General features: G+C 60.8%; 47 protein-coding genes and 2 tRNA genes (1 of these 49 running past the window's edge). 23 read left to right on the top strand and 26 right to left on the bottom strand.

From position 1 onward, the window contains the following. Window positions 1–2,277, bottom strand: the 5' portion of a protein-coding gene (locus Q0478_RS00655; RefSeq protein WP_298675000.1) for a Hint domain-containing protein. The gene continues 1,005 nt to the left of window position 1, outside the view; only the first 2,277 of its 3,282 coding nucleotides appear in the window; its start codon is at window positions 2,275–2,277; the stop codon falls past the left edge of the window. A 507-nt stretch (window positions 2,278–2,784) separates the two neighbouring features. Between Q0478_RS00655 and Q0478_RS00660 the strand changes: the two genes are divergently transcribed. Next, entirely contained in the window at window positions 2,785–3,099 is a 315-nt protein-coding gene (locus Q0478_RS00660) for a hypothetical protein (RefSeq protein ID WP_298675003.1), read from the top strand. Window positions 3,100–3,162: 63 nt separating this feature from the next. Here Q0478_RS00660 and Q0478_RS00665 read toward each other — a convergent pair. Beyond that, a tRNA-Leu gene (locus Q0478_RS00665) sits at window positions 3,163–3,248 on the bottom strand. 182 nt (window positions 3,249–3,430) lie between these two features. Here Q0478_RS00665 and Q0478_RS00670 point away from each other — a divergent pair. Together Q0478_RS00670 and Q0478_RS00675 are read left to right on the top strand one after the other, a co-directional pair. Further along, window positions 3,431–4,009, top strand: a complete 579-nt coding sequence (locus Q0478_RS00670; protein WP_298675005.1) for a VTT domain-containing protein — start codon at window positions 3,431–3,433, stop codon at window positions 4,007–4,009. Beyond that, complete coding sequence (locus Q0478_RS00675) at window positions 4,006–4,491, top strand: disulfide bond formation protein B (protein ID WP_298675008.1); 486 nt, start codon at window positions 4,006–4,008, stop codon at window positions 4,489–4,491. The genes Q0478_RS00670 and Q0478_RS00675 overlap by 4 nt, the downstream gene beginning before the upstream one ends. A gap of 157 nt (window positions 4,492–4,648) precedes the next feature. On the opposite strand, the gene Q0478_RS00680 is transcribed toward Q0478_RS00675, so the two are convergent. Further along, entirely contained in the window at window positions 4,649–5,077 is a 429-nt protein-coding gene (locus tag Q0478_RS00680) for an Lrp/AsnC family transcriptional regulator (RefSeq protein WP_298675010.1), read from the bottom strand. Between the two features lie 123 nt (window positions 5,078–5,200). Here Q0478_RS00680 and rocF point away from each other — a divergent pair, with 123 nt between their 5' ends. Next, complete coding sequence (rocF, locus tag Q0478_RS00685; RefSeq protein WP_298675013.1) at window positions 5,201–6,121, top strand: arginase; 921 nt, start codon at window positions 5,201–5,203, stop codon at window positions 6,119–6,121. A gap of 12 nt (window positions 6,122–6,133) precedes the next feature. Further along, window positions 6,134–7,180 carry an ornithine cyclodeaminase gene (locus Q0478_RS00690; protein ID WP_298675016.1) on the top strand — a complete coding sequence of 349 codons (1,047 nt, stop codon included), beginning with the start codon at window positions 6,134–6,136 and terminating at the stop codon, window positions 7,178–7,180. A gap of 123 nt (window positions 7,181–7,303) precedes the next feature. On the opposite strand, the gene Q0478_RS00695 is transcribed toward Q0478_RS00690, so the two are convergent. The 4 genes from Q0478_RS00695 to Q0478_RS00710 form a co-directional block, all read right to left on the bottom strand. Beyond that, a complete protein-coding gene (locus tag Q0478_RS00695; RefSeq protein WP_298675019.1) occupies window positions 7,304–10,987 on the bottom strand; it encodes a vitamin B12-dependent ribonucleotide reductase in 3,684 nt (1,227 codons plus the stop codon). Window positions 10,988–11,717: 730 nt separating this feature from the next. Next, a tRNA-Pro gene (locus tag Q0478_RS00700) sits at window positions 11,718–11,794 on the bottom strand. 62 nt (window positions 11,795–11,856) lie between these two features. Continuing rightward, window positions 11,857–12,267, bottom strand: coding sequence for a cell division protein ZapA (locus Q0478_RS00705; protein WP_298675022.1), 411 nt, complete (start codon window positions 12,265–12,267; stop codon window positions 11,857–11,859). After that, window positions 12,267–12,764 carry a hypothetical protein gene (locus Q0478_RS00710; protein ID WP_298675024.1) on the bottom strand — a complete coding sequence of 166 codons (498 nt, stop codon included), beginning with the start codon at window positions 12,762–12,764 and terminating at the stop codon, window positions 12,267–12,269. Before Q0478_RS00710 ends, Q0478_RS00705 begins: the two co-directional genes overlap by 1 nt. A 201-nt stretch (window positions 12,765–12,965) precedes the next feature. Between Q0478_RS00710 and tkt the strand changes: the two genes are divergently transcribed. Continuing rightward, entirely contained in the window at window positions 12,966–14,981 is a 2,016-nt protein-coding gene (gene tkt, locus Q0478_RS00715) for a transketolase (protein WP_298675027.1), read from the top strand. A 138-nt stretch (window positions 14,982–15,119) separates the two neighbouring features. Here tkt and Q0478_RS00720 read toward each other — a convergent pair whose 3' ends face one another. Next, window positions 15,120–16,085 (bottom strand): DUF808 domain-containing protein, encoded by a 966-nt coding sequence (locus Q0478_RS00720; RefSeq protein WP_298675030.1) that lies wholly within the window; start codon window positions 16,083–16,085, stop codon window positions 15,120–15,122. 183 nt (window positions 16,086–16,268) lie between these two features. Between Q0478_RS00720 and gap the strand changes: the two genes are divergently transcribed. Next, window positions 16,269–17,267 carry a type I glyceraldehyde-3-phosphate dehydrogenase gene (gene gap, locus Q0478_RS00725; RefSeq protein ID WP_298675032.1) on the top strand — a complete coding sequence of 333 codons (999 nt, stop codon included), beginning with the start codon at window positions 16,269–16,271 and terminating at the stop codon, window positions 17,265–17,267. Window positions 17,268–17,384: 117 nt separating this feature from the next. After that, window positions 17,385–17,528: a hypothetical protein gene (locus Q0478_RS00730; protein WP_298675035.1), complete on the top strand. Its 144-nt coding sequence runs from the start codon at window positions 17,385–17,387 to the stop codon at window positions 17,526–17,528. A 13-nt stretch (window positions 17,529–17,541) separates the two neighbouring features. Here Q0478_RS00730 and coaD read toward each other — a convergent pair whose 3' ends face one another. The 3 genes from coaD to Q0478_RS00745 form a co-directional block, all read right to left on the bottom strand. Continuing rightward, window positions 17,542–18,036 (bottom strand): pantetheine-phosphate adenylyltransferase, encoded by a 495-nt coding sequence (coaD, locus tag Q0478_RS00735; RefSeq protein WP_298675037.1) that lies wholly within the window; start codon window positions 18,034–18,036, stop codon window positions 17,542–17,544. 116 nt (window positions 18,037–18,152) lie between these two features. After that, window positions 18,153–18,587, bottom strand: coding sequence for a CBS domain-containing protein (locus Q0478_RS00740; protein ID WP_298675040.1), 435 nt, complete (start codon window positions 18,585–18,587; stop codon window positions 18,153–18,155). A gap of 48 nt (window positions 18,588–18,635) precedes the next feature. Beyond that, window positions 18,636–19,532: a LysR family transcriptional regulator gene (locus Q0478_RS00745; protein WP_298675042.1), complete on the bottom strand. Its 897-nt coding sequence runs from the start codon at window positions 19,530–19,532 to the stop codon at window positions 18,636–18,638. Between the two features lie 106 nt (window positions 19,533–19,638). On the opposite strand from Q0478_RS00745, the gene Q0478_RS00750 reads away from it, so the two are divergent. The 5 genes from Q0478_RS00750 to Q0478_RS00770 all read left to right on the top strand — a co-directional run bounded on the left by Q0478_RS00750 (window position 19,639) and on the right by Q0478_RS00770 (window position 25,066). Next, a complete protein-coding gene (locus Q0478_RS00750) occupies window positions 19,639–21,138 on the top strand; it encodes a CoA-acylating methylmalonate-semialdehyde dehydrogenase (protein ID WP_298675045.1) in 1,500 nt (499 codons plus the stop codon). Window positions 21,139–21,404: 266 nt separating this feature from the next. Continuing rightward, a complete protein-coding gene (locus Q0478_RS00755) occupies window positions 21,405–22,550 on the top strand; it encodes an acyl-CoA dehydrogenase family protein (protein WP_298675047.1) in 1,146 nt (381 codons plus the stop codon). Then, on the top strand, window positions 22,547–23,578 hold the full coding sequence (locus Q0478_RS00760) for a 3-hydroxyisobutyryl-CoA hydrolase (RefSeq protein ID WP_298675049.1): 1,032 nt from the start codon (window positions 22,547–22,549) through the stop codon (window positions 23,576–23,578). The genes Q0478_RS00755 and Q0478_RS00760 overlap by 4 nt, the downstream gene beginning before the upstream one ends. 10 nt (window positions 23,579–23,588) lie before the next feature. Then, complete coding sequence (mmsB, locus tag Q0478_RS00765) at window positions 23,589–24,461, top strand: 3-hydroxyisobutyrate dehydrogenase (protein WP_298675052.1); 873 nt, start codon at window positions 23,589–23,591, stop codon at window positions 24,459–24,461. Window positions 24,462–24,865: 404 nt separating this feature from the next. After that, window positions 24,866–25,066 (top strand): DUF2892 domain-containing protein, encoded by a 201-nt coding sequence (locus Q0478_RS00770; RefSeq protein WP_298675055.1) that lies wholly within the window; start codon window positions 24,866–24,868, stop codon window positions 25,064–25,066. 26 nt (window positions 25,067–25,092) lie between these two features. Here Q0478_RS00770 and uvrA read toward each other — a convergent pair whose 3' ends face one another. Further along, entirely contained in the window at window positions 25,093–27,975 is a 2,883-nt protein-coding gene (uvrA, locus tag Q0478_RS00775) for an excinuclease ABC subunit UvrA (protein WP_298675058.1), read from the bottom strand. 270 nt (window positions 27,976–28,245) lie between these two features. On the opposite strand from uvrA, the gene Q0478_RS00780 reads away from it, so the two are divergent. Beyond that, window positions 28,246–28,599: a rhodanese-like domain-containing protein gene (locus tag Q0478_RS00780; protein WP_298675060.1), complete on the top strand. Its 354-nt coding sequence runs from the start codon at window positions 28,246–28,248 to the stop codon at window positions 28,597–28,599. A gap of 77 nt (window positions 28,600–28,676) precedes the next feature. Here Q0478_RS00780 and Q0478_RS00785 read toward each other — a convergent pair whose 3' ends face one another. The 6 genes from Q0478_RS00785 to Q0478_RS00810 all read right to left on the bottom strand — a co-directional run bounded on the left by Q0478_RS00785 (window position 28,677) and on the right by Q0478_RS00810 (window position 37,331). After that, window positions 28,677–29,240: a methyltransferase domain-containing protein gene (locus Q0478_RS00785; RefSeq protein ID WP_298675062.1), complete on the bottom strand. Its 564-nt coding sequence runs from the start codon at window positions 29,238–29,240 to the stop codon at window positions 28,677–28,679. A gap of 11 nt (window positions 29,241–29,251) precedes the next feature. After that, window positions 29,252–30,646, bottom strand: a complete 1,395-nt coding sequence (lpdA, locus tag Q0478_RS00790; RefSeq protein ID WP_298675064.1) for a dihydrolipoyl dehydrogenase — start codon at window positions 30,644–30,646, stop codon at window positions 29,252–29,254. Window positions 30,647–30,802: 156 nt separating this feature from the next. Further along, entirely contained in the window at window positions 30,803–31,390 is a 588-nt protein-coding gene (locus tag Q0478_RS00795) for a DUF924 family protein (protein ID WP_298675067.1), read from the bottom strand. Between the two features lie 152 nt (window positions 31,391–31,542). Then, window positions 31,543–32,790: an MFS transporter gene (locus Q0478_RS00800; protein ID WP_298675070.1), complete on the bottom strand. Its 1,248-nt coding sequence runs from the start codon at window positions 32,788–32,790 to the stop codon at window positions 31,543–31,545. Window positions 32,791–32,877: 87 nt separating this feature from the next. After that, window positions 32,878–33,936, bottom strand: a complete 1,059-nt coding sequence (gene queA, locus Q0478_RS00805; protein WP_298675072.1) for a tRNA preQ1(34) S-adenosylmethionine ribosyltransferase-isomerase QueA — start codon at window positions 33,934–33,936, stop codon at window positions 32,878–32,880. Window positions 33,937–33,941: 5 nt separating this feature from the next. Continuing rightward, window positions 33,942–37,331, bottom strand: a complete 3,390-nt coding sequence (locus Q0478_RS00810; RefSeq protein WP_298675075.1) for an AsmA-like C-terminal region-containing protein — start codon at window positions 37,329–37,331, stop codon at window positions 33,942–33,944. Between the two features lie 155 nt (window positions 37,332–37,486). Here Q0478_RS00810 and Q0478_RS00815 point away from each other — a divergent pair, with 155 nt between their 5' ends. From Q0478_RS00815 to Q0478_RS00835, 5 genes are all read left to right on the top strand, one after another. Beyond that, complete coding sequence (locus Q0478_RS00815; protein ID WP_298675078.1) at window positions 37,487–37,951, top strand: peroxiredoxin; 465 nt, start codon at window positions 37,487–37,489, stop codon at window positions 37,949–37,951. Window positions 37,952–37,953: 2 nt separating this feature from the next. After that, complete coding sequence (locus tag Q0478_RS00820) at window positions 37,954–38,790, top strand: ferritin-like domain-containing protein (protein ID WP_298675081.1); 837 nt, start codon at window positions 37,954–37,956, stop codon at window positions 38,788–38,790. Window positions 38,791–38,994: 204 nt separating this feature from the next. Continuing rightward, window positions 38,995–40,326 carry a M23 family metallopeptidase gene (locus Q0478_RS00825; RefSeq protein WP_298675083.1) on the top strand — a complete coding sequence of 444 codons (1,332 nt, stop codon included), beginning with the start codon at window positions 38,995–38,997 and terminating at the stop codon, window positions 40,324–40,326. Further along, a complete protein-coding gene (locus Q0478_RS00830) occupies window positions 40,316–40,828 on the top strand; it encodes a polymer-forming cytoskeletal protein (protein ID WP_298675085.1) in 513 nt (170 codons plus the stop codon). The genes Q0478_RS00825 and Q0478_RS00830 overlap by 11 nt, the downstream gene beginning before the upstream one ends. A gap of 56 nt (window positions 40,829–40,884) precedes the next feature. Then, window positions 40,885–42,306 (top strand): MFS transporter, encoded by a 1,422-nt coding sequence (locus Q0478_RS00835; protein WP_298675088.1) that lies wholly within the window; start codon window positions 40,885–40,887, stop codon window positions 42,304–42,306. Here Q0478_RS00835 and Q0478_RS00840 read toward each other — a convergent pair. The 7 genes from Q0478_RS00840 to Q0478_RS00870 form a co-directional block, all read right to left on the bottom strand. Continuing rightward, on the bottom strand, window positions 42,279–42,863 hold the full coding sequence (locus Q0478_RS00840) for an HNH endonuclease (RefSeq protein WP_298675090.1): 585 nt from the start codon (window positions 42,861–42,863) through the stop codon (window positions 42,279–42,281). The two genes, Q0478_RS00835 and Q0478_RS00840, sit on opposite strands and share 28 nt — an antisense overlap. Window positions 42,864–43,247: 384 nt before the next feature. Continuing rightward, a complete protein-coding gene (gene mltG, locus Q0478_RS00845) occupies window positions 43,248–44,402 on the bottom strand; it encodes an endolytic transglycosylase MltG (RefSeq protein WP_298675094.1) in 1,155 nt (384 codons plus the stop codon). A gap of 4 nt (window positions 44,403–44,406) precedes the next feature. Then, window positions 44,407–45,669, bottom strand: coding sequence for a beta-ketoacyl-ACP synthase II (gene fabF, locus Q0478_RS00850; protein ID WP_298675097.1), 1,263 nt, complete (start codon window positions 45,667–45,669; stop codon window positions 44,407–44,409). Between the two features lie 219 nt (window positions 45,670–45,888). Next, entirely contained in the window at window positions 45,889–46,122 is a 234-nt protein-coding gene (locus Q0478_RS00855) for an acyl carrier protein (protein WP_298675100.1), read from the bottom strand. Window positions 46,123–46,362: 240 nt separating this feature from the next. Further along, window positions 46,363–47,100, bottom strand: a complete 738-nt coding sequence (gene fabG, locus Q0478_RS00860; RefSeq protein ID WP_298675102.1) for a 3-oxoacyl-[acyl-carrier-protein] reductase — start codon at window positions 47,098–47,100, stop codon at window positions 46,363–46,365. Window positions 47,101–47,174: 74 nt separating this feature from the next. Continuing rightward, a complete protein-coding gene (gene fabD / locus Q0478_RS00865; protein ID WP_298675104.1) occupies window positions 47,175–48,119 on the bottom strand; it encodes an ACP S-malonyltransferase in 945 nt (314 codons plus the stop codon). 110 nt (window positions 48,120–48,229) lie between these two features. Beyond that, complete coding sequence (locus Q0478_RS00870) at window positions 48,230–48,727, bottom strand: hypothetical protein (protein ID WP_298675105.1); 498 nt, start codon at window positions 48,725–48,727, stop codon at window positions 48,230–48,232. Between the two features lie 313 nt (window positions 48,728–49,040). Here Q0478_RS00870 and rpsF point away from each other — a divergent pair, with 313 nt between their 5' ends. The 4 genes from rpsF to Q0478_RS00890 all read left to right on the top strand — a co-directional run bounded on the left by rpsF (window position 49,041) and on the right by Q0478_RS00890 (window position 51,484). Then, on the top strand, window positions 49,041–49,391 hold the full coding sequence (gene rpsF, locus Q0478_RS00875) for a 30S ribosomal protein S6 (RefSeq protein WP_298675108.1): 351 nt from the start codon (window positions 49,041–49,043) through the stop codon (window positions 49,389–49,391). Window positions 49,392–49,407: 16 nt separating this feature from the next. After that, entirely contained in the window at window positions 49,408–49,635 is a 228-nt protein-coding gene (gene rpsR, locus Q0478_RS00880; RefSeq protein ID WP_008328567.1) for a 30S ribosomal protein S18, read from the top strand. Window positions 49,636–49,647: 12 nt separating this feature from the next. Further along, window positions 49,648–50,265 (top strand): 50S ribosomal protein L9, encoded by a 618-nt coding sequence (gene rplI / locus Q0478_RS00885; RefSeq protein ID WP_298675112.1) that lies wholly within the window; start codon window positions 49,648–49,650, stop codon window positions 50,263–50,265. 121 nt (window positions 50,266–50,386) lie between these two features. Then, the gene (locus tag Q0478_RS00890) at window positions 50,387–51,484 is read left to right on the top strand and encodes a PLP-dependent transferase (protein WP_298675115.1); all 1,098 of its coding nucleotides are present in this window, start codon (window positions 50,387–50,389) and stop codon (window positions 51,482–51,484) included. A gap of 223 nt (window positions 51,485–51,707) precedes the next feature. On the opposite strand, the gene tig is transcribed toward Q0478_RS00890, so the two are convergent. Beyond that, entirely contained in the window at window positions 51,708–53,042 is a 1,335-nt protein-coding gene (gene tig, locus Q0478_RS00895) for a trigger factor (RefSeq protein ID WP_298675118.1), read from the bottom strand. Window positions 53,043–53,374 lie beyond the last annotated feature (332 nt).

Genomic DNA, 53,374 nt, shown 5'->3' on the forward strand with positions numbered 1-53,374 from the left:
GGTGCCGCCACTGATGCTGTCGTTGTCGATCCCCGCGTCAATGACGTCGTCGCCTTCGCCGCCCAGAATGGTATCGGCATCATCGCCTGTTGTGATGGTGTCATTGCCATCACCGCCATCCACAAAATCGCGGTCATTGCCCGGCAAGATGTCGGTCGCATCCGGCCCGTTGCCACCATAGCTGCTGCCACCGGCATTGATAATGTCATCGCCGTCATCACCAAAGATGCTGTCAGACCCGTGATCGCCAAAGATGCTGTCAGCGCCTGCGCCGCCGCGCACCGTGTCATCATCAATGCCCGCATCAATGGTGTCATTGCCGGTGCCACCGTCAATCTCGTCGGCATCATCGCCGGTGTTGATCAGATCATTGCCCGCACCGCCAAAGACGGTGTCCATGCCGTCATTCGGGTTGGGGTCTGACAAGATCCCCGGATAGCCGGCAATCGGCAGATTGGGGTCATCCCCGATATAATCGGAGAAAGTGTTGGTGCCAGCGTCGATGGTGTCATCGCCCTCGCCGCCGTAAATCAGGTCAGAGCCTTGCAGATCGACAATGCTGTCATTGCCGTCAGCGCCGTCAACCACATCATCGTCAATGCCGGCAAAGATCGTGTCATTGCCCGCGCCGCCGTCAATGGTATCGCGGTCATCGCCCGTCAGGATCCGGTCATCTCCCGCGCCGCCATCTACACTGTCACGGTCATCCTCGGGGTCATCGTCAAAGGGCATCCCGGGGAAGATCTGCGCATCTATCAAGGGGCGGTTGCCGCTTGCATCAAGGGTGTCATTGCCCGCGCCGCCGGAGATCACATCATCGCCATCTTCGCCGAAGATCTCGTCATCGCCCTCTTCACCGTTCAGCGCGTCATCGCCCGCACCTCCAAAGACCTCATCATTGCCCGCACCGGCAAAGACCGTGTCATTGCCCTCGCCCGCACGCACGATGTCGTCGTCTTCTTCCTCGCCCGGCAGAATTTGGTCATCCGCATCAATCCGGTCGCCATCCGGGTCGCCGGTATAGGCGATGTCAATCAGATCATCTCCCCCCGTCCCCGAGACAATCCCGTCAGGGCCAGGGCCGGCATCACCCACTTGCACGGTCACAAGTGCGGAGCTGTAGTTGCCCCCCGCATCCTCAACCGTATATTCAAAAGTATCCGTGCCGTTAAACCCGGCATTCGGTGTATAGGTCACAGTGCCATTGGCATTGATCACAACCACACCATTGGCCGGCTCGGACGCATCCACAACCGTCAGCGGATCATCCTCCGGGTCGGTGTCATTGCCCAGCACATTGATCACAACAGCCGTGTCTTCGTCGGTGACAGCCAGATCATCCACCGGCGTGGCCGGTGCATTGCCGCTGCCGCCCTCTCCCACCGTAACAGTCACCGTGGCCGAGGACACATTGCCCTGCCCGTCTGTCGCGGTGTAGGTGAAGCTGTCTGTGCCGGTAAACCCGGCATTGGGTATATAGGTCACAGTGCCATCCGGGTTCACCTCGGCCACCCCGTTCACAGCCACCCCGGCCGCCGTCACTGTCAGCGGGTCATCCTCAGGGTCGCTGTCATTTTCCAACACATTGATCACAACAGCCGTGTCTTCATCGGTGGTTGCGCTGTCATCGGTCAACACCGGGCCAAGGTTGTCGCTGGCGTCACAGGTGGAGAAATGCAGATCCGAAACCAGAACAGCCTGTTCGGCCACATTGCCGTTGGCATAGGAAATCTCGATGCTCGACACCGGGCCAGCCACCGACACAAGCGTCGAAGCCTCTTCAGAGTCAAACCCGTAATTCATTGTCTCGTTGAAAAGCATGTTGCCCGCCGAAGACACCGCAGAACCGGTGGTGAAAGTCACCGGAATTTCGTTGCCGTCCGGGCCAAAGGCGCGAATGGTCACAAGGTCTTTATGCGCATCCACCGTAGGGTCAATATCGTTGCCGCCCGCATCCACATCATTGAGACGGAACGACACGTTCTGAACGCAATCTGCAAACAGATCATTGGAGGACTCAAAGCTCAAACGTGTGGTTGAGGTCTCATCAAAGCCGCCCTCGCCGCCCTGGCCGATCAGCTTGAGAAAGGACCGGTCGTTGAAAGGCTCGCCCGTGCCAACATAGCCCGGCGCATCAAAGGTGATGCCGCTGGCCTCCTCGTCAAGCGCGGCAAAGCCAACGGTGACGGCCACGCCGCCGGTGTCGACCGTTTGTGTTGCGCCCATGTCGGTGCCGTAGGCTCCAAACAATCCCCAATTCAGTACCAGATCAGCCATACTCAAGACCCTCTATTCAACCTCGGGGAACGCCCCGTCCGCCGATTGTGAAACGCTCATCCTGATAAGACAGAGCGCCTCGTTACATTTGCGCGAAGACAGATGCAGAGAGCGGGAAGCAACAGGGCTACATGGGGCCGCGCAAGCGCAACCTCTCTTGGCAGCTCTCTCAGCATGGGCGCAAAACAGATCTTTCTGCGCCTGTGCCGCTCTTCTCGCATCTGTCTGATGCTTCGCAGTTCAGCGGTCGCCCCCGAGACCATTCACTCACTACGCCCCCCAGTTGGGCCTCACCATAATTAAGGCCAAACCGTCATACTCAAAAGCTAAATTTGTTGGGAAAACGGCAGCTTCCTTACCCCCTGGCCTCATTTGAGCTTTATTCAAATCTGTCTCAAACTGGGGTTTTCCGGCTATTGTTTCTGATATGGAAATACCCCGAAATCCGGCGTGCCAGGCTGTTTTCAGGAGCAAATTTCACCGTTTTGCGCAGAGCTCAGCGGCGCTTTGGCCCGCCAGACTGTCGCCGGTGGTGAAACAATTAATCCTCTTGTGCCTTTTTCAAAAAGGGCAAGCGCGCCACAGTTTGCCCAGGCCATTTGCCACAAAGCTGTGGAGAATGCGCCCACTGGGCCGGGATTGGCCACAATTCAAAGAAAATGCCACAATTCAAATGCGTCGAATCAAGCTCTAAATGTCTGGATTTTGTCTGCTTTGAGGCCCAAACCCGAATCATCGGCCCGCGGCACAGGCTTCAAAAAATTGGTATCAAAGGAACTGGCCACAAAAGAACAGGCCTCAAAAGAAAACAGCCCCCTGTGAAATCACAGAAGGCCGTTGTCATCCACACACCACACGCGCGGGTGTTGGGCGCATATGTGCTTGTGGTACCCAAGGCCGGACTCGAACCGGCACGCTGTCACCAGCGGGGGATTTTGAATCCCCTGCGTCTACCATTCCGCCACTTGGGCACATTGGGGCGGTTTAGCGTTTTGTGCGGGGCGCGAAAAGCCAAAAATGCACCCAAAGTGCAATCCGAACCCAAAATCTGGCCTTTGCCCGCACGCGCCGCCACCAAGACTGCTGTTTTTGGCCTCCCTTGTGCCGCGCGCGCGTGCTAGAAGCCCCAAAACCCTGACCTTGAGAGCCCAGCATGTTGCGCAGCCTGTATACTTGGACAATGCATCTCGCAGAGCACCCAAAGGCGCTCTGGTGGCTGGGGCTCATTGCCTTCCTGGAAGCCTCGGTCTTTCCCATTCCCCCTGACATCCTGATGATCCCGATGATCCTCGCGCGGCCTTCGCGCGCCTGGCTGGTGGCCAGTGTTGCCCTCTGCGGCTCGGTGCTGGGCGGGCTCTTGGGCTACGGAATCGGCGCGCTGGCCTTCACAGAACTGGGGCAGCCCATTCTTGAGAGCCTCGGCAAAGGCGATGCGGTGGCCGATTTCAACACCCGTTTCAACGGCGTGGGCTTCTGGGCCGTGCTGATCGCCGGCATGACCCCCTTTCCCTATAAGGTCATCACAATCATGTCTGGCTGGACGGCCATGCCGCTGGCCACCTTTGTTGTCACCTCCCTGCTGGCGCGGGGGCTGCGCTTTTACATTGTCGCCCTCCTGCTCTGGAAATTCGGCGCGCCCATTCGCAGCTTTATCGAGCGCCGGCTCGGGCTTATGTTCGTGTTGTTTTGCGCCCTGCTGCTGGGCGGCTTTTATGTGGTGAAATTCCTATGACCCTCTCGCGCACTCATCTGATCTTGCTCGCCGGGCTTGGCTCGGGCCTTCTGATGGCGGGTGCCCTGGGCTTTCAGTATCTGGGCGACATGCCACCGTGCAAACTCTGCTACTGGCAGCGCTACCCGCATATTGCGGCCCTTGTCATCGCGCTGGTCGGGCTGAGGGCCTCAGGGCGGGTCTGGCCCCTTCTGGGGGCCGGTGCCGCGCTCACCACCGCGGCGATCGGGCTCTATCACACCGGCGTTGAGCGCAAGCTCTGGCAAGGGCCCTCCAGCTGCTCCTCCGGCGAGATCAGCGGGCTGAGCGGGGCCGAGCTGCTCGCGCAAATTCTCTCCGCCCCCATCGTGCGCTGCGATGAAGCGCCCTGGGAGCTCTTGGGCCTGTCCATGGCCAGCTGGAACGCGGTGGCCTCCATCGTGCTGGCGCTCGTCTGGCTGGCCGCCGCCCGGCGGCGTGCCGAGGCCCCCACAGGCCCGTAGGGTGCGCAATCTCTGCGCACCGTGCGCTGCGGTAACTTAATTTCTGTTAACATTTGGCCGTTTTGGGGGGTGCACGCCCGGTGCACGCCCTGTGCACGGTTTTCACCCCCCCCTTTTTGGCCCTTTGCGCAGAGGTTAACGCTCTCGTGCGCAGCGCTCAATGGCTGGCTTTTTTGGTGCTCAACAGAAGCGATGTCTCCGAGGTGGCCACCCCTTCCAGCCTGCGTATACGGGCCAGAACGTCATCAAAACTCTCCAGGTTGTCGGTGCCAATTTCAGCGATCACATCCCAACGCCCATTGGTGCTGTGCACCGCGCGCACCGCCGAAAACCCGGCCAGCTGCCGCAGGATTTTCTCCGTCCCGCGCCCCTCGATTCCAATCATCATGAGCCCGCGCACAGGGTCGCTCAGACGGTCCTCTTTGAGCACGACGGAGTAGCCCAGAATAACCCCCCGCGCCTCCAGCCGCTCGATCCGCGCCCGCACCGTCGCCCGCGTGATTCCCAGCATCGCCGCAAGGTCAGAATGCGAGGCCCGCGCATCCTGTCGAAGGGCCGCGACAAGCCTCTGGTCCACATCGTCCATGTTGCACACTCCCTTCGCTCAATTCGGATATTTTAACGTCAATATGATCACTTTGAAAGCTGTTTACTGCCTCATATCGCACATAATCTGGGCACCATCCAAGCAAACACAGGACAGTCAGACATGCGCGATATCATCCTCATCGGCGCGCCGATGGACTCCGGAAAACGCCGTCAAGGCTGCCTCATGGGGCCTGATGCCTACCGCACCGCAGGGCTCACCGAGGCGCTCACAAACCTCGGCTACCGCCTGCGCGATTGGGGCAATCTGACCCCTGCCGAACACCCGCAAGACGACCCCGCCGGACGCATCTACAAACACCACGAAACCGTGGGCTGGACAAACCGCCTCTGGCGCGCCGCAGACGAGGCCATGGCCAAGGGTCTGCCCATCTTTCTGGGCGGCGATCACGCGCTCTCGCTCGGCTCTGTCGCCGGCGTCAACGCCTATGCAACGCGACAGAATCAACCGCAGTTCTTGCTCTGGCTGGATGCCCACACCGATTACCACACCCCGGAAACAACAGACTCAGGCAACCTCCACGGCACGCCCGTGGGCTATGTCACCGGGCGCAAGGGCTTTGGCGGCTTTCCCAAAATTGAGCGTCCCATTCCGCAAGAAAACGTGTGTATTCTGGGCCTTAGATCGGTCGATGTGGCCGAGCGCGAAGCCATGCAAGAGACCGAAATCGCCGCTTACGACATGCGTGCGATTGACGAAACCGGCATCGCAGCACCGCTGGCACAGTTCCTCGCCAAAGTGGCCAAAGCCAAAGGCGCGCTGCATGTGAGCCTCGATGTGGACTTCCTGGACCCGATGATCGCCCCTGCTGTCGGCACAACCGTGCCGGGCGGAGCCACCATCCGGGAGGCGCATCTGGTGATGGAAATGATCTGTGACAGCGGGCTGATGACCTCGCTTGATCTGGTTGAGCTCAATCCCTTTCTCGACGAGCGCGGCCGCACTGCCCAAACGATGGTCGATCTGGCCGCATCCGCCCTCGGCCGCCGCGTGTTTGACCGCCCCACACGCGCCTTTAACTAGAGGTTAAGAATTATGCTGCACCCTTCTGACAAAGCCTATGTTCCTTTCGTCTCGGTCGACAATATGATGAAGCTTGTTCACCATATTGGCCTTGAAGAGATGCTGCGCGGCCTTGCCGACGAGATCGAGCGTGATTTCCGACGCTGGGAGCTGTTTGACAAAACCCCGCGTGTGGCGTCGCATTCTGACGTTGGCGTGATCGAGCTGATGCCCACCTCCGATGGCGAGGCCTATGGCTTCAAATATGTGAACGGTCACCCCAAGAACACCTCCGAGGGGCTTCAGACCGTCACTGCCTTCGGCCTTCTGGCCGATGTTTACACGGGCTACCCGACCCTCCTCACGGAGATGACGCTGCTCACCGCCCTGCGCACCGCGGCCACCTCGGCCATGGCGGCAAAGCACCTTGCGCCCAAAGGGGCCAAGACCATGGCCATGATCGGCAATGGCGCGCAGTCCGAGTTCCAGACGCTCGCCATGAAAGCAATCATCGGGCTTGAGGCGGTGCGGCTCTATGACAGCGACCCGGCAGCCACCGAGAAGGCCGCGCGCAACCTTGAAGGCATGGGCGTGCGGGTTACCAAATGCGCCTCCGCCGAGGAAAGCATGGAAGGCGCCGAGATCATCACCACCTGCACCGCCGACAAGCAATGCGCCACCATCCTGACGGACAACATGGTCGGCGCCGGCGTGCATATCAACGCCATCGGCGGCGACTGCCCCGGCAAGACAGAATTGGCCGAGGCGATCCTGCATCGCTCTGATATCTTTGTAGAATTTCCACCCCAGACCCGCATTGAAGGCGAGATTCAGCAGCTGGCAGAAGATCACCCCGTCACCGAGCTCTGGCAGGTGATCACAGGGGCCGCCAAGGGCCGTGTGAGCGACAAGCAGATCACGCTTTTTGACAGCGTCGGCTTTGCGATCGAAGATTTTTCCGCCCTGCGCTATGTGCGCGCGCGCATCCAGGGAACTGAGTTCTTCCAAACGCTCGACATGCTGGCCGATCCGGACGATCCGCGCGATCTCTTTGGGATGCTGCGCCGCGCCAAGCCTTAAAAAAAGGAGGGCCGCAGAGGCCCCCCTAAAGTTTCGCTATTCAGGCTCACTAATTGTTACCGCTCTAAGTTTTATGCCTGCGGCCTGAACGCGTCAGGGGCGAGCGCACCCGCCCCCTAACTCTCAGGAGCACCCAGAGGTCGCTCCACATGTGTTGCATTTCATGCAGGTGCCATTGCGCACCAACGTATAGTTGCCGCAATCGCCACAGGCTTCGCCCTCATAGCCTTGCATCTTTGCTTTGGTGCGCTCGTCCATCGTCATGGCTGTTGTGCTCGTGGTTGTCGCGAGCGTCTCACTTTGCACCACCACAGCTGGTGCCGAGGTTTCTGGCACCAATGTGTTGAGCGCGCTCACAGGGTCGCCCGAGGCCATGGCCATACCGCCAAAGCTCTGGCCGCCTTGCAACACAACGAGCTCTTGGGGCAGACGCTTGCGCAGGTAACCTGTTGAGCTGATCTGCTTGAGAACCTCAAGAGATTTGGACGAGGCGCTTTCGCTCATCTCCTTGATATTGCTCACACCTTCTTCCTCGCCGCGGCCAATGTCATCAAAGCTTGCACCAGAGGGTTTCACATGCGCCAGATCGGTGCGATCCAGATAGCTGACAGCCAACTCGCGGAAAATATAGTCAAGGATCGACGTGGCATTCTTGATGCTGTCGTTGCCCTGAACCATGCCCGCTGGCTCGAACTTTGTGAAGGTAAAGGCATCAACGAACTCCTCCAGCGGCACACCATACTGAAGGCCAACCGAGACAGCGATGGCGAAATTGTTCATCATTGCGCGGAAGCCAGCGCCCTCTTTGTGCATATCAATGAAGATCTCACCGAGAGAGCCGTCTTGGTATTCGCCCGTGCGCAGGTAAACCTTGTGCCCCCCCACAACCGCCTTCTGGGTATAGCCTTTGCGGCGCTCTGGCATTTTCTCGCGGTGCGATTTGACAACTTCTTTGACGATGATCTTCTCGACGATCTTCTCTGCCAAAACGGCCGCTTTCTCTTGGGCTGACCCGGTCTCGAGAATCTCGAGCGCCTCGTCATCGTCTTCCACCAAAGCAGAGGCCAAAGGCTGGCTGAGCTTGGAGCCGTCGCGGTAAAGCGCATTGGCCTTCACACCGAGCGACCATGACAGCTCGTAGGCTTTCTGACAGTCTTCAATGGTTGCGTCGTTTGCCATATTGATGGTTTTTGAAATCGCCCCAGAGATGAAGCTTTGAGCCGCCGCCATCATGTAAATATGCGCATTTACAGAGAGATAGCGCTTGCCCTTCTTGCCGCATGGGTTCGCACAGTCAAACACGCTGTAGTGCTCTTCCTTGAGGTGGGGCGCGCCTTCCAATGTCATGGTGCCGCAAACATGATCGTTCGCTGCGTCCACATCGGCCCGGGTGTATCCAAGGTGCTTGAGCATATCAAAGGTCGGGTCGTTGAGCTTCTCCGTCGGAATCCCCAGGGTGCCCGTGCAGAACTCTTCGCCCAAAGTCCATTGGTTAAAGACAAAACGGATGTCAAAGGCCGTGCCCAAAGCCGCTTCCAGTTTATCCAGCTGCGCCTGGCCAAATCCGTGGCCGATCAGCGACGTGTGGTTGATCCCGGGCGCATTGCCCAGCGAGGCATGGCCCACCGCATAGGACACGATTTCCTCGATCTGCGCCGAGCCATAGCCCAACTTTTCAAGCGCGGCGGGAACAGACTGGTTGATGATCTTGAAATAGCCCCCACCAGCAAGCTTCTTGAACTTCACCAGCGCGAAGTCTGGCTCGATGCCCGTGGTGTCGCAGTCCATGACAAGGCCGATTGTGCCGGTCGGTGCAATCACCGATACCTGCGCGTTGCGATAGCCGTGCTTCTCACCCAGCTTCAACGCTTCATCCCAAACCGCCATGGCCAGCTCAACCATGGTGCTGTCAGGGCAGTTGGCCAGATCAAGCGGAACAGGCTTCACCTCCAGGTTCTCATACCCCTCTGTCGCGCCGTAAGCGGCGTTGCGGTGGTTGCGAATGACGCGCAGCATGTGCTCGCGGTTGCGCTCATAGCCAGCAAAGGCCCCAAGCTCGCCCGCCATCTCGGCCGATGTGGCATAAGACACACCCGTCATGATCGCGGTGAGCGCTGCACCAATGGCACGGCCCTCGGCGCTGTCATACCCAAGCCCCAGGTTCATCAAGAGCCCGCCGATGTTGGCATAGCCAAGGCCCAGCGTGCGGAAATCATAAGAGCGCTGCGCGATCTCCTTGGACGGGAATTGCGCCATCATCACAGAGATTTCCAGCGTCACAGTCCAAAGGCGCGTGGCGTGCATGTAATCTTCTGTCTGAAACTTGCCGTCTTCCAGGAAGGTCAGCAGGTTCATCGAGGCAAGGTTACAGGCCGTGTCATCGAGGAACATATACTCAGAACATGGGTTTGATCCGCGGATCTCGCCATCTTCGGGGCATGTGTGCCATTCGTTCACAGTGTCATGAAACTGGATGCCGGGATCAGCACAAGCCCAGGCTGCGTGGCCGACATCTTCCCAAAGCTTGCGGGCTTTGATGGTTTTGGCAACCGAGCCGTCTGTGCGGCGGATGAGCTCCCAATCCGCATCATCCTTCACTGCCTTGAGGAAGGCGTTGGTGACACGGATAGAGTTGTTGGAGTTCTGGCCCGAAACAGATGCGTAGGCCTCTGAGTCCCAGTCGGTGTCGTAAGTCGGGAACTCGATGGAGCCAAAGCCCTGCTTTGCATAGTCCAGCACGCGCTTGACGTATGTTTCTGGAATATGGACCTTTTTTGCCCCGCGAATAGCGGCTTTCAGCAATTCGTTTTTCTTGGGATCAACGGAATCTTCGGTTGAGCCGTCCCAAGCGCGGATGGCTGCAAAGATCTCGTTGAGCTTTTCTTCATGCAGCTTGGAGCCGGCAACGATAGAGGCAACCTTCTGCTCTTCCTTAACCTTCCAGTTGATGTATTCTTCAATATCCGGGTGGTCGGCATCGACGATGACCATCTTGGCCGCACGGCGCGTTGTGCCACCGGATTTGATCGCTCCGGCGGCGCGATCACCGATCTTGAGGAAGCCCATGAGGCCGGAAGACTTCCCGCCGCCCGAGAGCGCTTCGTTGGAGGCGCGCAGGTGGCTGAAGTTTGTGCCCGTGCCCGAGCCGTATTTGAAGAGCCGCGCCTCGCGCACCCAAAGGTCCATGATGCCGCCGTCCCCCACGAGGTCATCCTTGACCGACTGGATAAAGCAGGCGTGCGGCTGTGGGTGTTCGTAGGCTGAGGAAGACTTGGTCAGCTCGCCTGTTTTGTAGTCTACATAGTGGTGGCCCTGGCCCGGCCCGTCGATTCCGTAGGCCCAATGCAGGCCCGTGTTAAACCACTGCGGCGAATTGGGCGCAGCACGTTGTGTCGCAAGCATGAAGCGCATCTCGTCAAAATAGGCGCTGGCGTCTTCTTCGGTGGAGAAATACCCGCCTTTCCAGCCCCAGTAGGCCCATGCGCCGGCCAGCCGGTCAAAGACTTGTTTGGCAGAAATCTCGCCTGTCTTTTCGGTTGTTTCGGAGGTTGGAACCGAGCGCCAGAGAAACTCAGGCACATCCTTTTCCTTCACCTTTTTCATTTTGACCGGCACGCCCGCCTTGCGGAAATATTTCTGCGCAATCACATCAGACGCGACTTGGCTCCATTGCTTTGGCACCTCAACATCATCGAGCTTGAAAACGATCGTCCCATCCGGATTGCGAATTTCTGAACTGGTCTTCACAAATTCGACGCCTGCGTAAGCGTCTTTTCCTGCCTCGGTGAATTTTCTTTCGATTTTCATAGCTCTACCTTGCCCTCTGTGCCTGTCTTGCGACTCTTCGTTTCGAATACAGCGCCTTGCCCCACATGGGGGGTGGTCTCTGCTGTCAAAGTGCCAGAATGGAAGACAAACGACCTGCCCCGCGCGGGCTGTTCTCCGCGCAGATTTGTCAGCGCACCGAAATGCAATGTCCGTGACGATACCTGTCTTCGCCTGGCTTTAGACCCTATATCTTGTGGTCCTTGGCTCGACCCCCACAATCTGGCGTATTTTCTCGCCTTAGGTCAACGGAAACTTTTCAAAAAATTTTCCATTTATCGGTTGACGAAATGCCAGAGCGAGCGGCGGCAAGACGTGCAGGTGATTCATCCCCAATTGGTTAATGAGAGCCCAGAAGCGGGACCACGCCTGGTACACTCACGAAAGCCTTTTCTTTTTGCAGGTTTAGCCCGCCACAGGCATGGATGGGGCCTCAGGAGGGCCGATTTATACACGCCTAGGGATAACTTCCGTGCTGTCTAAAGCATCTTTAGATAGAAGTCGGAGTGCCGTATGATTTTTCGGGGAAAGGCCAGAATTGGCATGACGTCCGCCCCGCAGCGCGGCACAACGAGACCGAATCTCTGTTGGAATAGAAACCCAGTGTCAGCCCGCCACCAAGCACACATGCCCGGCGCAACGCAGTTCGCTGCGCAAAAACGCAAACGAGCCGCTGCAAAATGCAGAGGCTCGCTTTGACGATAAAGATGAATGGTCGGGACGGTAAGATTCGAACTTACGACCCCCTGTACCCAAAACAGGTGCGCTACCAGGCTGCGCTACGCCCCGGACCGAGCGCTTCTATAAGCGGCTTCTCCTAGGCTTGTAAATACGAAAACGGCCAGAAATCACTATGTCTTCAAAGTTTTCTTGTTTGCCCGCTCTTCCAGCGCGCCAGCAACAGATTCTGCGCGCGCCGCCAACTCGGCCAGTGTATCCGTGAGCGCCTCAGGAACCACGGGCACCTCTACGCGCTCCGGCTCAGGGGTGGGCATCCGGCTGAGACGCGCAATCTCGCCTTCCAGCTCGCTGATCCGCGCATCTCGCAGCTTGAGCTTGTCTTCCAGACCGGCCGTTCTGTCAGCCAGCATAAGACCCGCCATCAACAACATGCGCGGCTCCGGGAGCCGTCCGATCTGGTTTGTGAGCGCTGTCGCTTCCGCATCCAACATGGCCGCGGCACTGTGGAGATAGTGCTCTTCCCCCTCCTGACAGGCCACCTCAAAGCTGCGCCCGCCGATTTCGATCTTGATTTCCGGCATCAGAGCTCCTCCTCGAGTTTGGGTAGCTCAGCGCTTAGAGCAAGCCCGATCGTTTCCGCAATGGCCTCTGCCTCGGCTTTTTCGACCGCGCTGCTGGCGCGCAGGGCCTCAAGCTCAGCCATCATGGCTTTGTTGATGAGATGCGGATCACCCACGCCCTTCTCATTGGCCTCTCGCAGCGCCGCATTGGAGCTGCGCAACTGTGCATTGGCGGCGCGCAAGCGCTGCATCTCCATATCCAGCTTTGCGGTGGCCATGCGCTGACTTTCCAACTCGGTTTCCAGAGTCGATTGAGCGCTCTCGAACTTTTCGCGCATTTTCTTGTTGCGCTCTTCGAGCTGCGCGCTGGCAAGCCTTTCCTCTTCCAAGGCAGCTTGCACCTGCGAAAGCCCGTCGCCTTCTGGCGCGTCAGGCTGCGGCTCATAAGCCTCGGCCGCGCGCCCGATACGGTCAAGCGCCGCAGTGATACGGCGCTCCAGCTCTTCTATTTCACTCATCTGCACATCCTCAATACGCGTGCCCTTTGTTTATTTTGCTTCGCTGCTACGAATCAAACAGCCCCTCTTCTGAGTGGCCTGAGCAAAAGTTTAGGCCATATTTTCCTGATTTGCACCTCTCTGAACAAAACCACATTTGCCTCTGGGCCACAGGCTGGTAAAGACCCAGATGAAACTCTGTCATGAAATGAGGACAAAGCCTTGGATATTGCCGCTCTCCGCGCCGCCAACCCCGATCACTGGATGCGCGCTGCCGCCATCCGCGCACTCACTCTGGATGCTGTCAGCGCAGCCAATTCGGGCCATTCCGGAATGCCCATGGGCATGGCAGATGTTGCGACGGTGCTCTATGAGAAACACCTGAAGTTTGATGCCAAAGCCCCCGATTGGCCTGATCGCGACCGCTTTATTCTGTCCGCAGGGCACGGCTCCATGCTGCTTTACGCGCTGTTGCATCTGACCGGCTATGAAGACATGACACTGGAGCAGGTGAAAAATTTCCGCCAATGGGGCGCCATTACGGCGGGCCACCCTGAATATGGCCACGCCAAGGGCATTGAAACCACCACAGGCCCTCTCGGCCAGGGCATTGCCAATGCGGTGGGCTTTGCGCTTGCCGAAGAAATCCAGCGCGCCCGCTATGGCCGGAAGGTCGTTGATCACCATACCTATGTCATCGCCGGTGATGGCTGTCTCATGGAAGGGATCAGCCAGGAAGCCATCACCCTCGCGGGTCGTCAGCGGCTGGGGAAGCTCATTGTATTCTGGGACAACAACAACATCACCATTGACGGCACCGTAGAGCTATCAGACCGCACCAACCAACCGCAGCGCTTCAAATCAGCGGGCTGGCATGTGATCGAAATTGACGGTCATGACCCTGTTGCCATTGATGCGGCCATCACCAAGGCCAAGACAACCAACAAACCCAGCATGATCGCCTGCAAAACTCATATCGCCCTCGGCCACGCAGCGCAGGATACCTCAAAGGGTCATGGCGCGCTCACAGATGCTACACAGCTTTCTGATGCCAAGGCGGTCTACGGCTGGACGGGGGGGCCATTTGAGGTTCCTGCCCAGATCAAGGCAGACTGGGAAGAGATCGGCACACGCGGCGCAGAGGAGCGGACAGCCTGGGAAGCCCGCTTTGCCACCCTCTCAGGGCGCAAACAAGAAGACTTCAACCGCGCATTGGCGCGTGAGGTGCCCAAGAAGCTTTCTGCCACCATCAAAGCGCTCAAAAAACAAATTTCAGAAGATGCACCCAAAGTCGCAACGCGCAAATCTTCGGAAATGGTGCTGGAGGTGGTCAACCCGATCATGTCTGAAACTGTGGGCGGTTCAGCCGATCTCACCGGCTCCAACAACACCAAAACCGGCGATCTGGGCACGCATGACATCGACAATCGCAAAGGCCGCTACATCTACTATGGCATTCGCGAACATGCCATGGCTGCGGCGATGAACGGCATGGTGCTACACGGGGGCGTGCGTGCCTATGGCGGCACCTTCTTTACCTTCACCGATTACGCCCGCCCCTCGATGCGTCTGGCGTCCCTGATGAAGATTCCCACAGTCTTTGTTATGACCCATGACAGCATTGGCGTGGGTGAAGACGGGCCGACACACCAACCTGTTGAGCATCTCGCCATTTGCCGCGCCACGCCCAATAGCTACACCTTCCGCCCCTGCGATACGGTGGAAACGGCAGAGGCTTGGGAAATCGCGCTCAGCGCCAAAGAGACCCCATCTGTCTTGGCCCTCACGCGCCAGGGCCTGCCAACATTGCGCAAAGAGCACAAGCTGAAGAACCTCACAGCCCAGGGCGCTTATGTCATGGCCGAGGCCACGGGCAAGCGAGAGGTGATCTTGATGGCCACCGGCTCTGAGGTTTCTATTGCCATGGAGGCGCGCACAATCCTGGAGGCGGAAGGGATTGGAACCCGCGTTGTTTCTATGCCCTGCCTCGAGCTTTTTGAGCAGCAAGATGAAGCCTATCGCCGCAAGATCCTGCCCGCAGGCCCCGTGCGTGTCGCTGTGGAAGCCGCAGCCCGCCTTGGCTGGGACCGCTGGCTGACAGGTGAGCGTGGCAAAGCTGGCAAAGCCGCCTTTATCGGCATGGAAAGCTTTGGCGCTTCGGCGCCTGCCGAGCTGTTGTTCGAAAAATTCGGTCTCACCGCCGAGGCTGTTGCCCAACAGGCCAAAGCCCTTCTGTGACCTCAAACAAGGGGGGCGCTTTGCGCCCCTCTCCTTTTTGCGCCCGCAACGAGGCGCGCTCCAAAGCTGGCACGACCACAGCAGCGCCGCAAAGCAAGCCATCGGTGCATGACACAAAAAAGGCCGCCCTCGGGTGGGTCAGGCCTTGGAGCCTGTCAGCCTCTTCCAGAGCGGAGTCACCAGCTTAAGTCCCGGCGGCACCAAAAGCAGCCCGAGCAGAAAGCCGAAAACCCCATCCATCAGAGCCGTGAACGCCCAACTCAGCAAGTTCAGCGGCCCTCCCAGAGAGCTTGCCAGCCAAACGGCCCACTCTTTCACAAAATCCGACGGGCCATGCAGCCCCAATGTATGCAGCGCATGCAAGATGATGGAGCCACCCACCCAGAGCATCGCCGCCGTGCCCACAACCGTGAGCCCCCACAGGAACTTCGGCATCGCCCGCACAAGCGCCCGGCCAAACTGCCGTGTCACCGAGAAACGGCCCGTTTGAGCCATGTGCAGGCCCAGATCATCGGCTTTGACAATCAGCGCAACCGCACCATAGACGGCCACGGTGATCATCACCGCCACCGCCGCCAAAGTTGCGGCCTCCATCCAGAACCCTGTCTTGGGAATTGCGGCAAGCGCAATGGTCATGATTTCCGCTGAGAGAATAAAATCTGTCTTGATGGCCCCTTGGGCGCGCTCCTCTTCAAGGTGGGCCGGGTCATCGATGATGGGCTCCCCCCCGGTCTCGACATGATGGGAGATCCAGCCAAGGCTATGGGCGATTTTCTCAGCGCCCTCAAAGCAAAGATAGGCGCCCCCCAGCATCAGCAAAGGCGCGATGGCCCAGGGCGCAAAGTGATTGAGTGCCAGCCCAGCGGGCAAAAGAAAGAGCAATTTGTTGATCATCGAGCCACGGGCGATCCGCCAGATGATTGGCAGTTCGCGATCGGCGGAAAATCCATGCACATATTTGGGCGTCACCGCGGCATCATCAATCATGGCCCCCGCCGCCTTCGCACCGGCTTTTGCCGCCTGCCCGATCACATCATCCACCGAGGCCGCAGCCACTTTGGCAATGGCTGCCACATCATCCAACAAGGCCAACAAGCCACTCATACGTCACCTCTTATCGCTGATCCGATGGTGACAGCCCGGCAAAAAATGCGCAACCGGGAATACAAAAAGCCGCCCTCGAGCAGGTTTAACGCTAACAGGAGCGGGATTTCGCCCCGCCCCCCCTTTCGGCGAAGCGCTGGCCTCGCTATGAGCATGGCAGTTAATCGCGCAAGGAGAGACGAGATGACCATCACCGTGGGAATCAATGGCTTTGGCCGTATCGGCCGCTGTACGCTTTCACATATCGCGGCGTCCGGCCGCGAGGATGTCAAGGTTGTGAAAGTGAATGCAACGGGCCCCCTGGAGACAGCGGCACATCTGATCAAATACGACTCCGTTCATGGCCGCTTTCCCAATGAGGTCAAGATCGGTGAGCGGATGATGGATCTGGGTGCCGGAGAGATGGAAATGTTCTCCACCTATGACATGAATGCGCTCGATTGGTCGGGTGTGGACGTGGTTTTGGAGTGCACCGGCCAGTTCAATGACGGGGAAAAGGCCAAGGCCCATCTTGCGCGCGGCGCAAAGAAAGTGCTCCTGTCGGCCCCCGGCAAAAACGTGGACCGCACGATTGTTTACGGTGTCAACAATGCTGCTCTTGAAGCCGGTCACACCATGGTCTCCAACGGGTCTTGCACCACAAATTGCCTTGCCCCCGTGGCCAAAGCGCTCAATGACGCTGTCGGTATCGAAAGCGGGATCATGACAACAATCCATGCTTACACCGGCGATCAACCAACCTTGGACCGCCGCCACAAAGACCTCTACCGCGCCCGCGCTGCGGCGATGAGCATGATTCCCACATCCACAGGTGCCGCCAAAGCGCTTGGTGAGGTGCTGCCCGAGCTTGCCGGCAAGCTCGATGGCTCGGCCATTCGCGTGCCAACGCCAAACGTCAGCGCCGTCGATCTGACCTTTCAGGCGGGCAAGGATGTGAGCGAAGCCGATATCAACGAAATTCTGCGCGCCGCGGCCGAAGGGCCTATGAAAGGCGTTCTGGGTTATGAGGATGCGCCGCTTGTCTCCACCGATTTCAACCACACGGAAGAAAGCTCGATCGTCGCCCCGGCCCAAACCCGAGTTGTCGGCCGCCGCCTCGTGCGGGTATTGGCCTGGTATGACAACGAGTGGGGCTTTAGCTGCCGTATGGCCGATGTCGCCGCCATGATGGGCCGTCTCTGAACAGGGCGTTTTCCGGGCCACCGCCGCCCGACCCGCCGACAAGCTTTGTTGCGCTGCGCGCTCCTGTGAGGCATATCTTGCAGGAGCGCATTTTTAACAAGTTATGGAAGAAACGGTATGAACACTCCAATCTCGATCGGCCTCGGGCTGATGATTGTCGCGCTTTTGTGTCTGGATATGTTCTTCTTCAACTGGGGCGGAACCATATTTCTGTTGCGCAAATTGTCGGGCCTGATCGAGTGGATGGCCTTCTGGCGCTAGGCGTTCTGGCTGCCTATTTCCCAAGCCGCGCCAACAGGCGCTCGCGCACCAGAGGTGTGACAAACTTCGATATATCTCCGTCAAGGCGCGCAATTTCTTTCACGAGCTTGGAAGCAATCGCCTGATGGCGGGCTTCTGCCATCAAGAAAACCGTCTCAACGGAGTCATCCAGTGAGCGGTTCATCCCCACCATCTGGTATTCATATTCAAAGTCGGCCACAGCGCGCAACCCGCGCACAATGATCTGTGCGCCAACATCCTTGGCGCAATCGATCAGCAAGTTTTCAAACGGATGTGCAACGATTTCCGTGCCTGTCTCGCGCGAGAGCGCCTCACATTCTGACTCGATCATTTCGACACGCTCTTCCAAAGAGAAAAGCGGCCCCTTGTCGCGGTTGATGGCCACGCCAATCACCAAACGGTCAACAAGCGCTGCGCCGCGTTTGATGATATCAAGATGGCCCAAAGTGACAGGGTCAAACGTGCCTGGGTATAAACCGATACGCATTCTGGGCCTCATGGATTGGCTGCGAAAGAATATGTCGTGAAATGCCGCAGTCCGCTAGGGATTGCAACCCTGTTGCCTGCCGGTGAGCTGGCGGGCGCAGCGCCGTTTTGCCCGTTTCAATGCCCCATGATCATGCCTTGCAGCGCGTCTTTTTCCATGGCGAGCTCCTCCAGCCGGGCTTTCACAGCATCCCCGATCGTGACAATCCCCACCAGCGCACCGTCGTCCGTCACAGGCATGTGGCGGAAGCGGCCGTTGGTCATTTTTTGCAGGACAGAATCGGCGGTTTCATCTTTGCGGCAACAGACCGGGTTGCGCGTCATCAAATCAGCCACAGTGTCTTGAAGGCACACCGCCCCGCGCAAAGCCAGCGAGCGCACAATATCGCGCTCCGAGAGGATACCCTCCACCGATTGGCCGTCATCGGAGACAATCAATCCGCCAATCCGCCGTTCCGCCAAGACGTTGGCCGCCTCGGCAATCGAGGTGTTTGCCTTAATGGTAATCACAGGGCCATCGCCCTTGGACTTGAGGATTTGTTGCACGAGCATCTGGCCGTCTCCCTTTTTTATCAGGTTGCGACAGCGGCCCCCAAGCTGTCAAGACAAGGCTTCAAGCCGGGCCACTTCTGCGCGCAGCCCTTCGCTGAGAGCCTCCGCAAACCGGGTCAGCCGCCCCACGCGGCGATCATCCTCATGGCGGATGAGATAGAAGCTGCGTTTGAGGCTGAAGCTTTCGGGCAATACGCGGCGCAAATTGGGCGCCGCCGGTAAGGCAAAGTCATGCACCACTCCAACCCCGCCGCCCTGGCGCAACAGATTCAGCTGAACAGACGCCGAGTTAGACGCCAGAGCCACCCGCGCAAAGGCACTGCCACTCATGTAATCCAACTCCTTGTCAAAGATCATGTCCGGAATATAGCCCACAATCCGGTGTGCGTGCAGCGCCTCCATATCGGCGATGGGCGGGTGACTGTCCAAATAGCTGTCTGCGGCCGCAAGGTGCAATTTGTAATCAACCAGCTTCTGCACCACCAACCGCCCAGCCGCCGGCTGGCTGACCGTGATCGCCATATCCGCTTCGCGCTTGGACAAATTGAAAATGCGCGGCAAAGCAACGATCTGTATGTCCAGATCTGGGTTTTGGGCGGTGATGGCGGCACAGACCTGTGGCAGCAGGAAATTGGCGCAGCCATCTGGCGCGCCCAACCTGATTTGCCCGGTGAGCGCGCTGCCCTGCCCGTCCATCGCATCGCGGACATCGCGCATGGTCTGCTCAAGGCGCACCGCGTGAGGCAACAGCTTTTGGCCCTGTGCCGTCAGCAGATACCCCTGGGGTGATTTGGTGAAAAGCACCTCCCCCAGAGCCTCTTCAAGCCGTGCCACCCGCCGCCCGACCGTGGCCGGATCTGCCTTCAACAGCGCCGCCGCCCCCGAAAGGGTCTCGGCGCGGGCAACGGCCAGAAAGCTTTTCATATCATCCCAATGGGGGGTCATAGGTGGGCCTCGTCTTGCAAAAACGCAAAATGCGCTGTGAGAACCTGCCCCTTTTCGCCACATAAACGCAAGGCTAAGGTGGCGCAAATCTTAACTGGAGGAAAATATGCAAGAGCTGACACATTACATCGGCGGCGAGCACGTCAAGGGAACATCAGGGCGCTTTGCCGATGTTTACAACCCAGCCACAGGCGAAGTGCAGGCCAAGGTGCCGCTCGCTTCAAAAGAAGAGATGGAAAAAGCCGTCGCCATTGCTGCCGCCGCTCAGCCGGCCTGGGCTGCAACCAACCCGCAGCGCCGCGCGCGCGTGATGATGAAATATGTGGATCTGCTCAACCGCGACATGGACAAGCTCGCCGAAGCGCTCAGCCGCGAACATGGCAAAACCCTGCCCGATGCGGCCGGCGATGTGCAGCGCGGCCTCGAGGTGATCGAATATTGCATCGGCGCGCCCCAGCTTTTGAAGGGCGAATATACCGATGGCGCCGGTCCGGGCATTGACATGTATTCCATGCGCCAGGCCCTTGGTGTCACGGCGGGGATCACGCCGTTCAACTTCCCTGCCATGATCCCCATGTGGATGTTTGGCCCCGCGCTGGCCTGCGGCAATGCCTTTATCCTCAAGCCCAGCGAGCGCGACCCCTCGGTGCCGCTCATGTTGGCCGAACTGATGGAAGAGGCCGGGCTGCCCAAAGGCCTTTTGCAGGTGGTCAACGGCGACAAAGAGGCGGTTGATGCGATCCTTTACAATGACACCATCCAATCTGTGGGCTTTGTTGGCTCCACGCCGATCGCCGAATATATCTACGGAACAGGCTGCGCCCAAGGCAAGCGCGTCCAGTGTTTTGGCGGCGCAAAAAACCACATGATCATCATGCCGGACGCCGATCTTGACCAGGCGGCTGATGCGCTGATCGGTGCGGGCTATGGCGCCGCCGGAGAGCGCTGCATGGCGATCTCTGTGGCTGTGCCCGTGGGAGAAGAAACCGCAGACAAGCTCATTGAGAAACTGGTGCCGCGGATCGAAAAACTCAAGGTCGGCCCCTACACAGGCGGCAATGATGTTGATTACGGACCCGTTGTCACAGCGGCAGCCAAAGAGAATATTCTCAACCTCGTGCAATCGGGCGTTGATCAGGGCGCCAAGCTGGTTGTCGATGGCCGCGACTTTGCCTTGCAAGGCTATGAAGACGGCTTTTTTGTCGGGGCGCATCTGTTTGACCATGTGACAGCGGACATGGACATCTACAAAAAAGAAATCTTCGGCCCGGTCCTGAGCACCGTGCGCGCTGGCTCTTACGAGGAGGCGCTCAAGCTGGCCATGGATCATGAATACGGCAACGGCACAGCGATTTTCACACGCGATGGAGATGCGGCACGCGATTTTGCGAGCCGGATCAATGTCGGCATGGTGGGCATCAACGTGCCAATCCCTGTGCCATTGGCTTATCACACCTTTGGCGGCTGGAAAAAATCTGTCTTTGGAGATCTAAACCAGCACGGTCCGGACGCGTTCAAGTTCTACACCCGCACAAAGACGGTCACCTCTCGCTGGCCCTCAGGGATCAAAGATGGCGGTGAATTCAACTTCAAGCCGATGGACTGAGCCCAACAGCACAGTCAGACAGCCAGTGGCCCCAGCCGGGCCATTGGCACTTTTGCGCGAGCGCCCGAACCGCCCGCGCAAACCACAACCACCCCAGGAGCCTCGGACGCTGTGCAAGCCAGGCCTCACAGCCTTGTTGCACAGGAAAAACCGCATTTCAGCCCCGCCGAGAGAGCGGTTGAAGCGCTGCAAAACTCCTGTAAGGTTTACGAATTAAACAGCTGTTCAATTCAATCACACGGCTGGAAATCGGGAAGGATGGCGCAATGGACTTTGCCTTGAGTGAAGAGCAAACACTGATTTTTGACATGGCCAAGAGCTTCGGCGCAGAGCATATCGCGCCCTATGCGATGGACTGGGAAAAAGCCGGCACCATCCCGAAAGACCTCTGGCCCAAGCTTGCCGAACTCGGCTTTGGCGGGCTCTATGTGCGCGAGGAAAGCGGCGGCTCGGGGCTGTCACGGCTTGATGCAACGCTGGTTTTTGAAGCCCTCGCCATGGCCTGCCCGGCTGTCGGCTCGTTCCTGTCGATCCACAATATGTGCGGCGGGATGATTGACAAATTCGGCTCAGACGAGACCCGCGCAAAATGGCTTCCCGCGCTCTGTTCGATGGAAAAGGTCTTCTCCTATTGCCTCACCGAACCCGGGTCCGGCTCAGACGCCTCGGCGCTCAAAACCCGTGCTGAAAAGACCAACGAAGGCTATAAGCTCAACGGAACAAAGGCTTTTATTTCGGGTGGCGGCTATTCGGATGCCTATGTCACCATGGTGCGCACAGGCGCGGATGGCCCAAAGGGCATCTCCACCGTGGTGGTGGAAGACGGCGCTGCGGGCCTCAGCTTTGGCGCGCTGGAAGACAAGATGGGCTGGCGCGCGCAACCCACCGCGCAAGTTCAGTTTGACGATTGCAACGTGCCCCATGACAACCTTATTGGCGAGGAAGGCCACGGCTTTGCCTACGCCATGGCGGGGCTGGACGGCGGGCGGCTCAACATTGCGGCCTCAGCCCTTGGCGGGGCGCAGAACGCGCTTGATCTGACGCTGCAATACATGGCCGAGCGCAAGGCTTTTGGCAAACCGATCAACCAGTTTCAGGCGCTGCAATTCAAACTCGCGGAATTTGAAACACAGCTTCAGGCCGCCCGCACATTCCTGCGCCAAGCGGCCTGGAAGCTTGACACGGGCGCGCATGACGCCACCAAATTCTGCGCGATGGCGAAGCTGATGGTCACCGATGTGTCCTTTGATGTGGCCAACGGCTGCCTTCAAATGCACGGAGGCTATGGCTATCTGGCAGACTACGGTATCGAGAAAATCGTGCGCGATTTGCGGGTCCACCAGATCCTTGAAGGCACCAATGAAATCATGCGTTTGATCATCTCGCGCCAGATGATTGCCGACGCGGTATGAGCGATATTTCCATCCGGGTCACAGGCGCGGCGGGGCGGATCACCCTCACCCGCCCCAAGGCATTGAATGCAGTGACATATCAGATGGTTACGGCCATACATGACGCGCTGAACACTTGGCGGGATGACGCCGCTGTAACGCGGGTGATCATCGACGCCGAGGGCGAAAAGGCCTTCTCGGCGGGGGGGGATATTGCCGACCTCTATGAGAGCGGACGGCGCGGCGATTATGGCTTTGGCCAGGTTTTTTGGCGCGATGAATACCGGATGAATGCGGCGCTGCGCAGCTATCCCAAGCCGATCATATCCTTTCTGCAAGGCTTCACAATGGGCGGCGGTATGGGGGTTGGCTGCCATGGCTCACACAGAATTGTTGGCGAAAGTTCGCAGGTGGCGATGCCCGAATGCGGGATCGGGCTGGTGCCCGATGTGGGCGGCTCGATGATCCTTGCCAATGCGCCGGGCGCGAGCGGCGCCTACCTTGGCCTGAGCGGCGCCCGCATGGGGGCCTCAGATGCTATTTATGCAGGATTTGCAGACACTTATATCCCAGAGATAAAGTGGAACGAGCTGATCTCAGAGCTGGAAAACGGGGCCGATTTGAGCCTTCTGGCCCGCGCGGCAGACACACCGCCCACGGCCACGCTCGCAAAGCATCAAGCCGATATTGACGCCGCCTTCACCGCCAAGACCCTACCAGAGCTCTGCGCCCGCTTGGACGCGCAAAAGACGGAGTTCGCGGCCAAAGCCTTAAAAGCCCTCGGGCGCAACTCACCGCTGGCCATGGCGGCGACCCTGCTGATGATGGCGCGTCTCAAGGGCTGTGGCGACATCCGCGAGGCGCTGGCGCTGGAATACCGCTTTACGGCGCGCGCCATGGAGCATGGTGATTTTCTTGAAGGCATTCGCGCCGCGATCATCGACAAAGACCGCAGCCCGCGCTGGAAGCACTCTGCGGCAGATTTTGACCAAGCCGAGGCCGAAGCCATGCTCGCCCCGCTTGGACCACTGGAGCTAACATTTTCCTAAGGAGAGCCTCATGAAGATCGGATTTATCGGACTTGGCAATATGGGCGCGCCGATGGCGGCCAATCTGGCCAAAGCGGGCCATAGCGTCACAGGCTTTGACATGGCCGAGGTGGCCGTGGAGGGCGTGCGCCTTGCGGGCCGCGCGGCCGAGGCCGCTGAGGGGCAGGATGTGGTGATCACCATGTTGCCCAACGGCGCGATCCTGCGGGCCGTGGCGCAAGAGGTCTTGCCAGCCATGCGCGGCGGTGCGGCTTTGGTGGACTGCTCCACAGTTGACGTGGAAAGCGCCCGCGCCGTGGCCGCCGAGGCCGAGGCGGCTGGGCTTTTGTTTGTGGATGCGCCCGTCTCTGGCGGCGTGGGCGGAGCCACGGCGGGCACGCTCACCTTCATGGCTGGCGCAACAGAGGCCGGCTTTGCCAAAGCCGCGCCGCTCTTTGAGATCATGGGGCAAAAAGCCGTGCATTGCGGCGCAGCGGGCGCTGGCCAAGCCGCCAAGATTTGCAACAACATGATCCTCGGCGTCACCATGATTGCCACCTGCGAGGCCTTTGCGCTGGCCGACAAGCTGGGGCTGGAGCGGCAAAAGATGTTTGACGTGGTGAGCACCTCCTCGGGATATTCCTGGAGCATGAACGCGTATTGCCCTGCGCCGGGGGTCGGGCCACAAAGCCCTGCGGACAATGGCTATCAGCCCGGTTTTGCCGCCGAGCTGATGCTGAAAGATTTGCGCTTGTCCCAACAGGCGGCGCAGGCGGCAGATGCGGATACCCCGCTCGGGCAAGCGGCGATGACGTTGTATGAGCAATTTGTCGAACATGAAAACGGGTCCGGTCAGGATTTCTCGGCGATGTTGCCGCGCTTTGAGGGGCGTGGGCGGGGATGAGAAGTTTGCCGCCGCGCGCTTAGCCCTGTCTTAGGGCAGCGCGCGCTGGTTTGATCTCGCCACAAAATCAACATTAGCTTGAGCGCGCAAACACCTGATAAAAAATCTTTAATCTGGCTTGAAAGCTTTGAGCTCCTCTCCAAACTCCGGTGGCCCCTTAAGCGCAGCTTAGCGCGGCGCACCGGTTGGTTAATGCGCGCAAAACCGGTGAGTCTGGGGGGGGTGAAAGGCGTGCACCAAGCGTGCACAACGCGTGCACCCCCCCGGCACGGCCCCTGTTAAGAGAAAATTAAATAACACTGCGCGCGCCCATGGTTGCACATCTGTCGCAGGTTTTCCCCTTTTCGGGCTGTGCAAGAGCGCTTACATATAAAGATATTGGAATGTTAAATCTGGAGGTTGTTATGACCAAGAACGTCGGCGGTATTGACCGCATTCTGCGCATCGTGATCGGGGCGGCCCTGATCCTTGGCTTTTTCCTGAATTCGGCCAATGGCTACAACTGGCTCTACCTCATCGGGATCGTGCCTCTGGCCACCGGGTTGATGGGCTCTTGCCTGCTTTACAACCTGTTTGGCTTCAACACCTGCCCCACCAAGAAATAACCGCACAGGGCGGCCCAAGCGCCGCCCTATTCGGCCGCTGTGCGCTTGGGGGCGAGCATGGGTTTGAGGTAGTGGCCCGTGTGGCTGCGCGGCGCTTCGGCCACTTTCTCGGGCGTGCCAACCGCCACGATCTCGCCACCGCCATCGCCGCCTTCGGGGCCGATGTCGATGATCCAGTCGGCGGTTTTGACCACATCAAGGTTGTGCTCGATCACAATCACGGTGTTGCCGCCGTCGACCAGCTCTTGCAGCACTTCGAGAAGCTTGCGCACATCTTCAAAGTGCAGCCCTGTTGTGGGCTCGTCCAAGATATAGAGCGTGCGCCCCGTGGAGCGCTTGGCCAGCTCCTTGGAGAGCTTGACGCGCTGCGCCTCGCCGCCTGAGAGCGTTGTCGCCTGCTGGCCGACCTTGATGTAGCCAAGGCCCACACGCATGAGCGCGTCCATTTTTTCGCGGATGCTGGGCACGGCTTTGAAGAACTCCTGCGCCTCTTCCACGGTCATGTTCAGCACATCGGCAATGGATTTGCCTTTGAACTTCACCTCAAGGGTTTCGCGGTTATACCTTGCGCCCTTGCAGGTCTCGCATTCGACATAGACATCCGGCAGGAAGTGCATTTCGATTTTGATCACGCCGTCGCCCTGGCAGGCCTCACAGCGCCCACCCTTGACGTTGAACGAAAAGCGCCCCGGCTTGTAGCCGCGTGTCTTGGCTTCGGGCAGGCCGGCAAACCAGTCGCGGATCGGGGTAAAGGCGCCTGTGTAGGTGGCGGGGTTGGAGCGCGGGGTGCGGCCAATCGGACGTTGGTCAATGTCGATGACCTTGTCCAGATGCTCCAGCCCCTTGATGGTTTCGCAGGGCGCGGGTGTTTGCCGCGCGCCGTTGAGCTGCATGGAGGCGGTTTTGAAAAGCGTTTCCAGTGTGAGGGTGGATTTGCCACCGCCAGAGACGCCCGTAACGCAGACGAACTTGGCCAGCGGGAACTCAGCTGTGACCTCTTTGAGGTTGTTGCCTGTGGCCTTGACCACCTTGATTTTCTTGCCATTTCCCTTGCGCCGCTTGGCCGGGATGGCGATTTGGCGCGCGCCGGTAAGATATTGGCCAGTCAGGCTGGCCGGGTCTGCGGCCACATGCTCGGGCGTGCCGTGGCTCACCACCTGCCCGCCGTGAACCCCCGCACCCGGGCCGATATCAAAGACATAATCCGCCTCGCGGATGGCCTCTTCATCGTGTTCCACCACGATCACGGTGTTGCCCGCATCGCGCAGGTTCTTGAGGGTGGTCAGAAGGCGACCGTTGTCACGCTGGTGTAGCCCGATCGAGGGCTCATCAAGCACATAAAGCACGCCTTGCAGGCCAGAGCCGATCTGGGAGGCCAGGCGGATGCGCTGGCTTTCACCGCCGCTCAACGTGCCGGAATTGCGGCTCAGCGAGAGGTAATCCAGCCCAACATTGTTGAGAAATCCGAGACGCTCGCCAATTTCCTTGAGGATCGCGCGGGCGATCTCGTTTTTCTGAGGGCTGAGGCTGGCGGGCACCTTTTCAACCCAGTCCAGCGCCTCGCGGATGGACTTTTGCACCACCTGCCCCGCATGCTCCCCGGCGATTTTGACGGCCAGCGCCTCTTCGCGCAGCCGGTAGCCCTCGCAGGCGCCGCAGGGGCGGTTGTTTTGGTAGCGCTCGAATTCTTCGCGGATCCAGTTGCTGTCGGTCTCGCGGTAGCGGCGTTCCATATTGGGGATGACGCCTTCAAACACGCGCGAAACCTGATATACGCGCCCGCCCTCATCGTAGCGGAAAGGGATTTCCTCATCGCCCGAGCCATAGAGGAAGACTTGCTGCACATGGGCGGGCAGATCTTTCCAGCGGGTGTTCTTGTCAAATTCGTAATGTTTGGCGATGGCCTCGATGGTCTGGAGGAAATAGGGCGACTTGCCCTTGCGCCAGGGGGCAAGCGCGCCATCATAGATTTTGAGCGTGCTGTCCGGGACAACGAGGCGCTCGTCAAAGAAGAGCTCCATGCCGAGGCCGTCGCACTCCGGGCAGGCCCCAAAAGGCGCGTTGAAGGAAAAGAGCCGCGGCTCGATTTCAGGGATGGTGAAGCCCGAAACGGGGCAGGCGAATTTCTCGGAGAAGGTGAAGCGCTCTGGCGCGCCCTCAGGCTCGTTGCCCTCTGAACCCGCCCGTGGGGCCGTTTCCAGAATGGCAATGCCATCGGCAAGGTCGAGCGCTGTGCGCAGGCTGTCGGCGAGGCGGGTTTCCATGCCCTCGCGCACCACAAGGCGGTCCACCACCACATCAATGTCATGGCGGAATTTCTTGTCCAGCGTGGGCGGCTCGTCGAGCTCATAAAACGCACCATCCACCTTGACGCGCTGGAAGCCCTGTTTGCGCAGCTCAAGGAACTCCTTGCGGTATTCGCCCTTGCGGTCGCGGATGATCGGGGCAAGCAGATAGCCGCGCGTGCCCTCTTCCATCGCCATGATCCTGTCGACCATATCCTGCACCTGCTGCGCCTCGATGGGCTTGCCCGTGGCGGGGCTATAGGGCGTGCCCGCGCGGGCAAAGAGCAGGCGCAGATAGTCGTAAATCTCGGTGACCGTGCCCACGGTGGAGCGCGGGTTTTTGCTCGTTGTCTTCTGCTCGATGGAAATGGCGGGGGAAAGGCCGCTGATGTGGTCGACATCGGGCTTTTCCATCATATCCAGGAACTGGCGAGCATAGGCGCTCAGGCTCTCGACATAGCGGCGCTGGCCTTCGGCATAGATGGTGTCAAAGGCGAGGCTCGATTTGCCCGAGCCCGACAGCCCAGTGATCACCACAAGCTGGTCGCGCGGAATGTCCACGTCAATGCCCTTGAGATTGTGCTCGCGCGCGCCGCGCACTTCGATAAATTTCAATTCCGACATCCGCCCGCCCTTCCGCTCTAGAGCAGGTGTAGTCAAGTTTTGGGCAAGTTCCAACCCAAAAATGAGAACATAAAGCGAACAAAAAACAGCTCCGGCCTAGAGTTTACGCGGGTTTTTTCCGAGCGGATGAAAACCCGCCCCCCCCAAGCAGACAATCGGCAGACAACAGGCAGACAATGGGGGGCAAGCCCCTTGATAGGCTGCTCACATTCCACTATTGGAATTTATATTGACAGCAGGACCCCCTGCCCCCACGTTGGAGCCATTGCCATGTTTGCTTTTCTGCGCGCCCTTCGGCGCAGCGATATCGCCAGCTGCCATGGGCAGATCGCCTCGGGTGACATGCTGCTGGTGGATGTGCGCGAAGCGCAGGAGGTGGCCGCAACGGGCCGTGCAGAGGGCGCACTCCACCTGCCGCTGGGGCAGCTGGCCGCCGCCGCCGATCCGCAAAACCGCGCCCGCCACAGAGCGCTGAACCTCAACAAGCCCGTTGCGCTCTACTGCGCCAGCGGCGCGCGCTCGGCCCAAGGGGTGCTGATCCTGCGCAAGCTGGGTTACACCGAAGTGCACAACCTCGGCGGTCTCAACCACTGGAAAGCCGCCGGCGGCACGCTTGTCCGCTAGACCCTCTTTCTTATTGCCTTAAATATCCCGGGGGTTTGGGGGCAGCGCCCCCAACGGGTCGGCGTCAGCCGAAACCCCTACGCGCGTTTTTGCGCCAAGGCCCAGGCACAGATCGGAAACGCGGGATCATTGGTGAGATCATCGGTTTCAGGGTCATATTTCGGCGGCCAGTGCGGCTCAAGGTTGCGCGCGGCGGCGGCGCGGTTGCCCCATTCTTCAGCGCGGATATGCGCCTCAGGAAAGCCTGCCTCGATGAGCAGGTTTTTCAGCCCGCGCGCGCTCCAGCGCGAGCAATCGTTGGGCGCGGCATGAAACGGCAGGAAAAACGGCACGGCGATCCAGAAATACCCGCCCGCACGCAGCATATCGTGGACATGGCAGAGCGCCGCAAAGGGGCGGTCCAGATGCTCCCAGACCTGATTGGCCAGGATCAGGTCAAACTGGCGCGCGCGCCCCGCTTTATCAAGATAGGGCCCAAGGCAGATATCATGCTCGGGATATTTGAAGCGCTCATAGCTCTTGGCCTCAAGCCGCTGGCCCCATTTGCCCGAAATTTCGGCCAGCTCCATCTCGTGCAGCGGCAAGGCCCTCAGCCACGCAGCGGAAGATTTGTTCATCACCACGCGATTGAGAGAGACCATAGGCAAACCTGCTAAAAATGAATGGCGCGCCCATAGGCATCAAGCACGCTTTCATGCATCATTTCAGAAAGTGTCGGATGTGGGAAGACCGTTTGCATGAGGTCTTCCTCAGTTGTTTCCAGCTGGCGGCCCACCACATAGCCCTGAATGAGCTCGGTGACTTCCGCGCCAACCATATGCGCGCCCAGAAGCTCGCCTGTCTTGGCGTCAAACACGGTTTTGACCATGCCCTCAGGCTCGCCCAATGCGATGGCCTTGCCGTTGCCGATGAAGGGGAAGCGACCGACCTTGACCTCATAGCCCAGCTCCTTGGCCTTGGCCTCGCTGTAGCCCACGCTTGCCACCTGCGGGTGGCAATATGTGCAGCCGGCGATGCTTTCGGGGCGCACAGCGTGGGGCTTCTGACCGGCGATCATTTCGGCAACCATGACACCCTCGTGGGAGGCTTTGTGCGCCAGCCACGGCGCGCCGGCAATATCGCCGATGGCATAGAGCCCATCGACCCCTGTGCGGCAGTATTCATCGACCACAACATGGCTGCGGTCGATGGTCACGCCGAGCGCTTCAAGGCCGAGGGTCTCGACATTGCCGACGATGCCGACAGCGGAGATGACGGTGTCAAACTCCTGTGTTTCGGTCTTGCCGCCGGTTTCGATATGGGCGGTGACTTTTCCTTTGCCGCGGTCGAGCTGTTTGACCATGGCTTTTTCCATGATCTTCATGCCCTGTTTGACAAACTGTTTTTTGGCAAAGGCGCTGATCTCGGCGTCTTCGACGGGCAGGACACGGTCCATGACTTCCACAACCGTCGTATCTGCGCCCAGAGTGTTGTAAAAGCTGGCAAATTCGATGCCAATCGCGCCCGAGCCGATGACCAGCAGCTTCTTGGGCATACGCGGCGGCGTGAGCGCGTGTTTGTAGGTCCAGACCAAATCGCCATCGGCCTCAAGGCCGGGCAGCTCGCGCGCCCGCGCGCCTGTGGCCAGGACGATGTGTTTGGCCGTGAGCTCTTCTGTGCCCTTCTCGCCTTTGACGGCGACCTGGCCTTTGGCTGTGAGCGTGGCCGCGCCCATGAAAGTTGTAACCTTGTTTTTCTTCATCAGGTGGCTGATGCCACCCGAGAGCTGCGCGGCCACGCCACGCGAGCGTTTGACCACGGCGTCCAGATCATAGGAAATGCCCTCGGCCTTGAGGCCGAATTCCTTGGCGCGGTGCATGAGGTGAAACACCTCCGAGGAGCGCAGCATGGCTTTGGTCGGGATGCAGCCCCAGTTGAGGCAGATGCCGCCCATATGCTCGCGCTCCACAATGGCCACGTTGAGGCCAAGCTGTGCGCCGCGGATCGCTGCCACATAGCCGCCCGGGCCGGCCCCGATCACGATCATATCAAAGGATTTGGCTGCCATGTCTGTCTCCGTTCTGGTCACGAGAATCGTGCGGGTGCGACCCGCCTGAAAAACTAGTTTGACGTTAAACTAGTTTTTCGGGCGGGGCAATCTCCCGCACCGCAGAGAGGCTATTTGCCGCGCAGGCGCCTGTTTTGCAGCGTTTTGGGCAGCAGTTCAGGCGGCTTCTTGCAACGCGCGCATGGTGGCGCCATAGCCACCTTGCTGCATATAGGCCTGCTCATGGGCCGTGGAGCTGCGCCCGAGCGCCGCGTTGCGATAGGGGAAGCGGCCAAACTCGCGGATGACCTCGCGGTGGGCGCGGGCGTGCAACAGGTTGGAGTCGCCCGTCTCGGGCAGGCGCTCTTTCACAAGGCGGATACAGCGGTCCTGATCGGTGAGGCTTTCAGAATGCATCATGGGCAGGTAAAAAAACTGCCGCTCCGGCTCGGCGATCTTGAAGTCCCAGCCCTTGGTGATCGCGCATTTGGCCGCGCAAAGCGCGCGTTTGTCGGTTTGAAAGGCACGGGCTTCGTTGCGAAACATATTGCGCGGCAGCTGGTCAAGCAGCAGCACATAGGCCAGCGCGCCCTCGGCATTTGCCAGCCAGTCGCTCAGATGGCCGTCGGCGCCGTGTTGCCATGTGTCAAAAAAGCGGTTTCGGATGCCGGTGTCGAGCGCCTCTGTGCTGTTATACCAGCCCGCGGGCCCCACCTCATCCAGCCAGAAAGACACAACCTCTTGGGGCGACACATGCATGGCCATAACCTCAACTCCTACCCGTTGGACCCTGTTTTTCCGAGCCTAACTGTAAAAAACACAAATGAAAGTAAAGTTTTGCAACAATATTAACAATTTTGTGACGCTGCGGCAGCTGTGGGGAATTTGCGACAGCTTACAGGCCGCGCGTTGGGGGGTTACTCTGCGCTTTCATCGCTCTCTGCCCCCTCTTCCAGCGCGTATTCCACGGCCAGCGCAGAAGAGGACATCGCCACCGGTGCGTAGCTGCTGGTCTCCTCGCCCGAGGGCGCGCTGCGCTGTGTCATCCGGTAAGCCGCATAGAGCGCCAGCACCACAAGCAGGGTTGCGATGAGCAGAAAATAGGCCCCTGCCCCGAAGGTTCCCATGAGCCAGCCGGTGATCAGCGGACCCGAGATGGCCCCCAACCCGTTGATGAACACCAGCCCGCCAGAGACTGCGGCCATATCTTCAAGCTCTATAAAGTCGTTGGTATAGGCCACCAGCAGCGAGTAGAGCGGGTTGGAGAGCCCGCCAATCAGGAACGCCGCCAACAGCAGCAGCGCAAAGTTGCCCCCCGAGAGCATCCCCAAAAAAGCGCCCATTGCACAGACAATGGCCACGATCATGATCAGCTGGCGGCGGTCCATCCTGTCTGAGAGCCAGCCGAGGGGATATTGGATCACCGTGGCCCCGACATAGAACATCGAGACAAACAGCGAGATCTGCCCCAGCGTCAGGCCCACCTCGGTGCCATAGACCGCGCTCATGCCAAACTGGGCCGAGAAGACCCCGCCCAGAAGGAACATCCCCACGCAGCCCAGCGGGGAGATTTCCATGATCTCGCGCAGGCTCTTGGGCTTGGTGGCCTCAAAGGCCGGGGTGGGGCTGACGGAGAGCAGAATGGGCGCAAAAGACACCGAGACCAGCACCGAAATGATGACAAAGAGCACATATCCCGCCGGATCGGCCACCAAGAGCAGCGCCTGGGCGATGATGATGCCGAGCATCTGCATGATCATGTAAAGCGAGAGCGCCTTGCCACGGTTCTGGTTGTCGGCCGAATTGTTGAGCCAGCTCTCGGCGGTGACGTAAACACCCGAAAAGCAAAAGCCGATGATCACCCGCATGAAGGTCCAGGCCCAGGGGTCTGTCCAGGTGGGATACAAGATCAGCACCGCCGAGATAAACGAGCCCAGCGCCGCAAAGACCCGCACATGGCCCACCCGGCGGATCATTGTCGGCGTGAGGCGCGAGCCCCCCAGAAAGCCGACAAAATACGCCGACATGACAATCGACATCTGAAAGGCCCCAAAGCCCTCAATATCACCGCGCACGCCCAAGAGCGTGCCTTGCAGCCCGTTCCCCACCATCAGAAGCATCATTCCGAGCATCAAAGCCCAGGAAGAAGAGAGAACCTGCAACATGATCGTATCCTTATGCCTTTGGGCGGAAGTGGACTGCAATTGCTCTCATGTCGGGATGAAAAACGACATTTGGCGTCTGTTTTGACCTTAGGGCAAAAGAAGCGAGGAATCGCCATAGGAAAAGAAGCGATACTCCGATTTTATGGCATGTTCGTAAATTTCTCGCACCCGCGCCTGGCCCATCAGCGCAGAGATCAGCATCATCAGGGTGGATTTTGGCAGATGGAAATTGGTCATCAGCCCATCTGCCACCTGAAAGGGAAACCCCGGATAGATAAAGATATCCGTCTCCCCTTCCCAGGCGCAGATCTCGCCGCCGCGCCCGGCGGTTTCGATCAACCGCAGCGCCGTGGTGCCCACGGGGATGACGCGCCCGCCTGCGGCCTTTGTGGCGCGGATCTCGGCTGCGGCGGCCTCGGTCACTTCGCCCCATTCGGCGTGCATCTTGTGGGTGGTGACATCCTCGACCTTCACCGGCAGGAAGGTGCCTGCGCCCACATGCAGCGTGACAAAGGTGAAGGCCACGCCGGCGGCCTTGAGGGCCTCAAGCAGGGCCGCGTCAAAATGCAGCGAGGCGGTGGGCGCGGCGACGGCCCCTGTCTGGCGGGCGAAGACGGTTTGATAGTCTTCTTTGTCCTGCGCATCGGCGGCGCGTTTGGCGGCAATATAGGGCGGCAGCGGCATGGCCCCTGCCGCGTTGAGCGCCTCTTCAAAGGCTTCGCCCTCAAGGTTGAACATCAGCTCGCCCTGGCCGTCGCTGCGGCCTGTGAGCGTGGCAGTGAGGCCCGCGTCAAAGAGGATGTCTTCTCCGTCGCGCAGCTTCTTGAGCGGCTTGATGAGCGCGCTCCAGCCGCCAGAGGCCGTGGGGCTGAGGAGTGTCACCTCGATCTGCGCTGAGGTGAGGCCCTGCGCGCCCTGGCGTTCGCGCCGCCCGAACAGACGGGCCGGAATGACCTTGGTGTTGTTGATCACCAGCCGATCGCCAGCCCCCAGCCAGCGGGCCAGATCAAGCACCCCGCCGTCATGAAGAGGGGCTCCGGGGGCGCTGCCCTCGGCCACCAACATGCGCGCCGAAGAGCGCGGGCGCGCCGGGCGCGTGGCAATCAGCCCTTCGGGCAGGTGAAAGTCAAAGTCGGAGAGGTGCATATCAACTATCGCTCTATTGTCGGCGGTGGGCGGCGGAATATCTCGCGAAACATCCCCGGCGTAAAGATCGAAAGCGGGTTCACCTGCACGCTCGGCTCCGTGGCCGTGCCGCGCAGCGTGTAGTTGAAGCCCACAAGCCCTTCTCCCTTGCGGGTGAAGATGGCCCCAAGGCCATTGACCAGAAACAGCGGCGACACCACGCCCTGCATGTCCATGGCCCCGCTGGCAAGATCATAATAGCCATCCATGGAGATTCCCATGGACGCGCCCACTGCGCTGGCCTGGCTGATCACCGCGCGGCGCGGGGTCAGCTGAAAGCGCGCGTCCACCTCGCCAAAAAGAATGCCCGCGCCGCCCAGTTGCTCCAGCAGGCCGACGACGCTGGCCGCATTCAACAGCGCGGCCATGGCCGGCGCGTCCTTGAGGCGCACCTCGCGCATCTTGAGCGCGCCGTTGTAACTGCCCGGGCTGCTGGCGGGGGCCATGGTCAGATCCAGCGTGCCGCCCGACGCATTGGTGAGCAACCCTGCGGCCTTGAGCACCTGTCCGCCGTTGTCTGAGCGGATGCGAAAGGCGCTGCGCCCGCCCTGTGGCACGATCTGCCCGCGCACGGGGGCGGCGCCATTGACCGAGCCTGTGAAACTGCCCTCAAAGCCGCGCCGGGTTTGAAAGCTGCCACGAAAGCCGCGCAGGGTGATGCCCGATGAGATGACGAGCCGGTCAAGCTGGGCAACGATCGGGCTGGCCTGACGGGCGCTGACGCCCGGCTGGTTTGCGTGCGCCGGTGGCGCAAGGCCAGCTCCAAGGCTTGTGCGCCCCAGATCCAGCGTGCCCCCTTTGATCTCGATCCGGGGGGCCTGATCTGCACCGCGCGCCACAAAGGACAGCGGCACATCCAGCCAGGAGCCAATTTTCACGCGGCTGAAATGCGCCGCCTCAAAGCGCCCCTGCGTGAGGCGGATTTCGCCTGTGGCTTGCAGCCCGGAAGCGTCCAGGCTGAGCTCATCCACCCGCGCCTCTGCGCCCAAGCGCCCTGCCAGGCTGAGCTTGCCCGCGCTGGCCTGCGGGTGGCGCCAGCCGATCTGCGCAATCGACAGCCCCAGCCCCTCCAGCCCGGAGCGCAGGCGAAAAGCCGGCCCCTGCCCGTCGCGCGCCAGCGTGAGGCTGATCTGGGCAGATGTGCGCCCGGACAGGCTGCCCTCCGGCAGGCCAAGCGCAAAGCGGCGGGCAAACTCGGGCGAGAGCTCAAGCTGGCCCTCAAAAGCGGGCGGCTCCGCATCTGGACCGAGCGGGGCGAGAAAGCGCCCGGCGAGGGGAATGGTGTCGAGCAGGGCCTCCCCGCTGATTTCAAGCGCTTGGGGGGTGAGCTTGGCTTGCAAAGCGGGGCTGGTGAGCAACCGCCCGGGCACAATCACCGTGCTGCGCACCCCGGTGAGCTCGGCTGCCAGCGTATAGTCAAGCGCTTGGGGCGGCGGGTTTGGCTGCATGGTCCACCCGAGGCGGCCTGAGAGCGCCACCCGCCCGTCAGCCATGGTTGCCGGTAGCTCGGTGGTGGCGAGCGCGTTGATCGGGGCCAGGGCAGCGACACTGAGAAGCGCCGTGATCTGGCCGCTGGCCTTGAGATTGACTTCGCCCCGCGCCGGCGCAGGGAGCGTGCGGGGGACGATGAATTCTGTGCCGCGGATGTCCAGCAGCCCCCCTTGCGGGGCGCGCAGCTGTCCGCCGCTGGCGCGTGCCGCAAAGCGCTTGCGCAAGAGGCTGGCTTGTCCGGAGAGGTTTTCAACCGGTGGCAACCCTTCCAGAAAGCGCAGTTTCACCCGCTCAAAGCCAAAGGAGATAAGCGGTTCGGGCGGGCTGTCCGGCTCCGAGCGCAGGGCAAACTGGGCCTCGCTCACATGGCCTTCAAGCACATTCTCAGCCACCCAGGCTCGGGTTTTGACGCCGGCGCGCTCTGGCCAAAGGGCCAGCACCTGCGCCAGATCAAGTGCCTTAGCCGCCGCCTGTATCTGATAGCTCCAGCCCGCGGCCAACGCCTCGATACTGCCCTGCACATGAAACCCCGTGGCCCCGTCGCGCAGCCCGAGCTGGCCCAGCTCGACCTTGAAGGGCGCGAGGCTGAGGCGCATGTCGACAAATCCGCTGTCAAAAGCCACCGGCTCTGGCAGCATATCGGTGGGATTGGCGGAAATATCGGCCAACCGCAGCTGGCCGACAAACGCTTCGGGCCAGCCGTCTTGCTGCATGACAAGCCCGAGCTGGCCCTCCGCGCGCAGGCTCACCCAGGCGCTCTGGAGGGCGATCTCGTCAAACTGCACAATCTGGCGCTGCGGATCATAGGTCAGATAGGTGCGCGCCGAAGTGAAGGGCACCGGGCTGGCGGCCTCATTGGGTTGAAGCACCCCCTCGGCAATGTGCAATGTCGCGCTGAGCGGGCCAAGCGCGCCGGTTTCGCTCATCGAAAAGCGCAACGCCCCCGAGATCGGAGCGCGCAGCGCCTCAAGCCAGGACAGCGCTGCGGCCTGTGTGGCCAGGTCCTGTGCCGGGAAGTCTGTGAGGTTGAGCCCCAGCGCCGCCTCGCTGGCCGATCCCTTGCGCTCAAAGCTCAGTTCCACCCCCGCCGCAGAGGCCCCGCCGGTGAGCAGGGCAAAATCGCCGCGCAGGCGCAGGTCTGCGCCGCTGCGCACCAGCTCGGCGCGCCCGCCATCAACCGTCCAGTTGCGCCCGGCGCGCTGGTCTTCATAGCGCAGCGTCACATCCGCAACATCGGCCCGGCGAAAGGCCGAGAAGCTCTCTTCTTGCAGCCAGACATCAAGCTGGGCCATCAATTCGCCAAAGCCGCGCCCCTGCTCTGGCGCCGCCTGCGCTGCGCCCGGCGCGTCTGGCCCGGCACCCGCGCCCACGGCGGCCAGCTCCTCATCAAAACTCAGCCAAACCGCCCCCGCCCCGTCGCGGCGCACTGCCAGCCGGGTGCCAAAAATGCGCAGATCCGTGGGGTGCAGCGCCGCGCTCAACAACGGCTTGAGCGCAAACCCGGCCGAAACGCTTTCAAAGGATACGATCCTTGCGCCGCTGCCATCCAGCAGCTCGACATCGCGCAAGAGCACCCGTGGCACCCAACCCGCCTCCATCACCACCGCGGCCTCTCCCAGCCGCGCCCTGTAGGGGGCGATCTGGCGGTTGATCTGCGCCAAGCCCTGCGCCTCCGCCCAGGCCGGCACCACAAGCGGCGCGTTGCGCAACACCACAAGCCCCAGCCCCCCTCCGAGCAGCAACAGCCCCAACAGCGCCAGGCTCAACAGCCCGACTGCGGCGCGGCGCGGCCCACGCCGCGCAGCCGCCGCCGCTTTGGGCGCGGGCATATCGGGCTCTGGGGGCGTGTCAGGCTCTGAGGTCATGGTCCGCTTTCGGGCCGGCGTCTCATCGCTCCGGCAGTTTCTTTCATCGGGTGCCGCGCGCGCGGCGTAGCTCTTTCACCAAAGGGGGCTTGCGCATTGCGCCCGCGCTCCTGCGATAATATGAAACCCAACAAGACGGTAGAGGGAAAGCACCAATGACTCAAGATACGCCATTTCAAGCGCCTGATTTCAGCCTGCCCAGCGACACGGGTGAAACCGTCACCCTCAGCGCGCTGAAGGGCCAGAAAGTTGTGCTGTTTTTCTACCCGCGCGACAACACACCCGGCTGCACCACAGAGGCCAAGGGCTTTTCCGCCGATCTGGCGCGCTTTGAAGCGGCCGGTGCCAAAGTGTTCGGGATCTCCAAGGACAGCCTTGCCAGCCACGAGAAGTTTCGCAGCAAGCAGGACCTGACCGTTCCGCTTTTGTCGGACGAGCACGGCAGCGCCTGCGAGGATTTCGGAGCCTGGGCCGAAAAGAAGATGTATGGCAAGAGCTTCATGGGCATTGTGCGCTCCACCTTTGTGATTGATGCCGAAGGGCAAGTGGTGCGCGCCTGGCGCAAGGTGAAAGTGCCGGGCCATGTGGATGAGGTGCTCGCCGCCGTTGAGGCGCTGTGAGCATGGCACAGACGCTGGCAAAAATGGCCGAAGAGGTTTTGCGCTGTGCCGACGGGCGCGAAAAGACGGCCCTGGCGCGCCGCCACGCGGCCACATGGTTTGCCGCCCGCGAGGCCGGCACGCCGCTTGCCATCGGCTCAGCCGAGCCGCCCTTGCACCCGGCCCGCCCGGACAAGCCCGAACTGCTCAGCCCGCGCGATGTGCCCCGCCGCCGCCCCGGCTCGGAGGCCGGGCGCGCCGCCTTGTTGCACGCGGTGGCCCATATCGAGCTCAATGCGGTGGATCTGCACTGGGACATCATTGCGCGCTTCACCCATGTGCCCTTTCCGCTGGGCTTTTATGATGACTGGGTGAAGGCCGGTGATGAAGAGGCCAAGCATTTCAACCTCGTCAGCGATTGCCTGGAAGAGATGGGCAGCCATTATGGAGCCCTGCCCGCCCATGCGGGCATGTGGCGCGCCGCCGAGGATACGGCCCAAGACCTGATGGGGCGGCTCGCGGTTGTGCCGATGGTGCTCGAGGCGCGCGGGCTTGATGTGACCCCGGGGATGATCGACGTGTTTCGCAAGGCCAAAGTCAGCCGCGCCGTTGACGCGCTGGAAGTGATCTACGCCGAGGAAGTGGGCCATGTGGCCTATGGCTCCAAGTGGTTTCACTTTCTGTGCGGACGCCACGAGCTTGACCCGAAAGCCGAGTTTCACCGGCTTGTGACCCAGTATTTTCACAGCAGCCTCAAGCCGCCGTTCAACGAGGAAAAGCGCGCCGAGGCCGGCTTGCCGCCAGATTTCTATTGGCCTCTGGCTGACGAGACCCCCGCCAAGCCCCGCGCAGCCCGCTGAACTTTTCGGCGAAAACCCGCCAGATTGCGCGGCGGTGGGGCCAGAGGCTCCGAGGAGGGCGGTCAAAAAACTTGCGCCCCTGTTAACAGGGCGTTAATCCCTCTGGAACGGCGCACAGGGTGCGGGCGGGGCCATGGCGGCTTTGCTGCGGCGGCTCTTGGCTCAAAGTGCGCCGACAATTTGAAACGGTCAAGGAACGCCTCTTTGCGCACACAGCTTGCCATCCGTATCGACGCGCTATTGGAGCGTTATTTCCCTGAACGCCGGGTCTTTTTGCGCTCGGACAAAGACACAAGGTTTATCCGCCTGCGCCCGCTGGTGCAGCTCTTTGCCTTCTCTGGCGCGGCGCTGGTTGTGGCCTGGTCGATTGTCGCAACCGCGATTCTGCTGATGGACAGCATTGGGGCGGGCAATTTTCGTGAACAGGCCAAGCGCGACCAGCAAACCTATCAGGAGCGGCTCAATTTTATCTCCGAGCAGCGCAACAGCCGCGCCGAGGAGGCCCTCGCCGCCCAGGCGCGGTTCAACACCGCGCTGGAACAGATTTCGCGGATGCAATCGGAGCTTCTGGCCTCCGAAACCCGTCGGCGCGAGATGGAAACCGGCATCGAGATCATCCAAAGCACCCTGCGCACAGCCATGCGCGAGCGCGACGAGGCCCGCACGGCGCTGGCCAGCCTCACACAGGCCCAGGACTCGGGCGCAGCGGTGCAGCTTGCGGCCATCAGCCCAGACAACACGGCGCTTGACCTGATCACCCGCGCCCTCTCGGAAACCGCGGCTGAGCGCGACAAGATCGTGCAAGATGCCCAATCCGCGCTCGAACAGGCCGCCGAGATGGAAGAGCGGATCGCCTTGATGAAAGATCAGAACGACCAGATTTTCCGCCAGCTCGAAGAGGCGATGACAGTTTCTGTCAAGCCGCTAGACCGGATGTTTCGCGCCGCCGGCATGAACACCGAAACCCTGCTGCGGGAGGTGCGCCGGGGCTATTCGGGCCAAGGCGGCGCGCTGACGCCGCTGTCGTTTTCGACCCGGGGCGAAGAGCCTGCCCCCAGCACGCGCCGGGCCAACCGCATTCTCAGCGAACTCGACCGGCTCAACCTTTACCGGCTGGCGGCCTCCAAGGCGCCTTTTGCCAAACCCGTCAAATCGGGCTACCGCTTCACCTCGGCTTTCGGGTATCGCCGCGACCCCAAGACAGGCGGGCGTCGCCTTCACAAGGGGGTGGATTTTGCCGGCCCCGTGGGCACCCCGCTCTATGCGACGGCCGACGGGATTGTGACCCATGCGGGCTGGAGCTCGGGCTATGGCCGTCTGGTGAAGATCCAGCATGATTTTGGGATTGAAACCCGCTATGCCCACCAAAACCGAATTCGGGTGAAAGTGGGACAAAGGGTATCGCGCGGACAACGAATTGGTGATATGGGAGCCTCTGGACGTGTAACCGGCCCTCATCTACACTACGAAGTTCGTGTTGGCGGGAAAGCCGTGAACCCAATGATCTATATCAAGGCAGCAAACGATGTTTTCTAAAAGCAAAATCAACGAACCTGGCCCCAAGGCCGAAGCCACAACCCCAGCCGGGAGCGCTGACACCTCTGCTGCGGCCGCAAAGCCCAACCTGCCCATGGGCAGCGAGTTCAAGGCCTCGGCCCCCAAGGCCAAGCCCCCGGCCTCTGTTCTGTCGTCTGATTTGCATGTGACGGGCAACCTGCGCACCACCGGTGATATTCAGGTGGAGGGCACCATCGAAGGCGATATCCGCGCCCATCTGCTCACCGTGGGCGAAGGCGCCACCGTCAAGGGCGAGGTGATCGCCGATGATGTTGTTGTCAATGGCCGGATCGTGGGCCGTGTGCGCGGCCTGAAGGTGCGCCTCACCTCCACCGCCCGCGTGGAAGGCGACATCATTCACAAGACCATCGCCATCGAAAGTGGGGCGCATTTTGAAGGCTCCGTGCAGCGCCAGGACGACCCGCTCAATTCGGGCAAGGGCAAGGCTGACAAGCCGGCAGCCGCTGGCAACGCCTCCTAAGCGCCGCTCTCTTCATGCAAGCACAGTCACAGGCATCGCAGGAACAGGCGGTGCCTGTGTCTTTTGTGGCCCCGCACAACCGCCGCTGGGTCTTGCTGGCGGCCATCCTGGCGTCGGCGCTCGGGTTCATTGACGGCTCGGTGATTGCCATTGCCCTGCCCGCCCTGCGCGAGAGCCTCGGGGCCGGGCTCTCCGAGGCCCAGTGGATTTACAACAGTTACATGCTGATGCTGAGCGGTTTTCTGTTGGCGGGTGGGGCCTTGGGCGACAAGCTGGGCTTGGGGCGCAGCTTTGCCGCAGGCATTGCGGGCTTTGTGCTGGCCTCGCTCTTTTGCGCGCTGGCACAGACATCCGAGCAGATGATTGCCGCGCGCGCCGCGCAGGGGCTGGCGGCTGCGGTGATGGTGCCCGGCTCGCTGGCGGTGATTTCGCGGGCCTATCCGCGCGGCGAGCGCGGTGCGGCCATCGGGCTTTGGGCGGCCAGCTCCTCGCTGACAACGGCGCTGGGGCCAGCCCTAGGGGGGGCGTTTCTCAGCTTTGGCGGGCCCGAGGCCTGGCGGATGATCTTTGCCATCAACCTGCCCCTTGGCGCATTGGCGGTCTGGTTGATCCTTGCGCACACGCGTGATCCAGCACCCGAGCCCAACCGGCGCATTGATGTGCTCGGCGGGGTGCTGGCCTCACTCGGGTTTTTCCTGATTGCCTTCGCCTTCACCCAGGCCACACCGCTTTACGGGCTGGCGGGCGCGGTTGTGCTGGCCGGCTTTGTCGCCCATGAGCTGCGCACCCCTGCGCCCATGGTCGAGATCCGGCTGTTTGCCCTGCGCGATTTTGCAGCTGTCAACCTGGCAACCCTGTGTCTGTGGATCGGGTTTCAGGCGGTGCTGTTTTATCTGCCGATGACGCTGATCGCAGGCTGGGGGCAGGATGCGCTGTTGAGTGCGCTCACATTTGCGCCCATGTCGCTGTGCATTGCCCTGTTCTCACCGCGGATGGGGCGGCTGGCCGACAGGTTTGGCCCGCGCCCGCTGATCACAGCCGGCGCCGTGACCATTGCCGCCGGCTTTCTGGCGCTGGGCGTGGCCGTTGCGGCAGAGGCCTTCTGGCTCGGGGTCTTGCCCGCAACGGGCTTTGTGGGCTTTGGCTTGGCGCTGGTGGTGGCACCGCTCACCACGGCCGTTGTCAATGCTGTGCCCGATGCTCATGCCGGCACCGCCTCAGGGGTGAACAACGCCGCAGCCCGGGTGGCGGGTCTGATGGGCGTGGCCAGCCTCGGGCTCGTGGCCCAGGCCCGCTATCTGGCCGAGGGCGGCCGCGAGAGCTTTGGGGCCTTCTCAGACAGCCTGGGCCACGCCCAAGCCATGATCGCCGGGTTTCAGAGCCTCGTGCTTGTCTGCGCGGCAGTTGCGCTTTTAGCCGGAGCCATCATCTGGCTGGGCATGAGCCGCGCTCAGGCGTCCAGCTCGGCATCCCAATAGAGAAAATCCATCCAGCTGTCATGCAGATGGCCCGGCGGGAACTTGCGCCCCATGTTGCGCAGCTCTTCTGCGGCGGGCGCGCGCGGCGGTTTGCGCAGCTGCATACCCGACTGGCGCAGGCTCTTGGCGGCTTTGCGCAGATTGCACGGGGCGCAGGCCGCAACCACATTCTCCCAGCTTGTGACACCGCCAGATGCGCGCGGCACCACATGATCAAACGTCAGATCGCCCTTGCCGCCACAATATTGGCAACAAAACTCATCCCTCAAAAACAAATTAAAGCGCGTGAAGGCCACGCGCTTTTGAGGTTTGACATAATCTTTGAGAACAACGACCGAGGGGATCCTGATCACCGTTGAGGGGCTGCGCACCACCTCGTCATATTCGGCAATAATATCCACCCTGTCCAGATAGGCCGCCTTCACCGCATCTTGCCAGGGCCAAAGCGACAGCGGGTAATAAGATAGGGGCCGATAATCGGCATTGAGCACCAAGGCGGGGTGCTGTTTGAGCCCGGCGGGGCTGCGCACAAAATCTGTCCTGAAATGTCCGTCCATCTGTTCGTTCTCTGCTCCACGCAGGGCCTGGCGCAGATATGGCCTGCCCGCTTGTGACAACCACTATATATCGTGGTCCCTTTGGGGCAAGCGCCTTGATGCTCTGGCCCTGCGGCAAACAAACCAGAGGATTCTAACAGCGCAATGACAGCCCAAAACCAAAGCTAAAGCACTGGAATGGCTTGCACATCGGCCCGCAAAGCCCCAAGCGCTCAGGCACAGGCCCACCAAAGCTCTGCAACAACACCCAATGTGCAGCGCAGAATCATATGGCCTTTTTCTTGCTGAAAATATCCCGGGGGGAGTATGAGGGGGGCAGCGCCCCCCTCACGGATCGGATTTTCGCGCAGCGAAAATTCGATCTCTATTTACGCTCTGTCCCGTTCAGTCTGCGGCGCGGTCTGCTTCAATCTTGCGCCAACGGGCCACATTTCGGTTATGTTCGGCCAATGTCACCGAGAAAGCATGTCCTCCGGTGCCATCGGCGACAAAGAAGATGTAATCGCTGCTGTCGGGATTGAGCGCAGCCTCGATGCTGGCGCGGCCCGGATTGGCGATCGGTGTGGGCGGCAGAGCGTCGATGACATAGGTGTTATAGGGCGTGGCGGCGCGCAGCTCGGAGCGGCGCAGGCCACGGCCCAGCACACCCTCGCCCTTGGTGATTCCGTAAATCACCGTCGGGTCGGTTTGCAGCTTCATACCCTTCTGCAGCCGGTTCACAAAAACGCTCGCCACCTGGCGGCGCTCTTCGGCGACACCGGTTTCTTTCTCGATGATCGACGCAAGAATGAGCGCTTCCTCAGGGCTGGCAAGCGGCAAGCCTGCGGCGCGGTTCTCCCAGGCCTCGGCCAGAATGGCCGATTGGCGCGATTGCATCTCTTCCAGCAGCGCCGCGCGTGTGTCGCCCGCGCGCACCTCGTAGCTTTGCGGCGCAAGGCTGCCCTCGGCAGGCACCGCGCTGATCGCGCCTTGCAGCAGCGAAATCTGTTTGAGCCCTTCCACGATCTGCCAGCTCGTCACCCCTTCGGCAATGGCAATGCGGTAGCGCGTGTCAGCCCGCTCGCGCACCGCCAGATATTCAGGTGGCGGCGCTTCTGACGCGGGATCGAACTTGGCTTTTTCCACATAGGCGTTGCTGGCCGGGTCCAGCGCGCGCACAAGATTGGAGAGCCGGGTGACCCCAATCCGATAGACAATTTCGGTGCCACAGGTGCTGGCCCCGCCACGGGTGATGATGTCGGCGATTTCCTTGGCCGAGGACTGCGCCGGAACAAGGTAGCTGCCCGCTTTCAGACGGTCGGTAAGATCGGTATACTCCATCCCCAGGCGCAACAACATCCCCGAGCGGATGGCCCCATCAGCCTCCAGCGCCCGGGAGACACGGCTGACCGTGCTGCCGCGCTCCACGCGCAGGCAGATTTGCTCCTCCAGCGGCCCAGCGGCACCATATTCGCGCTGCCCCCACAGGATCACCCCCCCCAGAAGAAAGGTGGCAACAATCAGCAGGGTCAAGGCATTGGACGCGAGATGCCGCCACATGTGCTCAGGTGACCTTTTTGAAGACAACAGAGGCATTGGTGCCCCCAAAACCGAAGCTGTTGGAGAGGGCCACATCAATCTTACGCTTGCGCGCTGCGTTGGCGCAGAGATCCACAACCGTGTCTTCGGGCGGCGTATCAAGGTTGATCGTGGGCGGCGCGATCTGATCACGGATCGCCAGGATCGAGAAGATCGCCTCAATGGCCCCGGCCGCCCCGAGCAGATGCCCCGTCATCGACTTGGTCGAGGACATGGAGAGTTTTGAGGCTGCTTCCTGCCCCATCATCCGCTCGACAGCGCCCAGCTCGATGGTGTCGGCCATGGTCGAGGTGCCATGGGCGTTGACATAGTCAATCTCGGTGGGGCTGATGCCCGCGTTGGCACAGGCCGCGCGCATGGCCCGCTCGGCCCCCTCGTGGTCGGGGGGCGGGGCCGTGATGTGATAAGCATCGCCGGAGAGGCCATAGCCGGCCACTTCAGCATAGATCTTGGCGCCGCGCGCTTTGGCGTGGTCGTAATCTTCCAGCACAACAACCCCCGCGCCCTCGCCCATGACGAAACCGTCGCGGCTTGCGTCCCAGGGGCGGGAGGCCTTGGTTGGGTCCGCGTCATGGCCGGTGGAGAGCGCTTTGCAGGCGTTGAAGCCGGCAATCCCGATCTCGCAGATGGCCGCTTCGGCCCCGCCCGCGATCATCACATCCGCATCGCCATGTTGAATGAGGCGCGAGGCATCACCGATGGCATGCGCGCCTGTGGAACAGGCTGTCACAACCGAATGGTTGGGCCCTTTAAAGCCGTAGCGGATGCCGACCTGCCCTGAAATCAGGTTGATCAGCGCGCCGGGAATAAAGAACGGCGAGACACGGCGCGGGCCTTTCTCGGCCATCATCAGCGTGGTCTGTTCGATCGACTTCAAGCCGCCGATCCCCGACCCGATCATCACCCCCGTGCGCAGGCGGCTCTCTTCGTCTTCGGGCATCCAGTCGGCATCTTGCACGGCCTGCGCGGCGGCGGCGATCCCGTAGAGGATGAAATCATCTACCTTGCGGCGCTCTTTAGGCTCCATCCAGTCATCGGCATTGAAGGTGCCCTCGCTGCCGTCACCATGCTTGACTTCACAGGCGTATTTGGTGGTCACGCGCTCCGGGTCAAATTGTGTGATCCGGCCAGCGCCGGATTTGCCCGCCAGAATATTTTTCCAGCTGTCTTCAACACCACCGCCCACCGGCGTGACCAGTCCCAGTCCCGTAACAACCACACGACGCATGATATGCCCCTTTATTATCTCTCTGCCTGCTCTTAGCGCGGCTTGGGGGCGCGGGGCAAGCCCGTCCATGGGGCGGCTCGCCTGACGGGGCCAGAATTTGCCGCGCCACTGGCCACAAGCCGCCAAGGGCCGCGCCTGGGGCCCCAAAAAGAAACGGCCCGCCCTGTGGGGCAGACCGCTTCAAAGCTTTGCTTTGCGCCGGCACGCCGGCGCACGGGCTTAGGCTGCGTCTTTGATGAACTTCACCGCATCGCCGAACGACTGGATGGTTTCGGCCGCATCATCCGGGATCTCGATGCCGAACTCTTCTTCAAAGGCCATCACCAGCTCGACTGTGTCCAGGCTGTCTGCGCCCAGATCATCAATGAATGATGCGTTTTCAACAACTTTGTCTTCTTCAACACCAAGGTGCTCGACAACGATCTTTTTAACGCGGTCTGCAACGTCGCTCATGTGTTCATCCTCATAACAATGGGCTCTTGGCCCGGGTTTTGCCCATGCCCAACGGGGCTGGCGGTTTGAAGTGCTCCCAAAATCGGGGGCGGTTCGTCTCCCGCATGGGAGGGCCCACAGGCTCACGCATTGGTGAACATGCGGAAATCTCGGTGGCCTATAGCATATGGCGACGGATTGGCAAATGCTTTGTCCAGATTAGCGCGCCCCAGAGCGCATCCAAGCGCGCGCCCGCTTAGGTCAGAGCATGGCCATGCCACCGTTGACATGCAGGGTGCTGCCCGTGACATAGCCCGCCTCTGGGCTGGCAAGATAGAGCACCGCCGCGGCGATCTCCTCAGGCGTGCCCATGCGCGCGGCGGGAATTTGCGCGTTGATCTTGCCTTTCTGCTCATCGGTGAGCTTCTCGGTCATGGCTGTGGCGATGAAGCCCGGGGCCACCGCATTGGCGGTGATTCCACGACTGGCCACCTCATAGGCGATGGATTTGGTCATGCCGACCATACCCGCCTTGGAGGCGGCGTAATTGGCTTGGCCAGGGTTGCCGGTTGCGCCGACAATGGAGCTGATGTTGATGATCCGGCCCCAACGGGCCTTCATCATCGGGCGCATCACCCCACGGCAAAGACGCATGGTGGAGGTGAGGTTGACGTCGAGCACGCTCTGCCACTCGTCATCGGACATGCGCATGAAAATCTGGTCACGGGTGATGCCGGCATTGTTCACCAGAATGTCACAGGCGCCCATGGCCTCGATCGCCTGTTTGGGCAGCGCATCGACGGCCTCGGCGTCCGAAAGGTTGCAAGGCAGCACATGGGCGCGTGCGCCCAGCTCGGCGGCCAGCGCCTTCAAGGGCTCTTCGCGTGTGCCCGAGAGCGCAACTGTCGCCCCTGCCCCGTGCAGCGCCTTGGCGATGGCCCCGCCAATCCCGCCCGAAGCGCCTGTGATGAGCGCGCATTTTCCTGTCAGATCAAACATAGTCTCTTTCCTTTCGGGGGTGCACAAATTTTGTCCACAAAATTTGGCACGAAAATTTAAATTTTCGTGGCCTGTCAACCATTCAGAGCGTCAAGCGCCGCTGTCATGTCCTCCGGCGCGCCGATCGTGCGGCAGCTGATCTCTTTATTGATCCGCCGCACCATGCCCGAGAGCGCCTTGCCCGCGCCGATTTCCCAGATCTCGCCGATGCCTTGGCGCGCGCCCATGTAGAGCACGCTCTCGCGCCAGCGCACCGAGCCTGTGACCTGCTCCACCAGGAGATCGCGGATCATGGCAGGATCCGAGACCGCCTCGGCGCGCACATTGGCCACCAGCGGCACGGCGGGTGCCTTGATTGTAACCCCTGCCAGCGCCTCGGCCATCACATCGGCGGCGGGCTGCATGAGGGCGCAGTGAAACGGCGCGCTCACCGGCAGCAACATGGCGCGTTTGGCCCCTGCGGCTTTGGCCAGATCAAGGGCGCGCTCCACAGCCGCCTTATGGCCGGAGACCACAACCTGGCTGGGGTCGTTGTCGTTTGCAGCCTGACAAACCTCGCCCTGTGCCGCCTCGGCCGCCACGGCCTGAGCCGCGGCAAAATCAAGCCCCAAGAGCGCCGCCATCGCGCCGACACCCACAGGCACCGCCTCTTGCATGGCCTTGCCACGGATGCGCAGCAAGCGCGCAGTATCGGCCAGGGTGAGCGCGCCGGCGGCCGCCAGAGCCGAATATTCGCCCAGTGAATGGCCCGCGACCAGGCTGGCATCAGTGATGCTAACGCCTTCGGCCTCTAGCGCGCGCAGGGCGGCCAGCGAGGTCGCCATCAGCGCCGGTTGGGCGTTTTGGGTGAGCGTGAGGGTCTCGATATCGCCCTCCCAGATCAGCGCGCTGAGCTTTTCGCTCAGGGCTTCGTCCACCTCGTCAAACACGGCTTTTGCCGCAGGATAGGCTGCGGCCAGCGCCTGCCCCATGCCGATGGTCTGGGCGCCCTGCCCGGGAAATACGAATGCGCGGCTCATCTTGCCCCCCTCACTTGTTTTGACAGCAATTAGCCCGAAGCGCACCGTGCCCGCAACGAAAAAGGCCCGCGCGGGGGCGCTGGCCTTCGGTATCTTATGGGGAAAACGGCTTAAGCGGTGCGCGCAAAGCTCGGGCCGAGGGCGGCGCGCAGGGCGTCAAGCTCTTCCACCTCTGCCCCCAGCGGCAGCTCGACAACCACGCGCCCCTGATGATCGCGGGCTATGAAAACCCCTTCGCGCACATCCACTTCACTCAGCGAGTCATAAGAGAAGCTCTCTTTGCGGGTGATGCGTCCGAAATCATTGCGCTCGATCAACTCCAGGCGCTCGGCACGCGGATCCAGCGTCACCTCCGGATAGGAGCGGCGCATGGGCGCCAGCAACGCCAGGCCCGCAACAATCGAGGTGGCTGTCATAAAGAGCTTCACCAGCTGCGCCCCTTGGTCCCAGCTCGAGCCCGGCACGGCCCAAAGCCCGAGCGCAAACAGCAAGAGCACCGCGCCGGCAAAGCCGTTAAACAGCCGTAAGGGCGGCAGGCTCTGGACGGCATGAAGCCCCCCGGCCGGCGCAAGAGGTTGGGTTTGTGTCTGGGCTATCGCATTCTGCATGGTTCTGTCTCTTTTCCCGATCCGGCGGCTTCTGCGCCTGTGACAACTGATATGATCCAAGAGTTGCCGCAGCATTGGGCAAAACCATGGGGCAAATGGGGAATCTTCGGGGCGAATTGTTAAGAAATAAGGAAAAATCAAGGCAAGCCCCCCGCAAAGCCGGGGGCTGCGGCCATTCAGCCTTGCGGCCCTGCGCAAAACGGGGTAAGCGCAGCCACCTTCTGTATAAATACAAACCGCGCAGCTCTCGTGGATGGGTCGCAGAAGGCTCATATGACCCTCCTATGAAATGCGCACGAAAAAGGAAAAGCACATGCCGCTCTATGAGCATGTTTTCATCATGCGTCAGGACCTGTCCAACACGCAAGCCGAAGGCCTTATCGAACATTTCAGCACCGTCCTCGCCGACAACGGCGGCTCTGTCTCAGAGACCGAGTATTGGGGTGTGAAAACAATGGCCTACAAGATCAACAAAAACCGCAAGGGCCATTACGCCTATCTGCGCACCGACGCCCCGGCGACGGCTGTTCAGGAGATGGAACGCCTCATGCGCCTGCATGATGACGTGATGCGCATCCTGACCATCAAGGTTGATGCCCACGAAGAAGGCCCCTCGGCCCAAATGCAAAAACGTGAAGAGCGCCGCGAGCGCCGTCCCGCATAAGAAAGGATTGTAAACCATGGCTGCAAAACCATTTTTCCGCCGTCGCAAAGTTTGCCCTTTCTCAGGGGATAACGCGCCGAAGATCGACTACAAAGACACGAAACTGCTCCAGCGCTACATTTCCGAGCGTGGCAAGATCGTGCCGTCCCGTATCACCGCCGTTTCGGCCAAGAAGCAACGCGAGCTGGCCCGTGCCATCAAGCGCGCCCGCTTCCTCGCCCTGCTGCCCTACGCCGTGAAATAAGGAGAACCTATCATGCAAGTTATCCTTCTCGAACGCGTGGCCAAGCTCGGCCAGATGGGCGATGTCGTCGATGTGAAACCGGGCTATGCGCGCAACTATCTTCTGCCACAGAAGAAAGCGCTGACCGCCTCACAAGCTAATATTGCCGATTTCGAAGCCCAAAAGGCGCAGCTTGAGGCCCAAAACCTCGAGACCAAGAAAGAAGCCGAAGACATGGCCGCCCGCCTGGATGGCCAGCAGTTTGTGGTGATTCGTCAGGCCTCTGACGGTGGGTCGCTCTACGGCTCAGTCACCCCGCGTGACGCGGCCGAAGCGGCCACAGAAGCCGGCTTCACGATTGATCGCAAGCAGGTCTCTGTGGAAGCGCCAATCAAATACCTGGGTGTGCACAACATGTTCGTGCGCCTGCACCCAGAGGTCTCCGCACGGATCGAAATCAACGTGGCCCGCTCCGCTGAGGAAGCCGAGCTGCAAGCCTCCGGCAAATCGATCCAGGAACTCGCTGCTGAGGCGGAAGCCGAAGCCGAGTTCGAAATCGCCGAATTGTTTGATGACATCGGGGCCGCGGCCAACGACGATGACGACACGGGCCCAGCCCCTGCCGCAGAAGAGACAAGCGAAGAGAGCTGAGAAGCGCCCCTGCGCTGATACAGAAAGCCGCGCCCCGCAAGGAGCGCGGCTTTTTCTTGACCTTGCCCGCAGAAGCCAAGCGCCTATAGTCGGCGCGAAACTTCAGCAACAAGGCCAAGACATGCCCCTCCCCGACCCGATCCAAGCGCGCCTGCTGGCGATGCTGCACAACCGCACCGACACCTTGCAAGCCGGTGACCCTGTGCCAGAACCGCTGGTGCTGTCTTCGGCCTTCTCCCTGCCGCAAACGCCCGCTCCCAACCGCACCTATGCGCGCTTTACCAACCCCACAATCGAGGCAACAGAGGCCCGCTTGAGCGCTCTGGAAGCCGCACCCTGCCTTCTCTTCCCTTCGGGCATGGGCGCCTATTCGGCGGCGCTCATGGCGCTGCTCAAAGCCGGCGACACAGTGCTGATGCTCTCGGATGGCTACTACGCGGCGCGCAACCTCGTCTCTGACATCATGGCCCCCTTCGGGCTCACATTGCGCAGCTGCCCCGCCGCAGAGGTTCTCACCACCGACCTGACGGGCCTGGCCGCCGTGGTTGTGGAAACCCCCTCCAATCCGGGGCTGGATGTGATCGACATCGCCGCCCTCTCCGCGCGCTGCCGGGCGGCCGGAGCCACATTGCTGGTGGACAACACGGTCTGCACCCCGCTGCTGCAACAACCGCTCGATCTGGGGGCCGATATCGTCATTGTCTCCGACACCAAGGCCATGGCAGGCCACACCGACCTGCTGATGGGCCATGTGGCGAGCCGCGACACCGCCTATATGGAGCGGCTCTTGAGCGTGCGCAATCTGACCGGCAACATCCCGGCGCCCCATGAGGCCTGGCTGTTGTTGCGCGGGCTGGAAACCGTGGAACTGCGCCTTGAACGCATGTGCGCCAACGCCCGCGCCGCGCTGCCCCTGCTGAAGGCCAGCCCGGCGGTGCAAGACCTCCTCTATCCCACGCCCCACCCGCAGGCCCTTGATACGGGCTTTCTCATCGGCGCCTGCTTTGCCGATGCCGCCACAGCCGACCAGTTTCTCAAAGACGCAGGCTTTGCGGCGATGACAAGCTTTGGCGGGCTGCACAGCTCCGGCGACAGACGGGCCCGTTGGGGCGATGCGGTGCCAGAAGGGTTTTTACGGCTGAGTTTTGGTATTGAACCCACCCAAGCCCTTACCGAAAACCTCACCAAAGCCCTCAAAAACCTCCCCGCCGCAGGATAAGCCCCCCCTTCTCTTTTGGTCAAAAATACCTCGGGGGGGGCTTCCAAAGGAAGCGGGGGGGCAGCGCCCCCCCCTTGGTCGCATAAGGCTTGGCCTTATGCGAAACCATATTTCACCCTGCCCGTGCGAGGCCGCGCCCGTTCTGGCCAGACGGCAGTGCCTCTGCCAGACAAAAAAAGGGCCGCGCTTCAGGCGCGGCCCATAGATTTCTGCTCACGCAAGCTTATTCGTCGTCAAGAGCGTCCACGGCTTTTTGCAAGTCGTCCTTGCTGACTTCTTTGTCTTTCACCGTGGCAAGCTCGAAGGCATAGTCGATGACCTTGTCTTCAAACAACGGGGCGCGCAGCTGCTGTTGCATCTGCTGGTTCTGCTGGACAAATTCAAAGAACTGGCGCTCTTGGCCCGGGTATTGGCGGGCCTGGTTCATGATCGCCTGCGTCATCTCCGCATCCGTCACCTGCACCTCTGCCTTCTGGCCCAGCTCGGCCAGCAAAAGGCCCAGCCGCACGCGGCGTCCGGCAAGCTTGAGGTGCTCTTCGGTCGGTGAAATCTCGGGGTGATCATGGCCCTGAACGTCAGGGTTTTCATCATGCCAGAGCTGGTGGGCAATCTGGCCGGCTTCCGCATCGAGCAGCGAGGGCGGCAAATCAAAGCTCACCATCTTGTCCAGCGCATCCAGCAACGAGCGCTTCATCACGGCGCGCGCGGCACCGGCATATTCACCTTCCAGGCGCTCGGCGATCTGGCCTTTGAGCGCGGCGAGGTCTTCTGCGCCAAACTTCGTTGCCAGCTCATCGTTCAGCTCAGCGGCCTTGGGCTCTTTCACCTCTTTGACGGTGCATTCAAAAACCGCCGCCTTGCCCGCGAGATGCTCGGCCTGATACTCCTCAGGGAAGTTCACTTCGACGTTTTTCTCTTCGCCAGCCTTCACGCCCACGAGCTGCTCTTCAAAGCCCGGAATGAAGCTGTTGGAGCCCAGAACGAGCGGATAATCTTCTGCCGCGCCGCCCTCAAAGGCCTCGCCATCCACCTTGCCCAGAAAGTCGATCACAACCTGATCGCCGTCTTTGGCCTTGGAGCCTTTCTTGCGCGGCTCGAAGTTTTGCGCGGTTTCCGCCAACGAGGCCAGCGCTTCGTCAACTTCGCTGTCACCGGCTTTGACAACCATACGCTCAAGCTTGATGGATTTCAGGTCAACCTCTGGAATTTCGGGCAGCGCCTCATATTCCATGGACACGGCCACATCATCGCCCAGCGTCCAGTTTTCGCCATCGACCATTTCAACCTTCGGCTGCATGGCGGGACGGTCACCGGAGGCTTCAAAATGCGCCTGCATAGCGCCGTCGATGCTTTCCTGCATGGCTTCGCCCATGACCTTGTCGCCAAACTGCTTTTTGAGCAGCGCCATTGGCACCTTGCCCTTGCGGAAGCCCTTCATTTCGATGTCAGGCTGCGCTTCTTTGAGCTTTTCGTCCACTTTCGCATCCAGCTCCGCAGATGTGAGCGTGATGGTATAGGCGCGCTTGAGGCCTTCGTTCAGGGTCTCGGTGACCTGCATGTTGTCATCCTTTGCATTATGGCATTGCGTCACGAGCCAGCGCCCGCGCGCCAGCCAAATCTGCGCCCTTCTAGGGGGGGTGCGCGCGTGATGCAAGGGGGATCGGCGGGGTTGGGCGCAGTTTTCGCACTGGGATCGGGCAAAGCGCGGGGGTCGGGCCAGAACAGATGCGCGGCGGTTCTGCTTGCGATACCAATCAAGGGAGATGGTGGGTCGTGAGAGGCGCAAACTCCCGACCAGAGCGCTCTTGCGCAAGCAAAGCGCGGGGGTCGGGCCAGAACAGATGCGCGGCGGTTCTGCTTGCGATACCAATCAAGGGAGATGGTGGGTCG

Origin of the sequence: uncultured Lentibacter sp. (assembly GCF_937123735.1) — a bacterium.
Lineage (GTDB): Bacteria > Pseudomonadota > Alphaproteobacteria > Rhodobacterales > Rhodobacteraceae > Lentibacter.

Coding starts and splice junctions, on each gene's coding strand:
- Q0478_RS00670 (WP_298675005.1), top strand. CDS start 3,431: ATGTTGCGCAGCCTGTATACTTGGACAATGCATCTCGCAGAGCACCCA.
- Q0478_RS00675 (WP_298675008.1), top strand. CDS start 4,006: ATGACCCTCTCGCGCACTCATCTGATCTTGCTCGCCGGGCTTGGCTCG.
- Q0478_RS00680 (WP_298675010.1), bottom strand. CDS start 5,077: ATGGACGATGTGGACCAGAGGCTTGTCGCGGCCCTTCGACAGGATGCG.
- rocF (WP_298675013.1), top strand. CDS start 5,201: ATGCGCGATATCATCCTCATCGGCGCGCCGATGGACTCCGGAAAACGC.
- Q0478_RS00690 (WP_298675016.1), top strand. CDS start 6,134: ATGCTGCACCCTTCTGACAAAGCCTATGTTCCTTTCGTCTCGGTCGAC.
- Q0478_RS00695 (WP_298675019.1), bottom strand. CDS start 10,987: ATGAAAATCGAAAGAAAATTCACCGAGGCAGGAAAAGACGCTTACGCA.
- Q0478_RS00705 (WP_298675022.1), bottom strand. CDS start 12,267: ATGCCGGAAATCAAGATCGAAATCGGCGGGCGCAGCTTTGAGGTGGCC.
- Q0478_RS00710 (WP_298675024.1), bottom strand. CDS start 12,764: ATGAGTGAAATAGAAGAGCTGGAGCGCCGTATCACTGCGGCGCTTGAC.
- Q0478_RS00720 (WP_298675030.1), bottom strand. CDS start 16,085: ATGAGTGGCTTGTTGGCCTTGTTGGATGATGTGGCAGCCATTGCCAAA.
- gap (WP_298675032.1), top strand. CDS start 16,269: ATGACCATCACCGTGGGAATCAATGGCTTTGGCCGTATCGGCCGCTGT.
- Q0478_RS00730 (WP_298675035.1), top strand. CDS start 17,385: ATGAACACTCCAATCTCGATCGGCCTCGGGCTGATGATTGTCGCGCTT.
- coaD (WP_298675037.1), bottom strand. CDS start 18,036: ATGCGTATCGGTTTATACCCAGGCACGTTTGACCCTGTCACTTTGGGC.
- Q0478_RS00740 (WP_298675040.1), bottom strand. CDS start 18,587: ATGCTCGTGCAACAAATCCTCAAGTCCAAGGGCGATGGCCCTGTGATT.
- Q0478_RS00745 (WP_298675042.1), bottom strand. CDS start 19,532: ATGACCCCCCATTGGGATGATATGAAAAGCTTTCTGGCCGTTGCCCGC.
- Q0478_RS00750 (WP_298675045.1), top strand. CDS start 19,639: ATGCAAGAGCTGACACATTACATCGGCGGCGAGCACGTCAAGGGAACA.
- Q0478_RS00755 (WP_298675047.1), top strand. CDS start 21,405: ATGGACTTTGCCTTGAGTGAAGAGCAAACACTGATTTTTGACATGGCC.
- Q0478_RS00760 (WP_298675049.1), top strand. CDS start 22,547: ATGAGCGATATTTCCATCCGGGTCACAGGCGCGGCGGGGCGGATCACC.
- mmsB (WP_298675052.1), top strand. CDS start 23,589: ATGAAGATCGGATTTATCGGACTTGGCAATATGGGCGCGCCGATGGCG.
- Q0478_RS00770 (WP_298675055.1), top strand. CDS start 24,866: ATGACCAAGAACGTCGGCGGTATTGACCGCATTCTGCGCATCGTGATC.
- uvrA (WP_298675058.1), bottom strand. CDS start 27,975: ATGTCGGAATTGAAATTTATCGAAGTGCGCGGCGCGCGCGAGCACAAT.
- Q0478_RS00780 (WP_298675060.1), top strand. CDS start 28,246: ATGTTTGCTTTTCTGCGCGCCCTTCGGCGCAGCGATATCGCCAGCTGC.
- Q0478_RS00785 (WP_298675062.1), bottom strand. CDS start 29,240: ATGGTCTCTCTCAATCGCGTGGTGATGAACAAATCTTCCGCTGCGTGG.
- lpdA (WP_298675064.1), bottom strand. CDS start 30,646: ATGGCAGCCAAATCCTTTGATATGATCGTGATCGGGGCCGGCCCGGGC.
- Q0478_RS00795 (WP_298675067.1), bottom strand. CDS start 31,390: ATGGCCATGCATGTGTCGCCCCAAGAGGTTGTGTCTTTCTGGCTGGAT.
- Q0478_RS00800 (WP_298675070.1), bottom strand. CDS start 32,790: ATGTTGCAGGTTCTCTCTTCTTCCTGGGCTTTGATGCTCGGAATGATG.
- queA (WP_298675072.1), bottom strand. CDS start 33,936: ATGCACCTCTCCGACTTTGACTTTCACCTGCCCGAAGGGCTGATTGCC.
- Q0478_RS00810 (WP_298675075.1), bottom strand. CDS start 37,331: ATGACCTCAGAGCCTGACACGCCCCCAGAGCCCGATATGCCCGCGCCC.
- Q0478_RS00815 (WP_298675078.1), top strand. CDS start 37,487: ATGACTCAAGATACGCCATTTCAAGCGCCTGATTTCAGCCTGCCCAGC.
- Q0478_RS00820 (WP_298675081.1), top strand. CDS start 37,954: ATGGCACAGACGCTGGCAAAAATGGCCGAAGAGGTTTTGCGCTGTGCC.
- Q0478_RS00830 (WP_298675085.1), top strand. CDS start 40,316: ATGTTTTCTAAAAGCAAAATCAACGAACCTGGCCCCAAGGCCGAAGCC.
- Q0478_RS00840 (WP_298675090.1), bottom strand. CDS start 42,863: ATGGACGGACATTTCAGGACAGATTTTGTGCGCAGCCCCGCCGGGCTC.
- mltG (WP_298675094.1), bottom strand. CDS start 44,402: ATGTGGCGGCATCTCGCGTCCAATGCCTTGACCCTGCTGATTGTTGCC.
- fabF (WP_298675097.1), bottom strand. CDS start 45,669: ATGCGTCGTGTGGTTGTTACGGGACTGGGACTGGTCACGCCGGTGGGC.
- Q0478_RS00855 (WP_298675100.1), bottom strand. CDS start 46,122: ATGAGCGACGTTGCAGACCGCGTTAAAAAGATCGTTGTCGAGCACCTT.
- fabG (WP_298675102.1), bottom strand. CDS start 47,100: ATGTTTGATCTGACAGGAAAATGCGCGCTCATCACAGGCGCTTCGGGC.
- fabD (WP_298675104.1), bottom strand. CDS start 48,119: ATGAGCCGCGCATTCGTATTTCCCGGGCAGGGCGCCCAGACCATCGGC.
- Q0478_RS00870 (WP_298675105.1), bottom strand. CDS start 48,727: ATGCAGAATGCGATAGCCCAGACACAAACCCAACCTCTTGCGCCGGCC.
- rpsF (WP_298675108.1), top strand. CDS start 49,041: ATGCCGCTCTATGAGCATGTTTTCATCATGCGTCAGGACCTGTCCAAC.
- rpsR (WP_008328567.1), top strand. CDS start 49,408: ATGGCTGCAAAACCATTTTTCCGCCGTCGCAAAGTTTGCCCTTTCTCA.
- rplI (WP_298675112.1), top strand. CDS start 49,648: ATGCAAGTTATCCTTCTCGAACGCGTGGCCAAGCTCGGCCAGATGGGC.
- Q0478_RS00890 (WP_298675115.1), top strand. CDS start 50,387: ATGCCCCTCCCCGACCCGATCCAAGCGCGCCTGCTGGCGATGCTGCAC.
- tig (WP_298675118.1), bottom strand. CDS start 53,042: ATGCAGGTCACCGAGACCCTGAACGAAGGCCTCAAGCGCGCCTATACC.